This is a genomic window from Pseudomonas sp. Bc-h (genome assembly GCF_002080045.1).
In the GTDB taxonomy this organism is placed as follows: Bacteria; Pseudomonadota; Gammaproteobacteria; order Pseudomonadales; family Pseudomonadaceae; genus Aquipseudomonas.
Map to the genome: position 1 here is coordinate 1 of NZ_MUIN01000016.1, position 56,464 is coordinate 56,464.

55 protein-coding genes, 3 tRNA genes and 1 riboswitch (1 of these 59 cut by a window edge) are annotated in these 56,464 nt (G+C 60.0%); of the genes, 38 read left to right on the top strand and 20 right to left on the bottom strand.

Features of this window, described 5'->3' with window-relative positions:
• Positions 1–251 precede the first annotated feature (251 nt).
• Together BWR59_RS28825 and BWR59_RS28830 are read right to left on the bottom strand one after the other, a co-directional pair.
• On the bottom strand, positions 252–662 hold the full coding sequence (locus BWR59_RS28825) for a YbaN family protein (RefSeq protein WP_081569106.1): 411 nt from the start codon (positions 660–662) through the stop codon (positions 252–254).
• Positions 663–672: 10 nt separating this feature from the next.
• Positions 673–1,260: a YecA family protein gene (locus BWR59_RS28830; protein WP_074757362.1), complete on the bottom strand. Its 588-nt coding sequence runs from the start codon at positions 1,258–1,260 to the stop codon at positions 673–675.
• Positions 1,261–1,470: 210 nt separating this feature from the next.
• Here BWR59_RS28830 and recQ point away from each other — a divergent pair, with 210 nt between their 5' ends.
• The 5 genes from recQ (at position 1,471) to BWR59_RS28855 (ending at position 7,990) form a co-directional block, all read left to right on the top strand.
• The gene (gene recQ / locus BWR59_RS28835) at positions 1,471–3,597 is read left to right on the top strand and encodes a DNA helicase RecQ (RefSeq protein WP_081569107.1); all 2,127 of its coding nucleotides are present in this window, start codon (positions 1,471–1,473) and stop codon (positions 3,595–3,597) included.
• A gap of 153 nt (positions 3,598–3,750) precedes the next feature.
• Entirely contained in the window at positions 3,751–4,185 is a 435-nt protein-coding gene (locus BWR59_RS28840) for a MarR family transcriptional regulator (protein ID WP_081569108.1), read from the top strand.
• Positions 4,186–4,322: 137 nt separating this feature from the next.
• A complete protein-coding gene (locus tag BWR59_RS28845; protein ID WP_081569109.1) occupies positions 4,323–6,584 on the top strand; it encodes a FimV/HubP family polar landmark protein in 2,262 nt (753 codons plus the stop codon).
• A gap of 2 nt (positions 6,585–6,586) precedes the next feature.
• Entirely contained in the window at positions 6,587–6,895 is a 309-nt protein-coding gene (locus tag BWR59_RS28850) for a SelT/SelW/SelH family protein (protein WP_081569110.1), read from the top strand.
• A 279-nt stretch (positions 6,896–7,174) separates the two neighbouring features.
• Positions 7,175–7,990 (top strand): UDP-2,3-diacylglucosamine diphosphatase, encoded by an 816-nt coding sequence (locus BWR59_RS28855; protein ID WP_081569111.1) that lies wholly within the window; start codon positions 7,175–7,177, stop codon positions 7,988–7,990.
• Between the two features lie 107 nt (positions 7,991–8,097).
• Here the strand turns inward: BWR59_RS28855 and BWR59_RS28860 are convergent, their stop codons facing one another.
• Positions 8,098–8,697, bottom strand: a complete 600-nt coding sequence (locus BWR59_RS28860; protein ID WP_081569112.1) for an HD domain-containing protein — start codon at positions 8,695–8,697, stop codon at positions 8,098–8,100.
• 136 nt (positions 8,698–8,833) lie between these two features.
• Positions 8,834–9,145 (bottom strand): DUF962 domain-containing protein, encoded by a 312-nt coding sequence (locus BWR59_RS28865; protein WP_081569113.1) that lies wholly within the window; start codon positions 9,143–9,145, stop codon positions 8,834–8,836.
• Positions 9,146–9,280: 135 nt separating this feature from the next.
• Between BWR59_RS28865 and BWR59_RS28870 the strand changes: the two genes are divergently transcribed.
• Positions 9,281–10,288: an AraC family transcriptional regulator gene (locus BWR59_RS28870; protein ID WP_081569114.1), complete on the top strand. Its 1,008-nt coding sequence runs from the start codon at positions 9,281–9,283 to the stop codon at positions 10,286–10,288.
• A 115-nt stretch (positions 10,289–10,403) separates the two neighbouring features.
• Here BWR59_RS28870 and BWR59_RS28875 read toward each other — a convergent pair whose 3' ends face one another.
• Positions 10,404–11,858 (bottom strand): TrkH family potassium uptake protein, encoded by a 1,455-nt coding sequence (locus BWR59_RS28875; RefSeq protein WP_081569192.1) that lies wholly within the window; start codon positions 11,856–11,858, stop codon positions 10,404–10,406.
• A 174-nt stretch (positions 11,859–12,032) separates the two neighbouring features.
• Between BWR59_RS28875 and BWR59_RS28880 the strand changes: the two genes are divergently transcribed.
• On the top strand, positions 12,033–12,593 hold the full coding sequence (locus tag BWR59_RS28880) for a nitroreductase family protein (protein ID WP_081569115.1): 561 nt from the start codon (positions 12,033–12,035) through the stop codon (positions 12,591–12,593).
• 150 nt (positions 12,594–12,743) lie between these two features.
• Here BWR59_RS28880 and BWR59_RS28885 read toward each other — a convergent pair whose 3' ends face one another.
• From BWR59_RS28885 to BWR59_RS28910, 6 genes are all read right to left on the bottom strand, one after another.
• A complete protein-coding gene (locus tag BWR59_RS28885; RefSeq protein ID WP_081569116.1) occupies positions 12,744–14,087 on the bottom strand; it encodes a HAMP domain-containing sensor histidine kinase in 1,344 nt (447 codons plus the stop codon).
• A gap of 94 nt (positions 14,088–14,181) precedes the next feature.
• A complete protein-coding gene (locus BWR59_RS28890; protein ID WP_081569117.1) occupies positions 14,182–14,625 on the bottom strand; it encodes a Spy/CpxP family protein refolding chaperone in 444 nt (147 codons plus the stop codon).
• A 221-nt stretch (positions 14,626–14,846) separates the two neighbouring features.
• Positions 14,847–15,524: a response regulator transcription factor gene (locus BWR59_RS28895; protein ID WP_081569118.1), complete on the bottom strand. Its 678-nt coding sequence runs from the start codon at positions 15,522–15,524 to the stop codon at positions 14,847–14,849.
• Positions 15,525–15,531: 7 nt separating this feature from the next.
• Positions 15,532–15,951: a translation initiation factor 2 gene (locus BWR59_RS28900; protein ID WP_081569119.1), complete on the bottom strand. Its 420-nt coding sequence runs from the start codon at positions 15,949–15,951 to the stop codon at positions 15,532–15,534.
• 155 nt (positions 15,952–16,106) lie between these two features.
• Positions 16,107–16,406 (bottom strand): YciI family protein, encoded by a 300-nt coding sequence (locus tag BWR59_RS28905; protein WP_081569120.1) that lies wholly within the window; start codon positions 16,404–16,406, stop codon positions 16,107–16,109.
• Position 16,407: 1 nt separating this feature from the next.
• Positions 16,408–17,016 carry a septation protein A gene (locus tag BWR59_RS28910; RefSeq protein ID WP_081569121.1) on the bottom strand — a complete coding sequence of 203 codons (609 nt, stop codon included), beginning with the start codon at positions 17,014–17,016 and terminating at the stop codon, positions 16,408–16,410.
• Between the two features lie 65 nt (positions 17,017–17,081).
• Here BWR59_RS28910 and BWR59_RS28915 point away from each other — a divergent pair, with 65 nt between their 5' ends.
• From BWR59_RS28915 to arfB, 8 genes are all read left to right on the top strand, one after another.
• Positions 17,082–17,942 (top strand): PHP domain-containing protein, encoded by an 861-nt coding sequence (locus tag BWR59_RS28915; RefSeq protein WP_081569122.1) that lies wholly within the window; start codon positions 17,082–17,084, stop codon positions 17,940–17,942.
• 13 nt (positions 17,943–17,955) lie between these two features.
• Positions 17,956–18,588: an L-threonylcarbamoyladenylate synthase gene (locus tag BWR59_RS28920; RefSeq protein ID WP_120127094.1), complete on the top strand. Its 633-nt coding sequence runs from the start codon at positions 17,956–17,958 to the stop codon at positions 18,586–18,588.
• A gap of 116 nt (positions 18,589–18,704) precedes the next feature.
• Positions 18,705–19,403, top strand: a complete 699-nt coding sequence (locus BWR59_RS28925) for a ScpA family protein (RefSeq protein WP_178111255.1) — start codon at positions 18,705–18,707, stop codon at positions 19,401–19,403.
• Between the two features lie 17 nt (positions 19,404–19,420).
• Positions 19,421–20,212: an SMC-Scp complex subunit ScpB gene (gene scpB / locus BWR59_RS28930; protein ID WP_081569125.1), complete on the top strand. Its 792-nt coding sequence runs from the start codon at positions 19,421–19,423 to the stop codon at positions 20,210–20,212.
• Between the two features lie 41 nt (positions 20,213–20,253).
• Positions 20,254–20,442, top strand: coding sequence for a DUF1289 domain-containing protein (locus BWR59_RS28935; RefSeq protein ID WP_081569126.1), 189 nt, complete (start codon positions 20,254–20,256; stop codon positions 20,440–20,442).
• Positions 20,443–20,650: 208 nt separating this feature from the next.
• The gene (rluB, locus tag BWR59_RS28940; protein ID WP_081569127.1) at positions 20,651–21,880 is read left to right on the top strand and encodes a 23S rRNA pseudouridine(2605) synthase RluB; all 1,230 of its coding nucleotides are present in this window, start codon (positions 20,651–20,653) and stop codon (positions 21,878–21,880) included.
• 221 nt (positions 21,881–22,101) lie between these two features.
• Positions 22,102–23,526 (top strand): amino acid permease, encoded by a 1,425-nt coding sequence (locus BWR59_RS28945; RefSeq protein ID WP_081569128.1) that lies wholly within the window; start codon positions 22,102–22,104, stop codon positions 23,524–23,526.
• Positions 23,527–23,537: 11 nt separating this feature from the next.
• A complete protein-coding gene (arfB, locus tag BWR59_RS28950; protein ID WP_081569129.1) occupies positions 23,538–23,951 on the top strand; it encodes an alternative ribosome rescue aminoacyl-tRNA hydrolase ArfB in 414 nt (137 codons plus the stop codon).
• 97 nt (positions 23,952–24,048) lie between these two features.
• On the opposite strand, the gene BWR59_RS28955 is transcribed toward arfB, so the two are convergent.
• From BWR59_RS28955 to phhA, 6 genes are all read right to left on the bottom strand, one after another.
• The gene (locus BWR59_RS28955) at positions 24,049–25,263 is read right to left on the bottom strand and encodes an MFS transporter (protein WP_081569193.1); all 1,215 of its coding nucleotides are present in this window, start codon (positions 25,261–25,263) and stop codon (positions 24,049–24,051) included.
• A 195-nt stretch (positions 25,264–25,458) separates the two neighbouring features.
• Entirely contained in the window at positions 25,459–25,638 is a 180-nt protein-coding gene (locus BWR59_RS28960; RefSeq protein WP_081569130.1) for a hypothetical protein, read from the bottom strand.
• Between the two features lie 76 nt (positions 25,639–25,714).
• A complete protein-coding gene (locus BWR59_RS32515) occupies positions 25,715–25,852 on the bottom strand; it encodes a hypothetical protein (RefSeq protein ID WP_165869832.1) in 138 nt (45 codons plus the stop codon).
• 266 nt (positions 25,853–26,118) lie between these two features.
• Positions 26,119–27,315 carry an amino acid aminotransferase gene (locus BWR59_RS28965; protein ID WP_081569131.1) on the bottom strand — a complete coding sequence of 399 codons (1,197 nt, stop codon included), beginning with the start codon at positions 27,313–27,315 and terminating at the stop codon, positions 26,119–26,121.
• Complete coding sequence (locus tag BWR59_RS28970; protein ID WP_081569132.1) at positions 27,316–27,672, bottom strand: 4a-hydroxytetrahydrobiopterin dehydratase; 357 nt, start codon at positions 27,670–27,672, stop codon at positions 27,316–27,318.
• 29 nt (positions 27,673–27,701) lie between these two features.
• Positions 27,702–28,490, bottom strand: coding sequence for a phenylalanine 4-monooxygenase (gene phhA / locus BWR59_RS28975; protein ID WP_081569133.1), 789 nt, complete (start codon positions 28,488–28,490; stop codon positions 27,702–27,704).
• A gap of 281 nt (positions 28,491–28,771) precedes the next feature.
• Between phhA and BWR59_RS28980 the strand changes: the two genes are divergently transcribed.
• A complete protein-coding gene (locus BWR59_RS28980) occupies positions 28,772–30,325 on the top strand; it encodes a sigma-54-dependent transcriptional regulator (protein WP_081569134.1) in 1,554 nt (517 codons plus the stop codon).
• Positions 30,326–30,416: 91 nt separating this feature from the next.
• Here the strand turns inward: BWR59_RS28980 and BWR59_RS28985 are convergent, their stop codons facing one another.
• Positions 30,417–30,683 carry a DUF2790 domain-containing protein gene (locus tag BWR59_RS28985; RefSeq protein WP_074757305.1) on the bottom strand — a complete coding sequence of 89 codons (267 nt, stop codon included), beginning with the start codon at positions 30,681–30,683 and terminating at the stop codon, positions 30,417–30,419.
• A 451-nt stretch (positions 30,684–31,134) separates the two neighbouring features.
• Here BWR59_RS28985 and acs point away from each other — a divergent pair, with 451 nt between their 5' ends.
• The 14 genes from acs to astE all read left to right on the top strand — a co-directional run bounded on the left by acs (position 31,135) and on the right by astE (position 47,254).
• Entirely contained in the window at positions 31,135–33,090 is a 1,956-nt protein-coding gene (acs, locus tag BWR59_RS28990; RefSeq protein WP_081569135.1) for an acetate--CoA ligase, read from the top strand.
• Between the two features lie 593 nt (positions 33,091–33,683).
• On the top strand, positions 33,684–34,460 hold the full coding sequence (locus BWR59_RS28995) for an ABC transporter substrate-binding protein (RefSeq protein ID WP_081569136.1): 777 nt from the start codon (positions 33,684–33,686) through the stop codon (positions 34,458–34,460).
• Between the two features lie 89 nt (positions 34,461–34,549).
• Complete coding sequence (locus tag BWR59_RS29000) at positions 34,550–35,239, top strand: ABC transporter permease (protein ID WP_081569137.1); 690 nt, start codon at positions 34,550–34,552, stop codon at positions 35,237–35,239.
• Entirely contained in the window at positions 35,236–35,934 is a 699-nt protein-coding gene (locus BWR59_RS29005; protein ID WP_081569138.1) for an ABC transporter permease, read from the top strand. Before BWR59_RS29000 ends, BWR59_RS29005 begins: the two co-directional genes overlap by 4 nt.
• A 1-nt stretch (position 35,935) precedes the next feature.
• The gene (locus BWR59_RS29010) at positions 35,936–37,048 is read left to right on the top strand and encodes a succinylglutamate desuccinylase/aspartoacylase family protein (protein WP_081569139.1); all 1,113 of its coding nucleotides are present in this window, start codon (positions 35,936–35,938) and stop codon (positions 37,046–37,048) included.
• Positions 37,049–37,069: 21 nt separating this feature from the next.
• The gene (locus BWR59_RS29015) at positions 37,070–37,834 is read left to right on the top strand and encodes an ATP-binding cassette domain-containing protein (RefSeq protein WP_081569194.1); all 765 of its coding nucleotides are present in this window, start codon (positions 37,070–37,072) and stop codon (positions 37,832–37,834) included.
• 147 nt (positions 37,835–37,981) lie between these two features.
• A complete protein-coding gene (argR, locus tag BWR59_RS29020) occupies positions 37,982–38,965 on the top strand; it encodes a transcriptional regulator ArgR (RefSeq protein ID WP_081569140.1) in 984 nt (327 codons plus the stop codon).
• Between the two features lie 341 nt (positions 38,966–39,306).
• Positions 39,307–40,527, top strand: coding sequence for an aspartate aminotransferase family protein (locus BWR59_RS29025; RefSeq protein WP_081569141.1), 1,221 nt, complete (start codon positions 39,307–39,309; stop codon positions 40,525–40,527).
• 203 nt (positions 40,528–40,730) lie between these two features.
• The gene (gene aruF / locus BWR59_RS29030; protein WP_081569142.1) at positions 40,731–41,762 is read left to right on the top strand and encodes an arginine/ornithine succinyltransferase subunit alpha; all 1,032 of its coding nucleotides are present in this window, start codon (positions 40,731–40,733) and stop codon (positions 41,760–41,762) included.
• Positions 41,763–41,867: 105 nt separating this feature from the next.
• Positions 41,868–42,893 carry an arginine N-succinyltransferase gene (gene astA / locus BWR59_RS29035; RefSeq protein WP_081569143.1) on the top strand — a complete coding sequence of 342 codons (1,026 nt, stop codon included), beginning with the start codon at positions 41,868–41,870 and terminating at the stop codon, positions 42,891–42,893.
• Positions 42,890–44,359 (top strand): succinylglutamate-semialdehyde dehydrogenase, encoded by a 1,470-nt coding sequence (astD, locus tag BWR59_RS29040; RefSeq protein ID WP_168184546.1) that lies wholly within the window; start codon positions 42,890–42,892, stop codon positions 44,357–44,359. Before astA ends, astD begins: the two co-directional genes overlap by 4 nt.
• Positions 44,360–44,505: 146 nt before the next feature.
• Complete coding sequence (astB, locus tag BWR59_RS29045; RefSeq protein WP_081569145.1) at positions 44,506–45,852, top strand: N-succinylarginine dihydrolase; 1,347 nt, start codon at positions 44,506–44,508, stop codon at positions 45,850–45,852.
• 82 nt (positions 45,853–45,934) lie between these two features.
• Complete coding sequence (locus BWR59_RS29050) at positions 45,935–46,231, top strand: topoisomerase II (RefSeq protein WP_081569146.1); 297 nt, start codon at positions 45,935–45,937, stop codon at positions 46,229–46,231.
• 15 nt (positions 46,232–46,246) lie between these two features.
• Positions 46,247–47,254: a succinylglutamate desuccinylase gene (gene astE, locus BWR59_RS29055; RefSeq protein WP_081569147.1), complete on the top strand. Its 1,008-nt coding sequence runs from the start codon at positions 46,247–46,249 to the stop codon at positions 47,252–47,254.
• Between the two features lie 168 nt (positions 47,255–47,422).
• Here astE and BWR59_RS29060 read toward each other — a convergent pair whose 3' ends face one another.
• Positions 47,423–47,917, bottom strand: a complete 495-nt coding sequence (locus BWR59_RS29060) for a 6,7-dimethyl-8-ribityllumazine synthase (protein ID WP_081569148.1) — start codon at positions 47,915–47,917, stop codon at positions 47,423–47,425.
• Positions 47,918–48,042: 125 nt separating this feature from the next.
• Positions 48,043–48,188: riboswitch (FMN riboswitch) on the bottom strand.
• A 184-nt stretch (positions 48,189–48,372) separates the two neighbouring features.
• Here BWR59_RS29060 and ltaE point away from each other — a divergent pair.
• From ltaE to BWR59_RS29095, 7 genes are all read left to right on the top strand, one after another.
• The gene (ltaE, locus tag BWR59_RS29065; RefSeq protein ID WP_081569149.1) at positions 48,373–49,377 is read left to right on the top strand and encodes a low-specificity L-threonine aldolase; all 1,005 of its coding nucleotides are present in this window, start codon (positions 48,373–48,375) and stop codon (positions 49,375–49,377) included.
• A 143-nt stretch (positions 49,378–49,520) separates the two neighbouring features.
• Positions 49,521–52,139 (top strand): alanine--tRNA ligase, encoded by a 2,619-nt coding sequence (alaS, locus tag BWR59_RS29070; RefSeq protein ID WP_081569150.1) that lies wholly within the window; start codon positions 49,521–49,523, stop codon positions 52,137–52,139.
• Between the two features lie 103 nt (positions 52,140–52,242).
• Entirely contained in the window at positions 52,243–53,475 is a 1,233-nt protein-coding gene (locus BWR59_RS29075) for an aspartate kinase (protein WP_081569151.1), read from the top strand.
• Between the two features lie 181 nt (positions 53,476–53,656).
• A complete protein-coding gene (csrA, locus tag BWR59_RS29080) occupies positions 53,657–53,845 on the top strand; it encodes a carbon storage regulator CsrA (protein WP_020290522.1) in 189 nt (62 codons plus the stop codon).
• A 62-nt stretch (positions 53,846–53,907) separates the two neighbouring features.
• Positions 53,908–53,998, top strand: a tRNA-Ser gene (locus tag BWR59_RS29085).
• A 108-nt stretch (positions 53,999–54,106) separates the two neighbouring features.
• Positions 54,107–54,183 (top strand) — tRNA-Arg (locus BWR59_RS29090).
• 135 nt (positions 54,184–54,318) lie between these two features.
• Positions 54,319–54,395, top strand: a tRNA-Arg gene (locus BWR59_RS29095).
• Positions 54,396–54,437: 42 nt separating this feature from the next.
• Here BWR59_RS29095 and BWR59_RS29100 read toward each other — a convergent pair.
• On the bottom strand, positions 54,438–54,935 hold the full coding sequence (locus BWR59_RS29100; protein WP_081569152.1) for a DUF4124 domain-containing protein: 498 nt from the start codon (positions 54,933–54,935) through the stop codon (positions 54,438–54,440).
• A gap of 321 nt (positions 54,936–55,256) precedes the next feature.
• Here BWR59_RS29100 and mgtE point away from each other — a divergent pair, with 321 nt between their 5' ends.
• Positions 55,257–56,464, top strand: the 5' portion of a protein-coding gene (gene mgtE / locus BWR59_RS29105) for a magnesium transporter (RefSeq protein WP_081569153.1). The gene runs 235 nt beyond the window's last position; 1,208 of the gene's 1,443 nt are visible here — the first part of the coding sequence; its start codon is at positions 55,257–55,259; its stop codon lies off the right edge, out of view.

Consider the following 56,464-nt stretch of genomic DNA (forward strand, 5'->3'; position numbering starts at 1 on the left):
CGAGAGCCGCCCCCCGCCATGGATGGCGGATGGCGGCGGGCCCACGGAGCGTCGCCGGAGTGAGGGAACGGCGACGAAGGAGCCGCCAAACCAGGAGCAAGGACCCTTGGTTACTTGGGGTTATCAAGTAACTCGCCGGAGGCGAAACAGSTCTGGCGTTAGCCAGAACCGAAAATCAGCGCCACCAAAAATAACGGATAAGCCCCCAAAACTCAGCGCCGCCCCAAAAAGCGCAAGCGCATAACATTCAGTCACCGCCGCAACGTCTTCTGCCGCAAAATATAAACCGTCACCAACACCGCACTCACCACCATCAACCCCCGCGCCCAGATCATCGGCACCAGCGAGCAGGAAAACCCGATGCTGATCCACATCAGTCCAATCGCGTAAACCTTGCCCTTCAGCGGAATGCCTTCGCCATCCAGATAGCCACGGATCCACGGACCGAGCCGAGGATGATCGACCAGCCAGTGATAAAAGCGGGGGGAACTGCGAGCGAAACAGGCGGCGGCCAGCAACAGGAAGGGCGTGGTCGGCAGCACCGGTAGAAAGATCCCGATGACACCCAACACCACGCTCAGCCAGCCAACCCCTTGCAGCAGATAGCGCACGAACCGGTTGCGGCTGGTGCGCGATGACTCGTCTGAATTGCCATGCGCCATAGGCGCAGACTCAGTGGTGACGGGGTTTGAGGATTGCCGGTTTTTCATCCGGAGCATGCAACAGCAGATACAGCGCGGTCAGCGCCTCGGGGATCTGCACGATCATGTCGTCCATCAGATTGGCGTCGGCCGCGATGTCCGCGAACTCAGGCTGCTCATCGAACAGACCCGAACCGACCATGATCGGCAGCAGCATTTCGCTGACTTCTTCTTCATCGTTTTCAAACCAGGCCGATTCGCGCAGGAACACGCCTTCCATGAAGCCGATGCACCAGCCACGCAATTCGGAGTCGTCCGGGTCATCGCCCAGATCCAGATCGCACGGCAGTTCGAATTCTTCATCCGAGGCCAGCTGACGGGCGATGTGCGCCTTAAGCAGGATCAGCGTGGATTCGATCTCTTCGTGCTGCGCCTGGTCGGCATAGTGCGGGGGCTCGGCGAACAACGCGTCGATCCATTCGCGATCAGGCACGGTTTCGGCACAGATCGACAGCGCGGTCAGGTAGCCATGGGCGGCTACATAGTCCAGCGCTTCGTCATGCAGCTCATCGGCATCGAGGAAGGCTTGCAGGCGGTGTAATTGCTCAGCGAAGGACATGAAGGACTACCTTGGAAATAAACGATGCTGAATTCTAGGCTCTGAGCGCCATAGATGCCAGCGACGAGGCCCTTGGAGTCAGGATTGCGCTAAATTTCGACCGTTGGTGTAAGCGCTGTCCTATCCCCCGGAGTGGTCCGGTATACTGCCGCGCTTTGCGATTTGCACAGCGATTGTTCACCCGCTGTAGTGGCACCATCCGGGGTATCTATGCTCGACCAGGCTCAACGCGTACTTAAAGACATCTTCGGCTACGACAGTTTTCGTGGCTTTCAGGGTGCCATTATCGAACGCGTGGCCAATGGTGGTGATGCTCTGGTGCTGATGCCCACCGGGGGCGGCAAGTCCCTGTGTTTTCAGGTGCCTGGCCTGTTGCGCGACGGTTTGGCAGTAGTGGTATCGCCGCTGATTGCCTTGATGGACGATCAGGTCGCGACCCTCGAAGAACTCGGTGTTTCGGCGGCGGCGCTCAACTCCACGCTCAGCGCCGAACAGCAGCGCGATCTCGCCAACCGCATTCGTCTGGGCGAAGTGAAGATGCTGTATCTGGCGCCCGAACGCCTGGTTCAGCCGCGCATGCTGGCTTTTCTGCAAAATCTGAACATCGCTCTGTTCGCCATTGACGAAGCCCACTGCGTTTCACAGTGGGGGCATGATTTCCGCCCGGAATACCTGCAACTGGGCCAATTGGCCGAGCTGTTTCCGGATGTGCCGCGCATTGCTCTGACCGCCACGGCCGACAAGCGTACCCGGGAAGAAATCGTCACCCGTCTGCATCTGCAGAACGCCGAGCGTTTCCTGTCGAGCTTCGACCGGCCCAACATCTTTTATCGCATCGTGCCCAAGGAGCAGCCGCGCAAACAGTTGCTGGCGTTCCTTTCCGAGCGACGCAGCGATGCCGGTATCGTCTATTGCCTGTCGCGCAAGAAAGTCGAAGAAACCGCCGCGTTCCTGAGCGACAACGGCTATCCCGCGCTGCCGTATCACGCCGGCCTGCCTATCGAGACCCGTTCGGAGAACCAGCGTCGCTTCCTCAATGAGGAAGGCCTGATCATGGTCGCCACCATCGCCTTCGGCATGGGCATCGACAAACCCAACGTGCGTTTCGTCGCGCACATGGATCTGCCCAAGTCGCTGGAAGCCTATTATCAGGAAACCGGTCGGGCAGGGCGCGACGGTCTGCCGGCGGACGCCTGGATGGCCTACGGTCTGCAAGACGTTGTGATGCTCAAACAGATGTTGCAGAACTCCGAGGGCGACGAGCGCCACAAACGCGTGGAGCAGCACAAGCTCGATGCCATGTTGTCGCTGTGCGAAGAAACCCGCTGCCGTCGTCAGGCGCTGCTGGCCTATTTCGACGAAAACATGCCCAACCCCTGCGGCCACTGCGACAACTGCGTCGACGGCGTGCAGACCTGGGACGCGACCGAGCCCGCGCGTCAGGCGCTGTCGGCGATCTATCGCACCGGTCAGCGTTACGGCGTCGGCCATCTGGTGGACGTGTTGCTGGGCAAGGAGAACGACAAGGTCCAGAGCTTCGGGCATCAGAAACTGGCGGTGTTTGGCGTTGGCAAGAGCCGCAGCGAAGGCGAATGGCGTTCGTTGTTCCGGCAATTGGTGGCCCGTGGCCTGGCTGATATCGATCTTGAAGGCTACGGCGGCCTTCGCCTGAGCGACACTTGCCGGCCCCTGCTGCGTGGCGAAGTGACCCTGCAATTGCGGCGCGACCTCAAACCCCAGACCACGGCGAAAGCCTCGGGCAGCCCGGCGAGCCAGTTGGTGCGCGGCGAAGAGCGCGAACAGTGGGAAGCCCTGCGTGCTTTGCGGCGCAAGCTGGCCGAAGAACACGGCGTGCCGCCTTACGTCATCTTCCCCGACTCGACCCTGCTGGAGATGCTGCGCAGCCAGCCGGGCACCATGGCCGAAATGGGCCGGGTCAGCGGCGTCGGTGCACGCAAGCTGGAGCGCTACGGCGAGGCCTTCCTCGAGGTACTCGGCGGGGCAGCGCCGGCGCCGCGGGTCGTTACCGATCTGCGCCACGAACTGATCAGTCTGGCCCGCGCAGGCATGACCCCGATGCAAATCGCCAGTCAATTGCAGTGCTCGGAAAAGAACGTCTACACCATGCTTGCAGAGGCCATCGGCAAACAGCAGTTGTCCCTGGAGCAGGCGCTGGACCTGCCGGAAGATTTGCTGACCGAGATCCAGGACGCATTCCTCGACGGAGAAGGGGAACTGCCACCGGTAGCCGCCATCGCCGAGATGTTCACCGGCCGCGTTCCGGAAGGCGTGCTGTATTGTGTCCGCGCGGCGCTGCAGTCCGAGTTCGAGGTCTGACCAGGCAACACCTCTTTTACCACGCCAAACCCGCCGCACTCCGGACTGGCTGCTGCTCTGCGACGAAACACCACGCCTGGCTACTTGCCTCGTCCCAAGCTCCATGGTTAGCTGCCTATTAATTAGGAATCGTCTTTAACCATTGAGTTACCTATGCCGTTAACTGAAGAACACCGCTTTGGCATGCAACTGGCCAACCTGTCCCGGGGCTGGCGTGCCGAGCTTGACCGCCGTCTGGCCGATCTTGGGTTGTCCCAGGCCCGTTGGCTGGTCCTGCTGCATCTGGCGCGTTTCAAGGAAGCGCCGACCCAGCGTGAATTGGCGCAGAGCGTCGGTGTGGAAGGCCCGACCCTGGCCCGCCTGCTCGACAGCCTGGAGAATCAGGGGCTAGTCCGTCGTCAGGCCGTGATCGAAGACCGGCGGGCGAAAAAAATCGTCCTGTCCGACACCGCTCGGCCGCTGATCGAAAAGATCGAGACCATCGCCACGGCCCTGCGCCATGAGTTGTTCGTCGGGATCGATGAAGAAGATCTGCGCGTCTGCATGCGGGTGCACTCGACTATTCTGGGCAATCTGGAAAAATCTTGAGGTCATGGCCCTGAGCCAGCCACAAATACGTTGAACCTGTCGAAACATCCTGTTCTATTTGCACCCATACTGGTTTTGCTTGGGCACCATGTCCATCCAACGGAATTTGCAGGGAAGCCTGCCTCATAAGGGTTCGCATGCTGAAGAGTTTTCAGGCCGGTAGTCGGCGCGGGAGTCACGCACCATTTCGCGTTCAGTCGGGTCTTCGTACAGGGTTGCTGGCAGTGGCGATCGCCTGCGCCTCGATGCTGCACAGCTCCATGGCGGCCGCCCTGGGGCTGGGTGACATTACTCTGCATTCGGCCATGGGCCAGCCGCTCAATGCCGATATCGAGCTGATCGAAGCCGCCGGCTTGACCTCTGACGAAGTGGTGGTCGCGCTTGCGCCTGCCGATGCGTTCGTCAAAGCAGGCGTTGAACGGGTGTTCTTCCTCAACGACCTGCGTTTCACCCCGGTTATTCGCGGCAACCGTTCGGTGGTGCACGTCGAGTCACGCAAACCGGTCACTGAGCCCTATCTGGATTTCGTCGTGCGTCTGGTCCGTCCAAGTGGCGATCAGCTGCGCGAGTACACGGTGCTGCTCGATCCGCCGAATTCACCGGCCGGGCTGGCCGCGACGCGCAGCCGTACTCAATCGCCGGCGGCAGCTGCCAGGGACGATGGCTCGCGATTGCCCGTGGCGCCGCCCAAAGCGGTGCAGGGCAAGCATTACACGGTGGTGTCCGGCGACACTCTGGCGGGTATCGCCCGCCGCGTGCAGGCCCCGGGCAGCAAGGCCTCCACTGCCGAGATGATCACCGGGATTCAGGCGCTCAACCCGCAGGCATTTCCCAATGGCGAGCGCAGCCAGCTGAAAGTCGGCCAGAGCCTGTTGCTACCGGACAGCGCGCTTGAGCCCAAGGCCGCAGCACCCGTGCCGACATCTGCTCCTGGCGCCCAGGCATCTGCACCAGCCTCTGCGCCAGCGCCTGTGCCGAATGCCGCCGAGCAATTGACTGCCACGGCCATGGAAAACCAGCAACTGGCCAAAACCGTCGAGGACTTGAAAGGCCAGATTCAACAGGTGTCCGAAGACGAGGCGGCCAAGAACAAACAGATCATCGAGTTGCAGACGCAACTGGCGGAAATGAAGGCGTTGGCCGCAAGACCCGCACCTGCGCCCGCCACGCCAGTGACATCGCCGGTACAGGCCCCGGCCCCGGTGGTCACTGCCCCGGCTCCAGCGCCGGTTCCGCTCGTGGAAGACGAGGAGCTGCCGTGGACGACGATCATGGCGGCGCTGTTGGTGCTGGCCCTTTTGCTGGCGCTGGCCTGGTCGGTACGGCGCAACCGGATCAAAAACCTGCTAGCGCTGCAACCTGAGCCGGTCGAGCCGATCATCAAGCCCGCGCAACCTGCCGTCACACCGGTATTCGAAGTGCCTGCCGTGACACCACGTCCGGTGGCCGCCGCAAGCGCTGCAGTCTCCGCGCCGACGGGCCAACGCATGGCCGGTGCTGCCACGGACGCGCTGGACGGTGCGAGCATCTACATCGCCTACGGGCGTTTCGCCGAGGCGCTGGCGATCCTGCGCGAGGCGCTCGACAAGCAACCACAGCGTACTGATGTGCGCATCCGCGTGCTCGAGCTGCTGGGCGAGCAGGGCGACATCGCTGGTTTCGATGCCGAAGAGAAAGTGCTGCTCGACCAAGGCGTTGAATCGCAGAAGCTGGAAGACATTCGCAGCCGCTATCCGAAACTCAAAATCGAGCCTGAGCCCGCGCCGGCTGCCGCGCCATCTTCAGCTGCCCCGGCAATTGCAGCAGGTGCAGCGACTGTTGCAGCCGCCGCGGTTGCAAGCAGCGACACCGCCGCTCAGTTGGATGAGAACGCCGCCGCATCGCTGAACCCGGAACCGGCCGACGACTTCCAGCTCAACCTGGACGATCTGTCCATGGATGCCGACTGGGATCTGGTCGACCCTTTCGAAACCACACCGGCCCCGCGCAAAACCGCGCCTGAGGCCGAGCCGACGCTGGATCCGGCGTTTGCATCGAACCTCACCGAGTTGCCGGAAGTGTTCGAAATGCCTGAGGAACAGTTCCTCAGCGACTTTGCCGAAGACGAGGCAGCACCGGAAATGGAGGTGCAGTTCGAGCCTGAGTCAGTCCCGGAGTCCATTGCCCAGAGCAACAGCGATCTGATGGACGATGCTTTCCTCGACAGCTTCATGACCGACGACACCGAGTTCGATCTGATGGATCTGGACGAGGCGCCATTGAGCAAGATCAACGAGGCACAGGTGTTGATCGACGAGGGTAATATCGACGAGGCGCGTCGCTTATTGCAGGAAGTCATCGACGAATCCGATGACGGCCCGCAGCAAACCGCGCGGGATCTATTGGCAGGGTTGGGTTGAACATGACGGCCAAGGCTGAAATCACCATCACGTACTGCACGCAATGCCAGTGGCTGTTGCGTGCTGCCTGGCTCGCGCAGGAACTGCTCAGTACCTTCGGTGATGATCTGGGCAAGGTCTCACTGGTCCCGGGAACGGGCGGCGTGTTCCGCATCACCTGTGACGACGTGCAGATCTGGGAGCGCAAAGCCGATGGTGGTTTTCCCGAAGCCAAAGTGCTGAAGCAGCGCGTGCGCGATCGGATCGACCCTGATCGAGACCTGGGGCACAACGATCGTGGCTCCGCGCCCCCGCCAGAACTCGACAGCTGATCGAAACCTTCGATGAGGGGGTTGCTAACAGTGATTGGACGCTGCTGGCACGACCGACCTATGCTCAGGCGGCCATATCCGATGAAATGCTTTGAATGTACCGCGCCTCTTCGCGAGCAAGCTCCCTCCCACGGTGATATAGGGTCTGTCAGCCACCCCCGGGCTGTTGGCTGCCCCGTTGTGTTGCTTCGTTTTTCATGTCATCAAACCTAAACACACTCGTCATGTTCACTTCACTGACCCGGTCCACCCTTGTGGAAACCAAAGTGGAGGTCATCCATGAGCATTGCCGAGAACGTGAAACCCAGCCGTAAGCAACGCGTCCGGACCTTGTGGATCTCCGATGTACATCTGGGAACCCGGGATTGCCAGGCGGAACATCTGTCGGGTTTTCTCAAGCAGTATCATGCCGACAGGGTTTATCTGGTCGGCGATATCATTGACGGCTGGAAACTGCGCGGCGGCATGTACTGGCCTCAGGCGCACACCAACGTCATTCGCCGCTTGCTGACCATGAGCAAGCGCGGCACCGAAGTCATCTACGTCACCGGCAACCACGACGAATTCCTGCGTCGCTATTCAAAACTGATATTGGGCAATATCCAGCTGGTGGACGAGGCCGAGCACGTCACCGCCGATGGCCGACGTCTGCTGGTGATCCACGGCGATCAGTTCGATGTCATCACACGTTATCACCGCTGGCTGGCCTTTCTCGGCGACTCGGCCTACGAATTCACCCTGACCCTCAATCGCTGGCTGAATCATTGGCGCGCCAGATACGGTTACGGCTACTGGTCGCTGTCGGCGTACCTGAAGCACAAGGTCAAGACCGCAGTGAACTTCATCAGTGACTTCGAAGAAGCCATCGCCCATGAGTGTGTGAAGCGCGGGCTGGACGGGGTGGTGTGCGGGCACATTCACCACGCCGAGATTCGTCAGGTCGGCGGCGTCGAATACCTCAACTGCGGCGACTGGGTCGAATCCTGTACCGCGCTGATCGAGCACTGGGACGGCACCATCGAGCTGTTCCGTCTCGCGGATGCTCATGTGAAGGCCAAGAGCATGGAGACCGAAGTGGTCGCCGAAACAGTTTGAGGATGTTCAAGCTGGTGTTGCACCTGCGGTCTCTGTAGCCGTCCGGACGGACTAAAGAGCGCCACCGCCGGCAATCGAAGGGTATTGATGGCACCAGCTCACCCAGCTCACACCGCCGCCGGATTCTTCTCCATCGCCGCTTTGTAGATCGAATTCCTGGGCTGGGCGAATACTCGTTCAAGCATCGGCTCGAAGAAGCTCAGGGGCAGGGTTTCATAGTCCGGATCAAACGCCGCCGCGTCATATTTCGCGCAAAACTCGATTGTCTCGCGGTACTGCGGGTGGTCGGCAAACTCCTCGCGCAGATGCCGATCCATCCCCAGATGATGAAAGAAGTAGTACCCCTGAAAGATCCCGTGCTTCTCCACCATCCACAGGTTTTCAGCACTGACAAAAGGCTTGAGGATCGCTGCCGCGATATCGGGATGGTTGTAACTGGCGAGAGTGTCGCCGATGTCGTGGAGCAGGGCGCAGACCACGTATTCCTCGTCGCGGCCGTCGCGATGGGCACGGGTCGCGGTTTGCAGCGAGTGGGTCAGGCGATCCACGGGAAAGCCGCCGAAATCCCCATCCAGCAAGCGCAGATGCGTGAGAATCCGGCTGGGCAACTGACGGGCGTAAGCGCTGAAATCCTTGGCGATGATCGCCCAGTCTTCCTGCGTGCCGTCCTTCATGTGGGTGAAGCGGGCTTGGTCGAAATGGCTCATCGGCGGCTTTCGCTCTTTTTGTAGTAGACCCAACGAGTTTAGGCACGACCGATAACAGTGTGATGACTCAGCGAGACGGCTTGATGGCCCGGCGCGCCTTGTCGGACGCGTTATAAGCCTTGGTGATAGCGGGCCATTAAAAAGGAACCTTGCCCGTCAACATGTCGCGATACATCACGAAATCGCCCAGCAGACTGTAGAACGGATGCTTGAACGTCGCCGGACGGTTCTTCTCGAAAAAGAAATGCCCTACCCACGCGAAGGTATAACCCGCCAGCGGCAGAACCCACAGCAGCAGCCAGTTGGCGCTGAACAGAGCGGTCGCCAGTATCAGGATTACCAGACTGGTGCCGATAAAGTGGAGACGGCGGCACGTACTGTCTCGATGCTCCTGTAGGTAATACGGATAAAAGTCGGCGAACCGGTCGAAGTTTTTTACGTTATCCACAGCGAAATTCCCGGATGCGTGTCATGTAAACAGTTTAGTCGAGCCCCTCCGGCAATCAGTGACAATGGGTGCCAACGTAGTATCCTTCGGCTGTCAGTCGCAGGGGGCGACCGGTTCTTACAAGAAGACGTAAACATGGAAAAAACGACTTCTTCAAGTTGGGCGATGGGGATCGTCAAGTCCCTGGAAATGGATGGTCTGGATTGCCGGGCGTTGTTCAAGGAACTGGGGTTGGTCTATGCCGACCTGGAAAATCCCGACGCCCGCTTTCCGCAGGATTCCATGACCCGACTCTGGCAGCGCGCAGTCGAGCTGTCCGGCAATCCGGCGATAGGGCTGAACATGGCCAGGGTCGTACGCCCTGCGTCCTTCAGCGTTGCCGGTTATGCCTTGATGTCCAGCCGTACCCTCAAAGAGGGCTTTGAGCGCCTGGTGCGTTATCAGCGAATCATCGCTGACAGTGCTGACCTGAGCTTCCGTCTGCTCCCTGAAGGCTACGCGCTGATTCTCACGGTGCATGGCGATCTGTTACCTCCCACCCGACAAAGCGCGGAGGCCTCCTTGGCATTTGCGTTGGCGTTCTGCGGCTGGCTTACCGGGCGTCCGCTGCATCCGCGTCAGGTACTGATTCAGGGCGATCAACCGAAGAACGTCGAACCCTACAAGAAGTTCTTCCATGCGCCGCTGACCTTCAATGCGCCCTATGACGCGTTAGTGTTCGAGCGCGCAGACATGGAAGCGCCGTTGCCCACCGCCGACGAAGCGATGGCCAAGCTGCATGACCGTTTCGCCGGGGAATTCCTCGCGCGTTTCGCCAGCAACCGTGTGACCCATCAAGCCCGCCAGGTGCTCTGTCGTTTGTTACCCCAGGGCGAGCCCAAGCGTGAGGCCGTGGCGCAGAGTCTGCATCTGTCGCAAAGGACCTTGCAGCGACGATTGCAGGAGGAGGGCACCAGCTTTCAGACCCTGCTGGACGACACCCGGCGTGAACTCGCCGAGCAATACCTCGCGCAGCCACAGATGACCTTGCTGGAAATTGCCTATCTATTGGGGTTTGCCGACCCGAGTAACTTCTTCCGGGCGTTTCGCCGATGGTTCGACGAAACGCCCGGGGAGTATCGAGTGCGCAAGGCGATTGAATAACTGCCGATGCCCCATGGAGCCTATCCGCTCTGTAGCAGGCCGGCGTGCCGGTTTTGACATTTCAAGGTCGCTACCGCCGTCGAGCTTGACTGCTACAGGAAGCTGTGATGGCTGATCAATGCCGCCAGAACGCCGGAATACACAGCACCAGCACGGTGATGATTTCCAGTCGGCCCAGAAGCATCCCCACCGACAGAATCCACTTGGCGGCATCCGGCAGGGTCGAGAAGTTGCCCGCCGGGCCAATGGTCTCACCCAGCCCGGGCCCTACGCCCGACACCGTACTGGCCGCCCCCGTCAGCGCCGTCATCCAGTCCAGCCCCAGCAGTGACAGCAGCAGGGCGATCAGGCAGATGGTGATGGTGAAGAAGAACGAGAACGTCAGGATCGAGCGCACGATGTCGTCGTCCAGCCGGTGGCCGTTGTACTTCTGCTTGATCACCGCGCGAGGGTGAATCAGCTGATTGAGGTTGGCCTTGAGCAGGATGTAGGCCACCTGAAACCGGAATACCTTCACGCCGCCTGCGGTCGAGCCGGAGCAGCCGCCGATGAATCCCAGATAGAAAAAGAACATCAGCGCAAAGTTGCCCCACAGGCTGTAGTCGCCCAGCGCGAAACCGGTGGTGGTGACAACCGAGGTGACGTTCAAGGCGACGTGTCGCAGGGCGTCGTACCACGGCAGATCGGTGGTGGCCCAATACCAAATGGTCATCACCAGCCAGGTCGCCAGCAACAGGCCGATGAAGCCCTGAACCTGTTCGTCCTTGATCAGCGCCTTGCGATGCCCGCGCAAGGTCGCGACATAGAGGGTGAAGGGCAGGCTGCCGAGGATCATCACCACGATCGCCACCCAGTGCACGGCCGGTTGCGACCATTTGGCCAGTGACTGGTCGGACGTGGAAAACCCGCCCGTTGAAATCGCCGACATCGCATGGTTGATCGCGTCGAACAGGCTCATCCCGGCCCACCAGAAGGCCAGGCTGCCGAGCACCGTGATGCCCACGTAAACCAGAACGATGGATTTGGCGACCATGTGCGAGCGCGGCATGACCTTTTCCGATCGGTCCGAGGACTCGGTCTGGAACAGGCGCATGCCACCGATGCGCAGCAGCGGGAGAATAGCGACCGCCATACCGATGAAGCCGATGCCGCCCAGCCAGTGCAGCAGCGAACGCCAGATCAGAATCCCCGGCGACATCTTGTCCAGACCGCTCAGCACCGTCGAACCGGTGGCTGTGATCCCGGACATGCTCTCGAAAAAGGAGTCGGTGTAACTGATGTGCTGGGTCAGCAAAAAGGGCAGGGCGGCGAAGATGCACACCACGACCCAACTGCTGACGGTCAGCAGGTACATGTCTCGTGGCCGCAGATGAACGTGTTCCCGACGTCCCTGACCGACCAGAGCAAGCCCTGCAACGAAGGTGATCAGGCTCGACCACAGGAACGACGGCATGTCGCCGGTGCGATCAAAGATCAGCAGCGTCGCCATGGGCACGACCATGGCGATGGCCAGGGTGATGAGGAAGATGCCGATAATGAAGCCGATGATGCGGAGTGTCGGCAACGCCATGCAGTCGCTCTGATCAGGTAGTGGAAAGGCGCACATTCTACTCGTGGGTGATACCAAGTAAACCGAGGGCGTTTCCGAGTGTCTTGTAAGTAATTGCTGCTGTCATTCGTTATTGAAGTTCAAGAAGGCGTTTGCAGCACTACAATGCCTCATCATTTTTCAGGAGACGAAGTAATGGAAGCGCTCGATTTACTGCTCAACCGCGTGTCCGTCCCTCGGCTGATCGAGCCGGCTCCGGACGCCGCGCAGCGGGAAATTCTGTTCGGCGCCGCCCTGCGTGCGCCCGATCACGGCGGTCTGCGGCCATACCGTTTCCTGACCGTGGAAGGCGAGGCGCGCAATCGTATGGGCAGTCTGCTGGCCGAGGCGCTGGTGGAGAACGGCGGCGGTGCTGACGAGAAGGCACTGGAGAAAGCCCGTTCAGGTCCGCTGCGCGCGCCACTGGTAGTCGTGGTTATTGCCAAACCGCAGGACCACTACAAGGTGCCGAAGGCAGAGCAGGTCATCACCGCAGGCTGTGCGGCTCACGGTGTGTTGCTGGCGGCATACGCACTGGGTGTTGGCGCGATATGGCGTACGGGCGAACTGGCCTATTCAGCCCATGTGGCCAGAGGCCTGGGCTTGGCAGCTGGTGAAGAGGTCGTAGCCTTCCTTTACCTCGGAACCCCGCTCAACCCGGCGCGTGAGGCACCGAAGCCGGACGTCGTAGACTTCGTCAGTGAATGGCAGGGCTGATCCGGTCCAAGTGACGTTGCGCGGCTTGTGGGAGGGAGCTTGCTTGCGAAAGCGGTGTGTCATTCAAGATTTCTGTGGCTGATATGACCCATTCGCGAGCAAGCTCCCTCCCACAGGGCCTGTGTTTCTTCAGTGAGTACGATGTGACTTTTAAACCGTAGGGGAGAAGTTTGTATCCCGCGGCACCACGATGCTGGCGATGAACCCGCCCTGTGGATGATTCTCCAGCATCAGACTCCCCCCATGTTTTTCCGCCGCGCGCTTGGCAATGGCCAGACCCAGGCCGTAGCCCGGCGCGGTCTGGTTGGGCGCGCGGTAGAACGGCTCGCCCAGTTGGGCCAGATGTTCCGCGCTCACACCAGGGCCATGGTCGCGTACGCTGATGAACAGCGTATCGTCCTCGTTGCGCGCGCTCAGTTCGATGGATTGGCCCGGCGGATTGAAGCGCACGGCATTGCGTAGCAGGTTATCCAGCGCCCGCTCCAGCACATTCGGCCAACCCTGTAATTGAACGCCTGACTGGACGTCGACATTGATCGCCTGCTCGGTGCTGCTCATCTCGGTTTCGGCCTTGAGGTGATGCAGCAACCCCGGCAGATCCACCGGCGTGGCATCACCCATGTCAGCGTCGAGCCGCGCCAGCGCCAGAATTTCGCTGATCAGTTCCTCAAGCCGGTCGCATTCGCGGGTCAGCCGTGGCCAGAGTTTGTCTCGTTCGGCAGGTTCTGCTCGTTCGGCCAGTGCCAAGGCTATCCGCAATCGCGCCAAGGGCGAGCGCAGTTCATGAGATACGTCGCGCAGCAACTGACGCTGGCTGCCGATCAGGCTCTGCAGGCGTGCGCCCATGCGGTTGAAATCGTTGGCCAGTACGCCGAATTCGTCGCGCCGGTTCGCCAGCTGCGCCAGGCTGTTCTGTTGATACGTGGTCTGCCCCAGATCGTGCACGGCGCCGCGCAATCGGCTCAACGGGCGGGTAATCGACAGCGTGACCAAAAGACTGAACAACGTGAGAACAACGAGTGCTATGCCGAGCGCGCTGAGCGGCCATAGCAGGCTTTCGCGGTGCCAGGCGTCCAGTTCCGGGTGCGGTATGCGATAGATCAGCAGGTAGGTTTCGCCGGTTTTCGGGCTGGTGTATTCGGTGGTCAGGCGCCGCCATGGCAGAGGGCGCTCGTCATCTTTTTGCTGGCGCGCTTCGAACGCCGCTGCGCGAGGCGGGAAGGTGCCGGGAATCACTGCTTCGCCGCTGTCGTTCAACACCTGGACGTCAATGTGGTACTTGCGCTTGAGGTCTTGCAGATACTCCTGAGAAGGGCCTTCGCCTTGCTCATCGTAAAGCTGCGTCCACTTCTCCGGCAGTTTATGCAGGCCGGGGTGGCGACTGAGGATCCAGGCATCCTGATTGAGCATGTGCCCCAGCAGAATCGACAGACCTGCCACCAATGCGATAGCGAGCCAGAAACTCGCCAGGATTCGCCAGAACAATGAACGCACGTGAATCCCTCGATCAAGCCCCTGAACTGTAAAAGCCCGACACGCCGGGGAAAGCGTGTCGGGTTGGAGAGTGTACTGCCGCGCCAGCAGCGTGTTACTGGGTTTTCTGCGCCTTTTGCGCTTTCCAGGCTTCGAACTCGGCACGGTCTGCGCGACGTTGGGCCTGATCCTTCTGGATCTGATCAAAAGTCTTTTGCTGATCCGGGGTCAGCATGGCGCGGATGTCGGCCTGGGTTTTCGCGTGCTTGGCTGCCAGTTCATCCTGCATGGCCTTTTGATCGGCTGGCGACAGCTTGGCCAGGTACTTCTGAGTGATTTCGGAGCGGCTGTGCCATTGATCGCCCATCAGTTTGCCGACTTGCTGGCGTTGTTCCGGGGTCAGGTTCAGTTTGTCGAACGGGCCTTTGCGGTGATGCATGCCTGGGCCGTCGAAGCCTGGGCCGCCTGGGCCAGCCATGTGGCCGCCTTCTGGAGGCATTGCCATTGCAACGGTAGGCAGAGCAGCAGCGAACATCAAAGCCATCAGAGTCTTGCGCATGGTGTATCTCCTTGTCTCGAATCCGGCTCTGTGCCGGTTGTGGCCAGTTTAGGGAGATCAAGGTCAAGCGAGGTCAGGCGTGCGTAAAGCTTGGGTAAAGAGGGTTTGTGATCGAACTGACACAGGAAATGACCGGGATGTAGCAGTGCGGCTTGCCAGCGGGGCGTCATCAAAAATCGCAACCGCCGGCAAGCTGGACCGCTACGGGAGCCAGTCGCAGCTTACACCGCGTAGTAATACCCACGGCTGCGCAACGCCACGATCCGTGGCCGGCCATCGGCATGGGGCCCGATCTTCTTGCGCAGGTTGCTGACGTGCATGTCCAGGCTGCGGTCGTAGAGAGTGAGTTTGCGGCCCAGCGCCAGTTGCGCCAGTTCCTGTTTCTCCAGCGGCTCACCGGGCTGCCCGAGCAGGGCTTCGAGCAGGCGTGCTTCGGAGACGGTCAGGGTGAAATCCTGATCGTCGATGGTTACCACACCGCGCGCTGGGCTGAACGTCAGGTCGCCCAGTTCGATCTGGCTGGAAACCGCCGCAGGATGGCTGCGGCGCAGCACGGCACGCAAACGTGCGGTCAGTTCGCGGGGATCGCAGGGCTTGGCCAGATAATCGTCGGCCCCCAGCTCCAGCCCCAGAATACGGTCCAGCGGCTCGCCGCGCGCCGAGAGCATCAGCACGGGAAGGTCGGGGTGATCGGTGCGTAATTGCTTGAGCAGCTCCAGACCGCTGCCGTCAGGCAGCATCACGTCCAGCACCACAGCCGCGGGAGCGGATTCGGCGAGCGCCTTGCGGGCGCTCTGGCCATCGTGGCAAGCCTGCACCTGAAAGCCTTCCTGGCTCAACCAACTGCTCAGGAGCTCACACAGCTCCTGGTCATCATCAATAAGTAACAGCTCGCTCATGACTCACTCAATTTAGCCATTGCCGACGCCGTCTACGCCAGCCGCTGGCAAAGATACCGCACAGCAGGGCCACCATTGCAACGGCGCCCCCTGTGACGAACCATTGTTGTTGCTCGGTCAGCACGCGCGCAGGCATGACCGACTGTGCTTCTTTGAGCTGCAGTTTAAGCCTTTGGTTCTCCTGACGCAGGCGTTGGAGCTGAATAGTTTCGCGTTCAGTGTCGGCATTCTGCAGTTGCCGGGTCAATTCCTCGCGTTGTTTCTCGCTGTCGGCCAGGCGCTGGCGAAGCTCGCTCAACTGGCTGGCGGCATTGGGCAACGGCAAGGCGTGACTGACGCTGTCGCTCGTTTCGTCTGCCTGGACATCGAAACTGATCGCCGAAACGGCCAGCGCGGCCGCCAGCAGACACCACGGACGTGGACGCATCTGATACTCCTGACTTTTCTTGCGGCACCAGACCCGCGCACCGGCTTTATTGGGCATTTGGCAAGATATCGGCAGCAGGATGCGAATAATGAGCAGTCAGGAGGCGAATACGAAACCGGCCTCATGAAGAGGCCGGATCGCGAACAGGCAGGACGTTACGGCAGGACTTGCTTGAACGGCTTGACCACGACGTGATCGTAGACACCGGCCTTGATATACGGGTCGGCGTCGGCCCAGGCCTGTGCCGCGCTCAGGGATTCGAACTCGGCAACGATCAGGCTGCCAGTGAAACCGGCGGCGCCCGGGTCATTGCTGTCCACTGCAGGGTTCGGGCCGGCGAGAATGATGCGACCTTCGGCCTTCAGTGCGGTCAGGCGCTCCAGATGCGCAGGACGCGCTTCCAGGCGTTTTTCCAGCGAGTTGGCGACATCCGTTGCTACGATGGCGTAGAGCATTTCAGTCCTCTGTCTTTTTTGTTGAAGGCTGGGTCGATGCGTCGGCATCGTGAATGTGACGGGCCAGGAAGATGCCTTGGCCAATCAGGAAAATCAGGGTCATGCCCAGGCTTCCGAAGACTTTGAAGTCGACCCAGAAGTCCTGGTAGGTGAACGCGACGTAGAGGTTGGCCGCGCCGCAGAACAGGAAGAACACGATCCAGGCGATGTTCAGCCTGACCCATATCGGCTGTGGCAGTGTCAGGGCGTGGCCCATGATGCGCTGGATCAGCAGACGGTCGCCGATGAAGTGGCTGCCGGCGAAGATCAGGGCGAACACCCAGTTGACCACCGGGGCTTTCCATTTGAGGAAGGTTTCGCTGTGAAACGCCAGGGTCAGGCTACCGAAGACCAGGCAGGCAACCAGCGTCAGCCACTGGCTTTTTTCCAGCTTGCCCTGACGAACGTAGAGGATGCCGTAGACCACGATGGAACTGGCGATCAACATCGCGGTGGCGCTGAAAATCCCGCCTACCATGAAGCTGTGGCCGAGGATATCGACGGCTTGAGGACTGATTTTGTAGACGATGAAAAACAGGATGAGCGGGATGAAGTCGATGAATTGTTTCACAGTAAGAGCCAGAAGCTGGATGTGACGGCATAATAACAAACATCAATGACTGCGAAAGCGCCCCTATGAATGTCGATCTGCACTGCCACAGTACCGCTTCCGATGGGGGGCTTGCGCCCGCGGCACTCGTCGCCCGTGCCCATGAGAACGGCGTCCGCGTGCTGGCGCTGACCGACCACGACACCATCGAAGGCCTTGAAGAAGCCCGTGCGGCGGCGCTTGCGCTGGACATGCAGCTGATCAACGGCATCGAGCTGTCCTGCACCTGGGGCGGTGCCACCATCCATATTCTGGGTTATGGCTTTGATGTCGATGCCCGGCCTTTGCTCGATGCCATTGAGCAATTGCACACCGGCCGCTGGTTGCGCGCCGAAGAAATCAGTCGCAAATTGGCGATGAAAGGTATGCCCGGCGCGCTGGAAGGTGCCCGTGCGGTGCAACAGGCACTGGGTGACAGCGGCAATGCCCCTGCCAGACCACACTTCGCCGACTTTCTGGTCAATGAAGGTTTCGTGAAGGATCGCGCCGAAGCGTTTCGCAAATGGCTCGGTGCAGGCAAGCTTGGCGACGTCAAGCAACACTGGCCAACGCTGGAAGACACCGTTGCCACCTTGCGTGCCGCCGGCGCCTGGGTGAGCCTTGCCCATCCCTGGCATTACGATTTCACTCGCAGCAAACGTCGCAAACTGGTGGCCGATTTCATTCAGGCCGGCGGTCATGCGATGGAAGTGGTCAATGGCCTGCAGCCCGCCGATCAAGTCGGCAGCCTGGCCATCCTGGCCCGTGAATTTGGTCTGCTGGTCAGCGCCGGCAGCGATTTCCATGCGCCCGGCGCCTGGTCCGAGATTGGTGTCTATCGCCCATTGCCTGAGGATCTGCCGCCACTTTGGGGTCGATTCAAACATGACCAGCCTACTGCCGTCTGAACAGGAAGATACCGTGAGTCAATTTTTCCAGGTCCACCCGGAGAACCCTCAGTCGCGCTTGATCAAGCAGGCTGTTGAGATCATCAGGGCGGGCGGTCTGGTGGTTTACCCGACCGATTCATCCTATGCGTTGGGTTGTCGAATGGAAGACAAGACAGCGGTGGACCGTATTCGCCGGCTGCGTCAGCTCGACGACAAGCACAATTTCACGCTGATGTGCTGCGACCTTTCGCAACTGGGAACCTTCGCCAAGGTAGACACCGCTGCTTTCCGGCTGCTTAAAGCCCATACGCCGGGGCCATACACGTTCATTCTGGGCGCCACCCGCGACGTACCGCGGCTGGTGTTGCATCCCAAACGTCGCACCATCGGGTTGCGCGTGCCGGAACACCCGATCGCTCAGGCGTTGCTGCGCGAGCTCGGCGAGCCGCTGATGAGCGTCAGCCTGATCATGCCGGGAGAAACCCTGCCGATGAGCGATCCTCACGAGATGCGTGAAGTGCTCGAACATCAGGTCGACCTGATCATCGATGGCGGCGAAGGCGGCATTTCCGCTTCCACCGTCATCAATTTGTCCGAAGGCGATCCGCAAGTGGTGCGTGTCGGTTGTGGCGATCCGACGCCATTTGGGGTCGAAGTCGAGTGACCGACGCTGAAACACTGGACCCCCAGGCAGATGCCCAGCAGGAGCTGCCGTTTGCCATGGTCTACGGTCAGGCCGTCACGCAGATGCCGGTCGACCTCTATATCCCGCCCGACGCGCTGGAAGTCTTCCTCGAAGCCTTCGAAGGCCCGCTGGACCTGCTGCTTTATCTGATCCGCAAACAGAACATCAACATCCTCGACATCCCGGTGGCGGAAATCACTCGCCAGTACATGGGCTACGTCGAGCTGATGAAAACCGTGCGTCTGGAACTGGCGGCCGAGTATCTGGTGATGGCGGCCATGCTGGCCGAGATCAAGTCGCGCATGCTGCTGCCTCGCTCGCAAGCCATTGAAGAGGAAGAAGACGACCCGCGCGCCGAGCTGATTCGTCGGCTTCAAGAGTACGAGCGCTTCAAGGCTGCCGCCGAAGGCATCGATATGCTGAGCCGGGTTGGCCGGGATGTCGTGGTGCCTAAGCTCGATGCCCCCGAAGCCCGGGCGCGCAAGCTGCTGCCCGATGTCTCACTCGAAGAATTGCTGGTGTCCATGGCCGAAGTACTGCGCCGTGGCGACATGTTCGAAAGCCATCAGGTCAGTCGTGAAGCGCTGTCGACCCGCGAACGCATGAGCGATGTGCTGGAGCGCCTCAAGGGCGCCGGTTTTGTGCCGTTCGCCGAGCTGTTCACTGCTGAAGAGGGGCGACTGGGTGTGGTGGTGACCTTCATGGCGGTGCTGGAGTTGGTCAAGGAGCAACTGGTCGAGCTGGTGCAGAACGAACCTTTCGCTGTCATTCATGTGCGCGCGCGAGCCGAATAAAGAGCAAGAGCTGATCGATGAACCTGAACGAACCCCGCGAACTCGCGTCCTTGCTCGAAGCATTCCTGTTGGCCTCCGGCAAGCCGCAATCCCTGGAGCGGTTGTACGAACTGTTCGAGGAGGGCGAGCGTCCGGAGCCCGCCGTGTTCAAGAAGGCCCTGACCGTGCTCGGCAAGTCCTGCGACAACCGCGCTTTCGAGTTGAAGGAAGTGGCGTCGGGATATCGCCTGCAGATTCGCGAAAAATTCGCGCCGTGGGTCGGCCGGTTATGGGAAGAGCGCCCGCAACGTTACTCCCGCGCTTTGCTCGAAACCATGGCCTTGATCGCCTACCGGCAGCCCATCACCCGAGGGGAAATCGAAGATGTGCGGGGTGTGGCGGTCAACAGCAATATCGTCAAAACCCTGCTGGAGCGCGAGTGGATCAGGATCGTCGGTTATCGCGATGTGCCGGGCAAACCGGCGATGTTCGCCACTACCAAGGCGTTCCTCGATCATTTCAACCTGAAGAACCTCGATGATCTGCCGCCGCTTGCCGACCTGCGCGAGATGGAGGCAGAACCCATGCTCGAGTTCGACGATGCGCCGGTGCCTGCGCACTTGCAGGCGTTGGCCGACGCAAGTATCGAACAGGGCCCGGACGCCGAGCCCGAAGCGCCGCGCGACGAAACCAGTTTCCGCAGCCTGCTGACCGAACTCGACACCATGGAGCAGGGGCTCAAGACCGACTTCGACGATTTATTGCTCGATGAGGCCGATAAAGAGTCTGAATTGGAAGACGAGCCTGCGGATGACGAAGATCCGCGGTAGCAATCAAGTCGACCTGACAGGCTTCCTTCCTGGATGAATTCATGAGCACCAAAGACCCCTGCATCAGCATCTGCAAGTTCGACGACGACATCTGCATCGGCTGCGGCCGCAGCAAGCGGGAGATCAAGTCATGGAAGAAGATGGACAAGGACGAGAAACGCTCGGTGCTGGCCGAGTCGGCCATGCGGCTGATCAAGCTCAAGGCAGCCGGTCGGCGGAAAAAGAAATGAGTGCGGCGTTGTCGCTCGGGTTTTCGTCTAGTCTCTGATGCGCAACGCGTTCCATGAGCGTATGATTCGCGACCTTTTGGCGATCCACACTCGCCGCAGGTTTCAGTTTTCAGCCCTTCTGGTCTAGAGAGTCACTCTTGCCGGGGACAGGGCAACAGGCCGTGCCCACTCGCGCACGGCCTGATTCGACACACCGGGAGGTGCCCAGATGAGTGAACAGGACAAGCAGGACAAAGAGATCGGCCCAGCAGGCGAAAAACTGCAAAAGGTGCTGGCGCGCATTGGCGTCGGCTCGCGCCGTGACGTCGAGGCCTGGATCGGCGAAGGCCGGATCAAGGTCAACGGCGTTCAGGCAAGCCTGGGTCAGCGCGTCGATCTGCACGACGCCATCACCGTCGACGGCCGCGTCATCCGCCGCGAAGAAGCGGCCGAGACGGTCCGTCGCGTCATCATGTACAACAAGCCAGACGGTGAAATCTGCACCCGTGACGACCCTGAAGGCCGTCCGACCGTGTTTGATCGCCTGCCGCGTCCGAAAGAAGGCCGCTGGATCAACATTGGTCGTCTGGACATCAACACCACCGGTCTGCTGATGTTCACCACCGACGGTGAGCTGGCCAACCGCCTGATGCACCCTTCGTTTGAAATGGACCGAGAATACGCTGTCCGCGTACGTGGCGAAGTCGATGACGACATGCTGCTGCGTCTGAAGAACGGCGTGATCCTCGAAGACGGTCCAGCGCGTTTCACCGATATCCAGCAAGCGCCGGGCGGTGAAGGCTTCAACCACTGGTATCACTGTGTGGTGATGGAAGGTCGCAACCGCGAAGTTCGTCGTCTGTGGGAATCTCAGGGGCTGGTGGTCAGCCGTCTGAAGCGCGTGCGTTTCGGTCCGGTGTTCCTCAACTCCGACCTGCCGATGGGTCGCTGGCGCGAAATGAGTCAGCAGGAAGTCGACATCCTCAGCGCCGAAGTCGGTCTGACGCCAGTCGCCATGCCACAGATGAACGCCAAGACCAAGGACAAGCTGGAGCGTCTGCAGCGCCAGTCTTCCCGCCCACTGGGCAAAGGCGAGCGCGTGCGTCAGTTGCGCCCTGCCAAGGATGCCGCTCCTGCCGAGCGTGCCCCGCGCGAACCGCGCATGGCCGATGGCGAGCGTCCAGCACGCAAGCCGGCTGAAGGTGGTCGTCCGGCCCGTACTCCGCGTCCAGCGGCTGGCGGTCGTGGCGACAACCGTGGTGAAAACCGTGGCGACAGCAGCCGTGGCACCCCAGTGGCCGAACGCCCGAGCGACATGAACAAGCGTCCGGCCAAGCCGAAGCCTTCGCGTCCTGGCATCAAGCTGGTCGACGACGGCAAGAGCCCGTCGGGCAAGCGTCGCGGCGCCCCAGCGGGCTCCGGTCAGCGCCCAGGCTTCGGTCGTCGCAAGCCTGAGTGATCAAACGCTGAAACGAAAAACGCCAGTCGAGAGACTGGCGTTTTTTTCGCCTGTGAAGGCGAGTGTCGTCTGGCGGTGTACAATGCGCCGCGTTTTTTCTGTGAATCTTTGGCGTCTGGACGCCAACCCATTCGGGGTTACCCACTCCGTTTCACTCCGCCGCGTCATGAGCGCGTCGGGTTCGATTCCGTCACAGACAAGAACAACAAGGTGACTATCCAATGAGTGAACACATGTCCCATTCGGGCGACTTGAAGCGTGGTCTTAAAAATCGTCATATCCAGCTGATCGCCCTCGGCGGCGCCATCGGCACGGGATTGTTCCTTGGATCGGCGGGCGTTCTCAAATCGGCGGGTCCGTCGATGATCCTCGGCTACGCCCTGTGTGGCTTCATCGCCTTCATGATCATGCGCCAGCTCGGCGAGATGATCGTCGAGGAACCGGTCGCCGGGTCCTTCAGCCATTTCGCGCACAAGTACTGGGGCGGTTTCGCGGGCTTTCTGTCCGGCTGGAACTGCTGGGTGCTGTACATCCTGGTAGGCATGTCCGAGCTGACCGCAGTCGGCAAATACGTGCAGTACTGGTGGCCGGAAATTCCGGCCTGGGCGTCGGCGGCAGTGTTTTTCGTGATGATCAACGTCATCAACCTGGCCAACGTCAAAGTCTTCGGCGAGGCCGAATTCTGGTTCGCGATCATCAAGGTCGTGGCGATTCTGGGCATGATCGCGCTGGGCAGTTACATGCTGGTCAGCGGCAGCGGCGGTCCTCAAGCTTCGGTGAGCAACCTGTGGAGCCACGGCGGGTTCTTCCCCAACGGCGTAAGCGGCCTGGTCATGGCGCTGGCGTTCATCATGTTCTCCTTCGGCGGCCTGGAAATGCTCGGTTTTACCGCCGCTGAAGCCGATCAGCCGAGAACCATCATCCCGAAAGCCATCAATCAGGTGATCTACCGCATCCTGATTTTCTACATCGGCTCGCTGGTGGTGCTGCTTTCGCTGACCCCGTGGGACGCGTTGCTGGTCGATCTGAATGCGTCGGGTGATGCCTACAGCGGCAGCCCGTTCGTGCATGTGTTCTCGATGCTGGGCAGCAACACGGCGGCACACATTCTCAACTTCGTGGTGCTGACTGCCGCCTTGTCGGTGTACAACAGCGGCACCTACTGCAACGCGCGGATGCTGTTCGGCATGGCCGAGCAAGGCGATGCGCCGCAATCTCTGGCGCGGGTCGATAGCCGTGGGGTGCCGGTGCGGGCGATTCTGGTGTCGGCGGCGGTGACGCTGATTGCCGTGCTGCTCAACTACCTGATCCCGCAGAATGCGCTCGAGCTGTTGATGTCACTGGTGGTCGCGACCCTGGTGATCAACTGGGCGATGATCAGCTACTCGCACCTCAAATTCCGTCAGCACATGGCGCGTAAGGACCAGCAGCCGTTGTTCAAGGCGCTTTGGTACCCTTACGGCAACTACCTGTGCCTGGCGTTCGTGGTGCTGATCCTGGGCATCATGCTGATGATCCCGGGTATTCAGGTGTCGGTGTATGCGATTCCGGTATGGCTGGTGGTCATGTGGGTGTTCTACGTGATCAAGAACAAGCGTCATGCCGACGGCGAGTCGATGGCGCAACGCACTTCGATCATCAAGTAACGCGGCGGCCCATGCTGATCATCTCCAACAACGTGCACCTGCCTGACAACGAGGTCGAACTGACCGCCATTCGCGCGCAAGGCGCTGGCGGTCAGAACGTCAACAAGGTGTCGAGCGCGGTACACCTGCGTTTCGATATCAATGCGTCGTCACTGCCGCCGTTCTACAAGGAACGGTTGCTGGCGTTGCGTGACAGTCGGATCACCAGCGATGGCGTGATCATCATCAAGGCCCAGCAATACCGGACTCAGGAACAGAACCGTGCCGACGCGCTGGAGCGGCTGAGCGAGTTGATCGTCAGTGCCGCGAAGGTAGAGAAGAAGCGTCGGCCGACCAAGCCGACGCTGGGTTCCAAGACCCGCAGGCTGGAATCCAAATCCAAGCGCGGGTCGATCAAGGCGGGGCGGGGCAAGATCGATTTCTGAGGGCTGGCAACACCTTCTGTAGCGGTTCGGCTTGCCGGCGGCGATTCCGATGACGCCACCGCCGGCAAGCCGGACTGCTACACAGGATTGAACATGACTACAGATCGGTGACCTTGTTGCGCATCACCTTCGCCTGTTTGTACAGGTAAACGCTCAACCCCAATCCAGCCAGCGATGCCAGTGCCGCGAAGAGGAAGATCGACGCGAACCCGAAGCCTGCTGCCACGGCGCCGGCCACCGGCCCGGTGATCCCCAGCGACAGGTCGATGAACAGCGAATAAGCCCCCACGGCCGCGCCACGACTGGACGCCGGCACCAGATTCACCGCCTCCACGCCCAATGCCGGGAACACCAGCGAGAAGCCGAAACCGGTCAGCGCAGCACCCGCCAGCGCCAGGTTCGGGCTGGGCGCCAGCCACAACAGCAGCAGCCCCAATGCCTCAACCGACAGGCAGACAATCGCCACCCGAAAGCCACCGATGCGGTTGATCATGTTGCCGAACAGCAGCCGTGCGCCAATGAAGCAGGCGCCGAACAGGCTCAGGCACAGCACCGCATTCGGCCAGGTGTGGCTCGCGTAGTACAGGGTGATGAAAGTAGCGATGGTGCCGAAGCCGATGGAGCCCAGCGCGAGTCCCGTGCCGTGGGGCAGAACACGACCCAGCACATGTAGAAACGGCATGCGCTCGCCGTGCACGATGGGCGCGGGTGTCTTCTTCCACGCCAGTGAAATGCCCAGTGCGGCCAGCAGGATGATGCTGACGCCCATGCTCCACAAGCCCATCGCGTTCACCAGCAACACCCCCAGCGGCGCACCGATGGCCAGTGCGCCGTAACTGGCGATGCCATTCCAGGAAATCACCTTGGCGGTGTTCGCAGCCCCGACGCGACCGATGCCCCAGCCGATGGAACCCGAGCCGACCAGACTCTCGGCGCTGCCCAGCACCAGGCGACCGATGAGCAGGCTGATCAGGCTCGCCATCGGCCAGGCATCGAGCCATCCGGCCAGCAGCATGAACACGCCGCTCAAACCGCAGCCGAACAAGCCAATGATCACGGCCTTCTTGGGGCCGCGGTTATCGATGATGCGCCCGGCATACGGACGGCTGAGTAACGTCGCCAGATACTGCACGCTGATCACCAGACCGGCAGCGACTGCGCCGAAACCGAGGTCGGTGTGGACGTAGCCGGGTAGTACGGCCAGCGGAATACCGATGTTCAGGTAACCGATGAAGGTGAACAGAACAATGGAAACGACCTGAAGCGTGATAGCGACAGGACGGGGTGTAGCGGCGCTCGAAGCGTCTGGCATGGGCATCAATCCACGATTACGGCTGGGGAGGTGCAGCGGGGGCAGAAACTGAATGAAGCGTAGACGCTCGAAAGCCAAGCGGTGCCACATCATAACGAGGCTGGCTGTCGTATGGCAGCTGAAGGCTCTTCATGGCAGCAGAAGGTTGAATCGATTTTGAACCGAACGCGGATTTGCCGGTGAAGGCTGTTGTGATTATTCGGCGGCGGGTGCCACGAGCTGCGTCGTGACCAAAGCGGCAAGGGCGTTTTCCTGAGTCCCGAAGCGGGCCAGCAATGCCTGCTGTTTTTCCGGGCTCAAGCGTGCCCAGATTTCTATCATTTTCTCGGCAGTGCCGATCAAGGCCTGCGCCTGTGTTTCAGTGAAATCAGTCATGGATTCTTCTCGGAGCAATCAGCCCTTATGGAAGTACGCCTCAAAGACGCTCTTGCATAGGGGCTGAAATTAGCCTTCAGCGTTGGCCTTGGGCTTTCTTGCTGTCACCACTCTTCGCACCGGCTTTCATCTCGATCGGCTGACCGAGTTCCTGACGGGCTGCTGCGCTTTGCTGGGTTTGGCTTGGGAAGGGGAAGTTTGGGATTTCATGCATCGTCTGTCGCTCCTCACAAGTTTTTTTAACTGCTGATTTTTACAGCGCGTCCAAAAAACGCAAAGGGAGGATACAGCACAACAAATGACAAACAGATTTTTAATGATGGCCGTTGGTCATGTAGTGGCGATGCGAAGCTACAACCAAAATCAAAACAGCCTGCGTCATGTGGACGCAGATCCTGTAGCAGTCCTGCCGGGCGGCGTTCCGTTTGCCGGCGGAGACGTTTTTGAGATCGCCACCACCGGCAAGCCGTGCACAAGGCGTCAGTCCTTGCACACCGCCGCAAATGCCGCTGCCAGTGCATCCAGCCGCGTGGCATCAATGCCCGCCACGTTCGCACGACCCGCAGCGACCATGTACACGCTGTGCTCCTTGCGCAGGCGGGCGACCTGGTCGTCGCTCATGCCGGTGTAGGAAAACATGCCGCGTTGCACGCCGATGTGGGCGAAGCGTTCGCCCAGGCCCAGCGGGGTCAGCGCTTCAACCAGGCCCAGACGGAGCTGCGCGATGCGGCTGCGCATCTCTTCAACTTCGTCAGCCCACAGCGCCTTGAGCTCCGGGTCACCGAGGATTTCAGCCACCACGGCCGCGCCGTGATCTGGCGGGTTGGACCACAGATTGCGAGCGGTGGCCGAGAGCTGGCTACGCACGTCCATCAGTTTTTCGGTGCTGTCGGCACACACCAGCAGGGCGCCGGTGCGTTCGCGGTACAGGCCGAAGTTTTTCGAGCAAGAGCTTGTGATCAGCAGTTCTGGCAGTTCGGCGGCGAACAGGCGAACGGCCCATGCGTCTTCCTGTAGACCATCACCGAAGCCTTGATAAGCGAAGTCGATCAGGGGCAGCAGGTTGCGGCGTTTGACGATCTTCAGCACTTCGCGCCAGTCATCGTGGCCCAGATCGAAACCGGTCGGGTTGTGGCAGCAGGCGTGCAGCAGCACGACGTCGCCTTCCGGCACTGTGTTCAGGACTTCCAGCATGGCCGCAACGTTGAGCTTGTTGTCGCTGCCTACGTAGGGGTAGTGATTGACCTTGAGGCCCGCAGCGGCATAGATGGTTTCATGGATCGGCCAGGTCGGGTCGCTGAGCCAGATGCCCTTGCCTGGCAAGCAGTTGGCAATGAAGTCGGCGGACAGGCGCAACGCACCCGTGCCGCCTGGAGTCTGAGTGGCGCCTACGCGTTTATTCTTGATCAGTGGCGAGTTTTCGCCCATGACCAGTTCACAGATCAGCGTGCCGAAACGCGGTTCGCCGTGGCCACCGATGTAGGTCTTGGTCGGTTGTGAATCCACCAGACGCTGTTCTGCCAGCTTGACCGCGCGCGGGATGGTGGTCAGGCCTTGCGCGTCCTTGTACACGCCCACGCCCAGGTCGAACTTGTTCGGATTCGGGTCACTGGCATAGGCCTGGATCAAGCCCAGAATCGGATCGTCCGGTACGCGCTGAATCTGTGAAAAATGCATTTACTTACGGCCCTCGGCGCCTTTGGCCACCTCGTCGGTGCGGGCGGCCATGATGAAGTCGTTGCGGTGCAGCCCCTTGATCGAGTGGCTCCACCAGGTCACGGTCACTTTGCCCCATTCGGTCAGAAGACCCGGGTGATGACCTTCGGCTTCGGCAATTTCGCCGACCGCGTTGGTAAACGCCAGTGCAAATTTGAAATTCTTGAAGAGATAGACCTTTTCCAATTGCATCACGCCATCGCGGACTTCGATATTCCAGTCAGGAATCTGTCTGAGCAGCTCGGGCAATTCGGCTTCGCTGACTTGAGGCGCGTCGGCGCGGCAGGCTTCGCAGTGGGCTTGGTTTAAAGAGGTCATAAGAAGTTTCCTTGTTCGGTATGAAGCGTTCAGGCAGCTTTTGTTTTGGGGGGAAAGCGTGGTGCATGCAGGCCCAGCTGTGTGGCGATCTGGACCATGCCTATGATGTCTTCGTGGGCGAGGTCGAACAGGCGCTTGAGGTCCGGCAGCACAAAATACAGCGGCTGCAGAATGTCGATGCGATACGGCGTGCGCATGGCTTCCACGGGATCGAACGCCTGATGCTCAGGCGTTTGCGACAGGCTGTAAACGGTTTCCTTCGGCGAGGACAGGATGCCTCCGCCGTAGATCTTGCGCCCCTGGGCGGTTTCCACCAGCCCGAACTCGATGGTCATCCAGTAAAGGCGGGCAAGATACACGCGCTGCTCTTTGCTGGCTGCCAGACCAAGCTTGCCGTAGGTGTGGGTAAATTCCGCGAACCAGGGATTGGTCAGCAGGGGGCAGTGTCCGAAGACTTCATGAAAGATGTCGGGTTCTTGCAGATAGTCCAGTTCTTCCTCGGTGCGAATAAACGTGGCCACGGGAAATCGCTTGCTGGCCAGCAATTCGAAGAAGGTCTGAAAGGGGATCAGCGCCGGAACTCGGGCGACCTGCCAACCGGTGGTGTTGCTCAGCACGCGATTGACTTCGCCTAGCTGTGGAATGCGGTCATGAGGCAGATTCAACTGCTCTATGCCGTCGAGGTATTCCTGGCACGCGCGGCCTTCAATCACTTTCAGCTGGCGGGTGATCAGGGTATTCCACACGCCATGCTCGGCGTCGGGGTAATCGATGAATCCGCTGGCGTCCGGCTCACGGGCGACATACTGCGTGCTCATGCTGCTCTCCTGTATGGCTTGTTGTTATCTGGAGCGATGCGTTGCAGGTTCAAGGTCTGCATGTCGCTATAGATAACGTTTTCCGTGCCGTTTGCAGCATGACTCTGGCGGGCTTGCAGCGCGAAACGCCGGTCGAGGCGTAAAGAAATCCTGACAGCTGTCTGTCATAGGGATGGATATGCCCTGGTTCAAGGCGCATTCCGACTTGCTCTGTCACGTATTCTTGACGGTAAACTTCGCTTCACTACAAAAAAGTTGCTGTTCACAAGAGTCGACTCCCCATGCGCATCAAAGTGCACTGCCAGAACCGCGTCGGTATCCTGCGCGACATCCTCGAATTGCTGGTGTCCTACGGCGTCAATGTCTCCGGCGGCGAGGTAGGCGGAGAGCATGGCGACGCGATCTACTTGCGCTGTCCCAACCTGATCAACCTGCAATTTCAGGCACTGGTTCCGAAATTCGAAGCCATCCCCGGTGTATTCGGCGTGAAGCGCGTGGGATTGATGCCCAGCGAGCGTCGGCACATGGAGCTGAACGCGTTGCTTGGCGCCCTTGAGTTCCCGGTGTTGTCCATCGACATGAGCGGTTCGATCGTCGCGGCGAACCGCGCGGCGGCGCAGTTGCTGGGCGTGCGCGTCGATGAGGTGCCGGGAATTGCGTTGTCGCGCTACGCCGAGGACTTTGACCTGCCGCAACTGGTGCGCGCCAACCGTTCGCGCATCAATGGCCTGCGGGTGAAAGTGAAGGGCGACATCTTCCTCGCCGACATCGCGCCACTGCAATCTGAGCATGAGGACAGCGAGGCCATGGCCGGTGCAGTGCTGACACTGCATCGCGCCGATCGCGTAGGTGAGCACATCTACAACGTGCGCAAGCAAGAGTTGCGCGGCTTCGACAGCATTTTCCAAAGTTCGAAAGTCATGGCCGCGGTGGTGCGGGAGGCCCGGCGCATGGCGCCTCTGGACGCGCCTCTGTTGATAGAGGGCGAAACCGGCACTGGCAAGGAGTTGTTGGCGCGGGCTTGTCATCTTGCGAGCCCGCGCGGGCAGTCGCCGATGATGGCGCTCAATTGTGCGGGCTTGTCAGAGTCCATGGCCGAGACCGAACTGTTCGGCTACGGCCCCGGTGCGTTCGAAGGCGCGCGGGCCGAAGGCAAGCTCGGGCTTCTGGAGCTGACGGCAGGCGGTACGCTGTTTCTCGATGGCGTTGCGGAAATGAGCGCGCGATTGCAGGCGAAACTGCTGCGTTATTTGCAGGAAGGCCGCTTTCGCCGTGTAGGCAGTGACGAGGAGGTGTACCTGGATGTGCGGGTGATCTGCGCGACTCAGGTCGACCTGTCCGAGCTGTGCGCCCGGGGCGAGTTCCGTCAGGACCTTTATCACCGGCTCAACGTGCTGTCGTTGCACATCCCGCCTTTGCGCGAGTGCCTCGACGGGTTGGAACCGCTGGTGCAGCACTTTCTCGACCAGGCCAGCCGCCAGATTGGCTGCTCGCTGCCGCGAATCGCCCCGGCGGCAATGGACCGCCTGAGCCAATACCACTGGCCCGGCAACGTTCGGCAGCTTGAGAACGTGTTATTTCAAGCAGTGTCATTGTGCGAAGGCGGGGTGATCAAGGCCGAGCATATTCGATTGCCGGACTATGGCGCGCCACAGCCGCTGGGTGATTTTTCATTGGAAGGCGATCTGCAGGATATCGTCGGGCGTTTCGAAAAAGCCGTACTTGAACAATTGTATGCGGCCAATCCGAGCAGTCGATTATTGGGGAGGCGACTGGGCGTATCGCATACGACAATTGCCAACAAGTTGAAGCACTATGGCGTGGGCCAGAGTTAAACAAGAGCCACTGATGTAACGGTACTTATAAAACAATTACGCCCCGACGAATAACTTCGCCAAGGCGTCGAATGATATGAAGCAATGTGGATCAACCGTTGCTGCACCCGTTGCCCATGACCTGGTATTCCAGTACATGGCGCTTGCCCTGAGAGTCTTCGTAGGTCATGTGCTGTGGCACGACGCTGCAGACGTTGGGCACTTCGTCCACGGAGATGACTTTGGCAATGTCCAGATGAGTCGAGTAGGTGTACTGCTCGACAGGTTGTGCTTGGCTGGAAATTTCACTCGGTCCGTCCTGCGCCATTGCCGCGGCGCTGAAACCACAAAGAGCCATTACAACCAGTGCAGCTTTCATTACATGTTTCCTCTTGGTTGCTTCATCAACGCTGCCAAACAGGAATTCCATTCGGCAGGGTTTGCAGAACCCTTGTGGGGCTCTGAGTGAAGCCAGTTATTTACGTGGTTAGTTGTTTGATTGACACGCCGGAGTGGGGGGCTGTTAGTGGTCAATCATTTGCCGTGTTGGCGGAACGAATTCTATGCCGCTGTCACGGATTCATATAGAAACCATTTTGATAAAGACTGTTGAGCGATCCGGTAACAATCGCTGAAAGCGGATCGCGATCGGCGACAGCTTCTCGTTCTTTGGTCGTAGTTAGAACATGAAGATTTGCCGCAAACGGGGCACTTGAGCGGCTTTCGGCGTTATGCTCAGGTCCGGTAAGACCATCGTCGAATGGCTTTCGCGGCCATCGGCGGATACAACAGGTCCATACAAAAACAACATTTCCACCGAGGTAAGAAAGATGAGTGCGGCTTCCCTGTACCCCGTTCGCCCTGAAGTGGCAGCAAACACGCTGACTGACGAGGCGACCTACAAGGCCATGTACCAGCAGTCGGTGGTCAACCCCGATGGCTTCTGGCGTGAGCAGGCCAAGCGCCTGGATTGGATCAAGCCTTTCACCACCGTCAAACAGACCTCCTTCGACGATCACCGCGTCGACATCAAATGGTTCGCCGATGGCACCCTGAACGTTTCCTACAACTGCCTGGACCGTCATCTGGCGGAACGTGGCGACCAGGTCGCAATCATCTGGGAGGGCGACGACCCTTCCGAAAGCCGCAATATCACCTACCGCGAACTGCATGAAGAAGTCTGCAAGTTCGCCAACGCCCTGCGCGGCCAGGATGTACACCGTGGTGACGTGGTCACCATCTATATGCCGATGATCCCTGAGGCCGTGGTCGCGATGCTGGCCTGCGCCCGTATCGGTGCGATCCACTCGGTGGTGTTCGGTGGCTTCTCTCCTGAAGCACTGGCCGGTCGCATCATCGACTGCGAATCGAAGGTCGTGATCACTGCTGACGAAGGTCTGCGTGGCGGCAAGAGAACCCCGCTCAAGGCCAACGTCGACCGCGCCCTGACCAACCCTGAAACCAGCAGTGTGCAGAAGGTCATCGTGTGCAAGCGCACCGGTGGTGATATCGAGTGGAACCGTCACCGCGACATCTGGTACCACACCTTGCTGGAAGTGGCATCGAGCACTTGCGCGCCGAAAGAAATGGGCGCCGAAGAGTCGCTGTTCATCCTTTACACCTCGGGCTCCACTGGTAAGCCGAAGGGCGTTCTGCACACGACTGCGGGCTACCTGCTCTATGCCGCGCTGACCCACGAACGCGTGTTCGACTACAAGCCGGACGAAGTTTACTGGTGCACCGCCGACGTGGGCTGGGTCACGGGCCACAGCTACATCGTCTACGGCCCGCTGGCCAACGGCGCGACTACGTTGCTGTTCGAGGGCATTCCAAACTACCCGGACATCACCCGCATGTCGAAAATTATCGACAAGCACAAGGTCAACATCCTCTACACCGCACCGACCGCCATTCGCGCCATGATGGCCGAGGGCACCAAGGCTGTTGAAGGTGCTGACGGTTCGAGCCTGCGCCTGTTGGGTTCGGTGGGCGAGCCGATCAACCCGGAAGCCTGGAACTGGTACTACAACACCGTCGGCAAGCAGAACTGCCCGATCGTCGATACCTGGTGGCAGACCGAAACCGGCGGCATTCTGATCAGCCCGCTGCCGGGCGCTACCGCACTCAAGCCGGGTTCGGCGACGCGTCCGTTCTTCGGCGTGATTCCGGCGCTGGTGGATAACCTCGGCAACCTGATCGAAGGCGCGGCCGAGGGCAATCTGGTGATCCTGGACTCCTGGCCAGGTCAGTCACGCAGCCTGTATGGCGATCACGACCGGTTCGTCGATACCTACTTCAAGACTTTCCGTGGCATGTACTTCACCGGTGACGGCGCACGTCGCGACGAAGACGGCTACTACTGGATCACCGGTCGTGTGGACGACGTGCTCAACGTTTCCGGCCACCGCATGGGTACCGCCGAAATCGAGAGCGCGATGGTCGCCCACCCGAAAGTCGCCGAGGCCGCAGTGGTCGGTGTGCCGCACGATCTGAAAGGGCAGGGCATCTATGTCTACGTCACCCTGAATGGCGGTGAAGTGCCGGACGAAGCTCTGCGTATCGAACTGCGCAACTGGGTACGCAAGGAAATTGGCCCGATTGCCTCACCTGACGTGATTCAGTGGGCGCCGGGCCTGCCGAAGACCCGCTCCGGCAAGATCATGCGTCGCATCCTGCGCAAGATCGCCACCGGCGAGTACGACGCGCTGGGTGATATCTCCACGCTGGCTGATCCGGGTGTCGTTGCGCATCTGGTCGAGACCCACAAGACCATGAACGTCGCCTGACGCTTACGGTTCAAGGCGCCCCGTCCGGTGAAAGTCGGCGGGGCGTTTTTGTTTTTAAACCTTCCGTATTCTCCTGTAGTAGTTCGGCCGGCCGGCGTCAGCGGTCTTACGTGACCGACCACCGGCCAGCCGTGCTGCTGCAGGGTGGGAAGCAGGAACGGAGATATATCGATTTGTTACCGCCAGCTTCAAGCGGTAACCCAGGCGCACCCATGTGGGGCTTTTCATCCCGAAATGAGTGCAATTCATCGCCTCAAATACACGCGCTTCGACGCTGGACTTGCCGGATTAGAAGGCTTTGCCAATAATGGGCGCGTTATTTGCTTCGTTGATAGGTTTGCAATTATCGGCCCCGCCACAAACTTTCGGGGCTGTCAATCAGGGTGATCGTCTTTCTCGGTGCTTCTGTAACTAGTTGTCGCATTGAAGAAATATCGACTTACGACCTGCCGCTAAAATGCCGATCACTCGCCGAAGGCTTGTCGAGCCCTGAACCTCGACGGCACCTCGCGTCGCAATTTCAGTTATTCCTTCTGCACATTGAGCGTTTCGCTCACTGCCATTTGTCGCGTTATACCGATGGAGTTCCAAGAATGAAAAAGCTCATGCTGCTGGGTGCGCTGGCGCTGTCCGTATTGGTACAGCCGGCGTTCGCCGATGAAAAACCCCTGAAGATCGGCATCGAAGCGGCGTACCCTCCATTCGCCTCCAAAGCCCCTGACGGCAGCATCGTCGGCTTCGACTACGACATCGGAAACGCCCTGTGCGAAGAGATGAAAGTCAAGTGCGTCTGGGTCGAGCAAGAGTTCGACGGCCTGATTCCAGCGCTGAAAGTGCGCAAGATCGACGCCATCCTGTCCTCGATGTCCATCACCGAAGACCGCAAGAAGTCCGTCGACTTCACCAACAAGTACTACAACACCCCGGCCCGTCTGGTCATGAAGCAAGGCACTGTCGTCAGCGACAGCATGACCGAACTCAAGGGCAAGAACATCGGCGTGCAGCGTGGCTCTATCCACGAGCGTTTCGCCAAGGAAGTCCTGGCTCCGCTGGGCGCTGAAATCAAGCCATACAGCTCGCAGAACGAGATCTACCTGGACATCGGCGCCGGTCGCCTGGACGGCACCGTGGCTGACGCGACCTTGCTGCAGGACGGCTTTCTGAACACCGATTCGGGCAAGGGCTACGCTTTTGTCGGTCCGGCCTTCACCGACGTCAATTACTTCGGCGACGGCGTAGGCATCGCGGTTCGCAAAGGCGACAAGGCTGATCTGGACAAGATCAACGCTGCCATCGCTGCCATCCGCGCGAACGGCAAGTACAAGGCCATTCAGGACAAATACTTCAACTTCGACATCTACGGTCAGTAATTCGGTTTGAAGTCGCCAATGGCGCAATCAGCGGGTTTCCGTTCCCCGATTGCGCCATTTTTCTATCCCGCGCTCGAGGGCCAAACAACATGTTGAAAGGCTACGGAGCCGTCATCCTCGACGGTGCATGGCTGACCCTGCAGCTCGCCCTGTGCTCCATGGCGCTGGCAATCGTGCTCGGTCTGATCGGCGTGTCGCTGCGTCTGTCGCCAGTGCGCTGGCTGGCCTGGCTGGGCGATCTGTACTCCACCGTCATTCGTGGCATTCCTGACCTTGTGCTGATCCTGCTGATTTTCTACGGCGGTCAGGACTTGCTCAACCGCGTCGCACCTCTCCTGGGCTACGACGACTACATCGATCTGAACCCGCTGATGGCCGGTATCGGCACGCTGGGTTTCATCTTCGGTGCCTATCTTTCAGAAACTTTTCGTGGCGCCTTCATGGCCATTCCCAAAGGCCAGGCGGAAGCCGGCATGGCCTATGGCATGAGCAGCTCGCGGGTATTCTTCCGGATTCTCGTACCGCAGATGATCCGTCTGGCGATCCCGGGATTCACCAACAACTGGCTGGTACTGACCAAGGCCACCGCACTGATTTCCGTGGTCGGTCTGCAAGACATGATGTTCAAGGCCAAGCAGGCGGCTGACGCCACTCGCGAACCCTTCACTTTCTTCCTCGCAGTCGCGGCGATGTACCTGGTCATTACCAGTGTCTCGCTGCTGGTACTGCGCTATATCGAGAAACGCTACTCGGCCGGCGTAAGGGTGGCAGACCTATGATCTTCGATTACAACGTCGTCTGGGAAAACCTGCCGCTGTACTTCGGCGGCCTGTTGATCACCCTCAAACTGCTCGCGCTTTCGCTGTTTTTTGGCTTGTTGGCGGCGTTGCCGCTGGGCCTGATGCGCGTCTCGAAAGTCGCCTGGGTCAATCTGCTGGCCTGGAGCTACACCTACGTAATTCGCGGCACGCCGATGCTGGTGCAACTGTTCCTGATCTACTACGGTCTGGCGCAGTTCGAGGCCGTGCGTGAGAGCTTCCTCTGGCCATGGCTGTCCAGCGCGACGTTTTGTGCCTGCCTGGCATTCGCGATCAACACCAGCGCTTACACCGCAGAAATCATCGCCGGCAGCCTGAAATCCACGCCGCCGGGCGAGATCGAAGCGGCCCGGGCCATGGGCATGTCGAAGGCCAAAATGTACCGTCGCATTCTGCTGCCGTCGGCCCTGCGCCGGGCGCTGCCGCAGTACAGCAACGAAGTGATCATGATGCTGCAGACCACCAGTCTGGCGTCCATCGTGACCCTGATCGACATTACTGGCGCGGCCCGTACCGTCAACGCGCAGTTCTATCTGCCGTTCGAGGCGTACATCACCGCTGGCGTGTTCTACCTGTGCCTGACTTTCATTCTGGTGAAACTGTTCAAGCTGGCCGAGCGCCGCTGGCTCAGTTACCTCGCCCCGAGGAAGCACTGATATGCAACGCATCGATCACAGCCTGCCCTGGAGCACCCTGGGCACCGAGCGCACGCTGAGCGTTTTCCGTTTCGGCCAGGGCGGGCGCAAAGCCTACATTCAGGCCAGCCTGCACGCTGACGAATTGCCCGGCATGCGCACCGCCTGGGAGTTGAAAAAGCGTCTGGCGCAGTTGGAAGAGCAGGGCCTGCTCAATGGCGTGATCGAGTTGGTGCCGGTGGCCAATCCGATCGGTCTGGGGCAGTTGCTGCAAGGCAATCATCAAGGCCGTTTCGAGTACGGCAGCGGCAAGAATTTCAATCGCGATTTCACTGAGCTGAGCGAGCCGGTGGCCGGGTTGCTCGCGGGCAAGTTGGGCGATGATCCCCATGCCAACGTCAAGCTGATCCGTCAGGCCATGGCCGATGTGCTCGATCAACTGCCGCCCGCAGGCAGCGAATTGGCCGGTATGCAGCGCGTGTTGCTCAGCCATGCGTGTGACGCCGATATCGTGCTGGATCTGCACTGCGACACCGATGCCGCTCTGCACATGTACGCCTTGCCGCAGCACTGGCCCCAATGGCGCTCGCTGTCGGCGTATCTGGGTGTGAGTGTGGGGCTGCTGGCGGAAGACTCCGGCGGCAGCTCGTTCGATGAAGCCTGTTCGCTGCCGTGGTTGCGACTGGCCAAGCAGTTTCCGGATGCGCAGATTCCGCTGGCGTGCATGTCCACCACCCTCGAACTCGGCGGGCAGTCGAACACCGGCAAGGGTGAAGCTGAGGCATACGCCGAAGGCATTCTGGCGTTCCTAGCCGAGCATGGCCTGATCGGTGGTGAATGGCCGCAGCCGGTCAACGAGCCTTGCGAAGGCATGCCGTTCGAAGGCACCGAAATGATCTATGCGCCACACGCGGGCGTGCTGACGTTTCTGCGTCCGGCGGGGGCCTGGGTCGAGCCTGGTGAGCCGCTCTTCGAGGTCATCGATCCGCTGAACGATCGGGCGACCACGGTCTGCGCCGGTACGGCGGGTGTGCTGTTCGCCATCGAAAAACTGCGTTACGCCCAGCCGGGCTACTGGATGGCCAAAGTGGCGGGTCGTACCCCGTTGCGCACCGGCCGCCTGCTCAGTGACTGATTACTTGTGAGAACCGACATCATGAACAAACTGGAAGTCCAGGACCTGCACAAGTGCTATGGCAGTCACGAAGTGCTCAAAGGCGTTTCGCTGACCGCCAAGGCCGGCGATGTGATCAGCATCATCGGCTCCAGCGGCTCGGGCAAAAGTACCTTTCTGCGCTGCATCAACCTGCTGGAACAGCCCAAGTCCGGCCGTATTCTGCTCAACAACGAAGAGCTGAAACTGGTGGCCAACAAGGACGGTGGTCTCAAGGCTGCGGATCCTAAACAGCTGCAGCGCATGCGCTCGCGTCTGTCGATGGTGTTCCAGCATTTCAACCTGTGGTCCCACATGACGGCGCTGGAAAACATCATCGAGGCGCCGATCCATGTCTTGGGCGTGCCGAAAAAAGAAGCGCTGGAGAAGGCCGAGCACTACCTGAACAAAGTCGGCGTCGCTCATCGCAAGGACGCTTTCCCAGGCCACATGTCCGGTGGCGAGCAGCAGCGCGTGGCAATTGCCCGGGCGCTGGCGATGGAACCTGAAGTGATGCTGTTCGACGAGCCGACTTCGGCGCTGGACCCGGAGCTGGTCGGCGACGTATTGAAGGTCATGCAGGCGCTGGCTCAGGAAGGCCGGACCATGGTGGTCGTGACCCACGAAATGGGCTTTGCCCGTGAAGTGTCGAACCAGTTGATCTTCCTGCACAAGGGGCTGGTCGAAGAGAGCGGCGACCCGCGCGAAGTACTGGTCAATCCGAAGTCGGAACGTCTGCAGCAGTTCCTGTCCGGCAGCTTGAAGTAAAGATTGGCGCCGTCTCGAACGGTGCGTTTTGTGCCAGAACAGTTCATGCTGCGCGTCACCCAGACCGCCGCAATGAACTGAGCGCAAGAGATTTACCGCATGTTTACCGTGCGGCCCATAACAGCGACACGTTTCGGATTGCACGCCATGACTGCCCATCGAATCGGATTTCTTATCTGGCCCAGCACCAAAGCCTTGACCCTGGCGCTGGCGGAGGAAGCCCTGCGTGTTGCTCAGCGCGTACATCCCGACGTGGTTTACGAGTTGTCGTTTCTGCAGGCCGAACCTGCAGCCGATGGCGCCGGTTGGCAGTTGCCGGGCGAGCCGTGGAACGGGCGTCTCGAAGGCTTTCAGAAGGTTTTTCTGCTGGCCGATGAACCGCCCGCGCCGATGTCGTCGGCACTGGGCGGCGCGCTCAAGCAGCTGGTTCGCGCAGGTTGTGTGATCGGCGGCCTGTCGGCGGGGGTATACCCGTTGGCGCAGTTGGGCTTGCTCGACGGCTACCGCGCTGCCGTGCACTGGCGTTGGCAGGACGATTTCGCTGAGCGCTTCCCCAAGGTCATCGCCACCAGTCACCTGTTCGATTGGGATCGTGATCGTCTGACTGCCTGCGGTGGCATGTCGGTGCTGGATCTGCTGCTGGCAGTGCTCGCACGGGATCATGGTGCGGAGCTGGCAGGTGCGGTGTCGGAGGAGCTGGTGGTCGAGCGCATTCGTGAGGGTGGCGAGCGTCAGCGCATTCCGCTGCAGAACCGCCTGGGCTCAAGCCATCCGAAGCTGACTCAGGCCGTGCTGTTGATGGAGGCCAATATCGAAGAGCCGCTGACCACCGATGAAATCGCCCAGCATGTGTGCGTCTCGCGACGACAACTGGAGCGGATCTTCAAGCAATACCTCAATCGCGTCCCGAGTCAGTACTACCTCGAGCTGCGCCTGAACAAGGCTCGGCAGATGCTGATGCAGACCAGCAAATCGATCATTCAGATCGGCCTCTCCTGCGGCTTCTCATCCGGGCCGCACTTCTCCAGCGCCTACCGCAACTTCTTCGGCGCTACCCCCCGTGAAGACCGCAACCAGCGCCGCAGCAGCAGCCCGTTCGAACTGTCGTCGGTGCCCGCCGAGCGCGGTTGATACTCAGGACAGATTCGGGCTTCTATTCCGGGTAACGTCTGCAGCAGTTCGGCTTGCCGGCGGTAGCGATATCAAGTGCGCCACCGCCGGCAAGCCGGGCTGCTACAGCTGACGGCATGCCTTCCCTGAAATCAAATCGACGGGACGCTGCTACTCCTCGCTGCCAACGTTTAAACTGCGCCTTTCCGATGTTATTTGTCGCATTGCCGAAAGCCGCGGGAAAAGCCGGTTTGGCGCTGTAAGAAGTTGTCGCTTGGCGGCAAGGCCGGACCGAAATCAGTCCTTACAATCCTTCCATCGCTCGCCAGTCCCAGGCAGGCGTTCCTCTTCAGGAGACTCCGATGTCCGTTGAGCAAGTTCCGGTGCAACGTGCCGATTTTGACCAGGTGATGGTCCCCAACTACGCCCCCGCAGCGTTCATTCCCGTACGCGGCCAGGGTTCCCGCGTCTGGGATCAGTCGGGTCGTGAACTGGTCGATTTCTCCGGCGGCATCGCGGTCAATGTGCTGGGCCACGCGCATCCTGCGCTGGTCAGCGCTCTGACCGAACAAGCCAACAAGCTGTGGCACGTCTCCAACGTGTTCACCAACGAGCCTGCGCTGCGTCTGGCCAAAAAACTGGTCGACGCCACGTTTGCCGAGCGCGTGTTCTTCTGTAACTCCGGCGCCGAAGCCAACGAGGCCGCTTTCAAGCTGGCCCGTCGCGTAGCCCATGATCTGTACGGTACCGAGAAGTACGAAATCGTCGCTGCGCTGAACAGCTTCCATGGTCGTACCCTGTTCACGGTGAGTGTCGGCGGTCAGCCGAAGTATTCCGACGGTTTCGGTCCGAAAATCACCGGTATCACCCACGTCCCTTACAACGATCTCGACGCTTTGAAAGCAGCCGTCAGCGACAAGACCTGCGCTGTGGTTCTGGAGCCGATCCAAGGCGAGGGCGGCGTGCTGCCTGCTGAGCTTGCATACCTGCAAGGCGCACGCAAACTGTGCGACGAACACAACGCCCTGTTGGTGTTCGACGAAGTGCAGAGCGGCATGGGTCGCAGCGGTCATCTCTTTGCCTACATGCACTACGGTGTGACCCCGGACATCCTTTCCAGCGCCAAGAGCATCGGCGGCGGTTTCCCGATGGCGGCCATGCTGACCACCGAAAAACTGGCCAAGCATCTGGCGGTCGGCGTTCACGGCACCACTTACGGCGGCAACCCGCTGGCGTGCGCAGTGGGCGAAGCAGTCATCGACGTGGTCAATACCCCGCAAGTGCTGGCGGGTGTCAACGCCAAGCACGATCTGTTCAAGGCGCGTCTTGAGAAGATCGGCCAACAATACGGCGTGTTCAGCGAAGTGCGTGGCATGGGGCTGTTGATCGGTTGTGTGCTGACCGACGCCTGGAAGGGCAAGGCCAAGGAGTTCTTCAACGCCGCCGAACACGAAGGCGTGATGATTCTGCAGGCAGGTCCCGATGTGGTGCGTTTCGCGCCGAGTCTGGTGGTCGAGGATGCAGATATCACCGAAGGCCTGGATCGCTTCGAACGAGCGGTTGCCAAGCTGACCAAGGCTTGATTCTGTCGAGCGACTCATATCCGGTGGGAGGGAGCTTGCTCGCGAATGGTGTTTACAGGCGACACGTGTCTGTGATCTGGAAACCGTTCGCGAGCAAGCACCCTCCCACGGGACGGATGCATGGCATGCGGCACTGAGCCTGTTTCCTTATTTTTATCCCCTGTGCCGGGCAACCGGCCGTGTATTTCTCAAGGAGTGGCACCATGCTGGTGATGCGCCCCGCGCAAATGGCTGATCTGAGCGAGGTTCAACGACTCGCCGCAGACAGCCCGATTGGTGTCACGTCCCTGCCGGATGACGCTGGACGTCTGAGTGATAAGATTGCCGCTTCCGAAGCGTCGTTCGCCGCCGAGGTCAGTTTCAACGGCGAGGAGACCTATTTCTTTGTGCTCGAAGACACCGACTCCGGGCGTCTGGTGGGTTGTTCCGGGATTGTCGCCTCGGCGGGTTACTCCGAGCCGTTCTACAGTTTTCGCAACGAAACCTTCGTTCACGCCTCCCGCGAACTGAAGATCCACAACAAGATTCACGTGCTCTCGCAGTGCCACGACCTGACTGGCAACAGCCTGCTGACCAGTTTTTACGTCCTGCCTGAACTGGTCGGGACGCTGTGGTCGGAGCTCAACTCCCGCGCGCGCCTGCTGTTCGTCGCTGCGCATCCCGAACGTTTCGCCGATTCGGTGGTGACTGAAATCGTCGGTTACAGCGATGAGAATGGCGACTCACCGTTCTGGGATGCCATCGGCCGCAACTTCTTCGACCTCAATTACGCAGAAGCCGAACGTCTGTGCGGCCTGAAAAGCCGAACGTTCCTGGCCGAACTGATGCCGCATTACCCGATCTACGTGCCGCTGTTGCCGGACGAAGCCCAGGAAGCCATGGGCCAGGTCCATCCGCGGGCGCAGATTACCTTCGACATCCTGATGCGCGAAGGCTTCGAGACCGATCACTACATCGACATCTTCGACGGCGGCCCGACGCTGCACGCCCGGGTTTCCGGCATTCGCTCGATTGCCCAGAGCCGCGTGGTACCGGTCAAGGTCGACCCGGTCAGCAGCGGCGATGCGATCAAGGGCGGGCGTCCGTATCTGGTCGCCAACAGCCAGCTGCAGGATTACCGCGCGGTGATGCTGGAGCTGGACTGGGTGCCAGGCAAGCCGGTTACCTTGAGTCTGGCAGCAGCCGAGGCATTGGGTGTCGGTGAAGGCGCCAGTGTGCGCATCGTCGCGGTTTGACAGTTGAGTCTTCGGTGATCAGGGCCTGAATCACAGGCCCGCACCGTATCGCGGGTTAGAGTTCGCCGGTTTCTTTAAAAGGAGGAGCCGGGTTGAGGAGAAAGCATGATCGTTCGTCCCGTACGCAGCAGTGACCTACCGGCGCTGATCGATTTGGCGCGTAGTACAGGCGCAGGCCTGACCACGCTGCCAGCCAATGAAGAGCGTCTGGCGCACCGTGTTGGCTGGGCGGAAAAAACCTTCCGTGGCGAAGCCGAGCGGGGCGACACCGATTACCTGTTCGTGCTGGAAGACGACGATGGCCGCGTGGTGGGCATTTCCGCCATCGCTGGCGCGGTCGGCCTGCGCGAGCCTTGGTACAACTACCGGGTAGGCCTGACGGTCAGCGCCTCTCAAGAACTGAACATCTACCGCGAGATCCCGACGCTGTTTCTGGCCAACGACCTGACCGGCAACTCCGAACTGTGTTCGCTGTTCCTGCACGCCGATTATCGCAACGGCCTCAACGGTCGGCTGCTGTCCAAGGCGCGGATGCTGTTCATCGCCGAATTCCCTGAGCTGTTCGGCGCCAAGATCATCGCCGAAATGCGCGGCATGTCCGACGAGCAAGGCCATTCACCGTTCTGGGAAAGCCTGGGCCGTCACTTCTTCAAGATGGAATTCAGCCAGGCGGATTATCTGACCGGCGTGGGCAACCGTGCCTTCATCGCTGAACTGATGCCGAAATTCCCGTTGTACAGCTGCTTCCTTTCCGAAGCTGCTCGCAATGTCATCGGTCGCGTCCACACCAGCACCGAACCGGCGCTGACCATGCTCAAGGGCGAGGGCTTCAGCTATCAGGGCTATGTCGACATCTTCGACGCAGGCCCGGCCATCGAGTGCGAAACCACCAAAATCCGCGCCGTGCGTGACAGCCAGGCCCTGGTACTGGCGGTCGGTACACCCGGCGACGACGCCACTCCATTTCTTATCCACAACCGCAAACGTGAAGATTGCCGCGTGACCGCCGCCCCAGCACGTTTCGCCGCTGGCACACTGGTGGTCGATCCGAAAACCGCCAAGCGCCTGCGTCTGAATGCTGGCGATCAAGTGCGTGCGGTGCCTCTGTCTCCGGCTCGGGAGGGCATTTGATGACTACCTTGTATATCGCTGGCGCCTGGCAGGCCGGGCAGGGTGAAGCGTTCGAGTCGCTGAATCCGGTCACGCAACAGGTCATCTGGTCTGGACAAGGCGCGACTGCCGGGCAGGTCGATGCCGCCGTGATGGCCGCGCGTCAGGCGTTTCCAGCCTGGGCGACGCTGACTCTGGACGAGCGCATTGGCGTGCTGGAGACCTTCGCCGTCACGCTGAAAAACCGTGCCGACGAAATCGCCCGCTGCATCGGAGAGGAAACCGGCAAGCCACTGTGGGAATCGGCTACAGAAGTCACCAGCATGGCCAACAAGGTGGCGATTTCCGTTCAGAGCTATCGCGAGCGTACCGGCGAGAAGAGCGGCCCGCTGGGCGACGCCACCGCTGTGTTGCGTCACAAACCCCATGGCGTCGTGGCGGTGTTCGGCCCATACAACTTCCCGGGACACTTGCCCAACGGGCACATCGTTCCCGCGCTGTTGGCAGGCAACACGGTGGTGTTCAAGCCGAGCGAACTGACGCCGAAGGTCGCCGAGCTGACCGTGCAATGCTGGATCGAAGCCGGTCTGCCGGCCGGGGTATTGAACCTTGTGCAAGGTGCGCGGGAAACCGGTATCGCGCTGGCGGCGAACACGGGTATCGACGGCCTGTTCTTCACCGGATCCAGCCGCACGGGCAATTCGCTGCATCAGCAGTTCGCCGGTCGTCCGGACAAGATTCTCGCGCTGGAAATGGGCGGCAATAACCCGCTCGTCGTCGATCAGGTGGCTGATGTCGATGCAGCGGTTTATACCGTGATCCAGTCGGCGTTCATTTCCGCTGGTCAACGCTGCACTTGTGCCCGCCGCTTGCTGGTGCCCCATGGGACTTGGGGCGATGCGTTCATGGCGCGACTGGTTGAGGTCTCGGCGACCATTCAGGTGGGCGCGTTCGATCAGCAGCCTTCGCCGTTCATGGGTTCGGTGATTTCGCTTCATGCCGCTCAGGCGTTGCTCGATGCACAGGAGCAGTTGCTGGCCAACGGCGCTGTGGCGCTGCTGGAAATGACCCAGCCCCAGGCGCAGGCAGCGTTGCTGACGCCCGGGATTCTCGATGTCAGTGACGTGAGTGATCGTCCGGATGAAGAGCTGTTCGGCCCGCTGTTGCAGGTGATTCGCTACACGGATTTCGACGCGGCGATCGATGAGGCCAACGCCACGCAATACGGGCTCGCGGCGGGTTTGCTGTCGGATTCCCAAGAGCGTTATCAGCAGTTCTGGCTGCAAAGTCGTGCCGGGATCGTCAACTGGAACAAACAGCTGACCGGCGCCGCGAGTACCGCGCCGTTCGGTGGGGTAGGGGCTTCGGGCAACCATCGCGCCAGCGCCTATTACGCGGCGGATTACTGCGCGTATCCGGTAGCGTCGCTGGAATCCGGGACCTTGGCGCTGCCTGCTAGCCTGACGCCGGGTATAACTCTCGGTTGAGGGCATTGATCCCCTTAGCAATCCGGCTTGTCGGCGGTCGCGTCAGGTCAGTCGCCGCATCGGGTGCAGATAGACCGCAACCGCCGGCAATCAGGCCAGTACATGAACATTGATGTTTATAAAAACAGATCCACGGAGCCTCACCGATGAAATCCTGTGAAGTCAACTTTGACGGTCTAGTGGGGCCGACCCATAACTACGGCGGGCTGTCCTACGGCAACGTCGCGTCCCAGAGCAACTGCCAGCAGTCGTCCAATCCGCGCGAGGCGGCATTGCAGGGCCTGGCGAAAATGAAAGCGCTGATGGACATGGGTTTCACCCAAGGCGTGCTGGCGCCACAGGAACGCCCTGATGTCGCTGGCCTGCGCAAACTGGGTTTCAGCGGCACCGACGCGCAGGTCATCGAGCGCGCGGCCAAGGAATCGATGCCGCTGCTGGTCGCCAGTTGCTCGGCCTCCAGCATGTGGGTCGCCAACGCAGCAACGGTCAGCCCGAGTGCCGACACTGCCGACGGTCGCGTGCATTTCACTGCCGCCAACCTCAACTGCAAATACCACCGCAGCATCGAACACCCGACCACCAGCCGCGTGCTGAGCGCGATGTTCGCCGACCAGCAGCATTTCGCCCATCACGCTGCCTTGCCTGCCGTCGCCCAGTTCGGCGATGAGGGCGCGGCCAACCATACGCGCTTCAGCCGCAGTTACGGCGAGGCAGGCGTCGAATTCTTCGTGTTCGGCCGTGCCGCGTTCGACACGCGCTTCCCAGCTCCGCAAAAGTACCCGGCTCGTCAGACGCTGGAGGCTTCTCAAGCCGTCGCCCGTCTGCACGGTCTGAGCGAGGAAGGCGTGGTCTTCGCGCAACAGAATCCGGCAGTGATCGACCAGGGCGTGTTTCACAACGACGTGATCGCAGTCGGTAACGGCGAAGTGCTGTTCTATCACGAGGACGCGTTCCTCAATACCGAACACATGCTCAGCGAACTGCACGACAAGCTCGGCCGTCGTGGCGGCCGCCTCCAGGCCATTTGTGTGCCCCGCACCGAAGTGGGTGTGGAAGATGCCGTGCGTTCCTACCTGTTCAACAGTCAGTTGCTGTCGCGCCCTGACGGCTCGATGCTGCTGATCGTCCCCGAAGAGTGCCGCGGCAACGAGCGCGTCTGGAATTACCTGCAGCGCCTGATCGCCGATGAAAGCCCGATTCGCGAGGTCAAGGTGTTCGACCTCAAGCAAAGCATGCAGAACGGCGGCGGCCCGGCGTGTCTGCGTCTGCGCGTGGCCCTGAATGAAACGGAACTGGCAGCGGTCAATCCAGGCGTTATCATGACCGCGCCGTTATACGAGACGCTGACGCAGTGGGTGGACAAGCATTATCGCGACCGCATGGCGGAAAGCGATCTCGCCGATCCACAGCTTCTCACCGAATGCCGTACGGCACTGGATGAACTGACCCAGCACCTGAAGCTGGGCGCGGTCTATCCTTTCCAAATCAATTGATGCACCCAAAAACATCGCCGCCTGAAGTCATTCGGCGTCGGGCAGCCGATGTTTTTGCTTTTATATAGAGAGAGAATTTGCCATGACCGACGCCCTGCGTTTGATCCTTGAAGACACCGACGGCACTCAGCTGGAAACCTCCTGCACCCGTTTTGCCGTTATCTGGCAGGGCAAAGAGGTGTGGATTCAGCAAGACGGCCGCGGTCAGCTGCTGATCGGCGTTGACGTCGAAGAAGACGACGCCGAATACGCCAACCTGTTGCTGCGCCCGCTGGCAACCAACCTGGTGAGCCTGCAGCTGGAAATGGAGCCGGCTGACATGAGCGGCGATGACGAAGATGGCGATGGCCATGTGCATGGCCCCGACTGCAACCACTAAGCAGGAACTCGTCCTATGCTCGCCCTCGGCAAACTGCTTGAACTGACCCTGGCGGGTCGTGAACCCGCAGAAAAGACTCAACTGACCGTCGAAGGCGTGCGGATGCGCTGGCTGGCCGAGGGGGCGCTGGAAGTCCGGCCTCCCGAGGCGCGGGACAATGGCACTGACCTGCTGTTGTCCGCGGGCATTCATGGCAACGAAACAGCGCCGATCGAGCTTCTCGACGAGCTGATTCACGCCATCGCCCGAGGCGAACTCAAGCCTCGCGCGCGTATTCTTTTCCTGTTCGGCAACCCTGAAGCGATGCGTCGCGGCGAGCGCTATGTCGAACAGGATGTAAACCGGCTGTTCAACGGCCGTCACGAGCAAAGCTCGGGTAGCGAAGCGTTGCGGGCCTGCGAACTCGAACGTCTGGCGGCCAGTTTCTTCAGCCTGCCTGATCGCTACCGCCTGCACTATGACCTGCATACGGCGATTCGTGGCTCGAAGATCGAGCAGTTCGCGCTGTATCCATGGAAGGAAGGGCGTCAGCATTCGCGCCGCGAGCTGGTGCGCTTGCACAAGGCCGGGATGGAGGCGGTGCTGTTGCAGAACAAGTCTTCCATCGTGTTCAGTGCCTACACCTACGACAAGCTCGACGCCGAGGCCTTCACGCTGGAGCTGGGCAAGGCGCGGCCCTTCGGCCAGAACCAGCAGGTCAATCTGGCCCCTCTGAAGGCGACCCTCAAGCAATTGATCCAAGGCAAAGAGGCGCTGGTGGGGGACCAGATCGACGGCCTCAAGCTGTTCAGCGTGGCGCGTGAAATCATCAAGCACAGCGACGCATTTCGCCTGAACCTGCCCGCTGATATCGAGAACTTCACCAAACTGGAGAAGGGCTTCGTACTGGCAGAGGACCTGGCCGACTCACGCTGGGTGGTGGAGGAGGAGGGGGCGCGCATCATCTTCCCGAACCCGAAGGTCAAGAATGGTTTGCGGGCGGGGATTCTGATCGTTCCGACGACGGATGAGCAGTTGGGCTAAAACAGCCGGGTATTACGTCTTGCTCAGTTGCCTGTGGGAGGCAGCTTGTTCGCGATAGCAGAGTATCCGCCGATGCGTCCATTGCAGACAAACCGGCATCGCGAGCAAGCTCCCTCCCACCAGGAAATCATGGCGTCCTGAGAGTAGAGCCAGAACGCCGCGTTTCTATCAACCAGCAGCCTTCTGCAACTCACCCGCCCGACGCACTGCACGCAGTTTCGCCAGCGTATCGGCGCAGGTCTTCGCCGCTTCCTGACCTTTGTGTACGAAATGCTCGAAGAAGAACTTCTGGTGCTCTTCACCGGCGTGGAAGTGGTGCGGGGTCAGGACCACCGAGAACACCGGCACTTCTGTTTCCAGCTGGACCTGCATCAGCGCGCTGATCACCGATTGCGCGACGAACTCGTGGCGATAGATCCCGCCATCTACCACAAGGCCTGCAGCCACGACGCCGCCGTAACGGCCGGTCTTGGCCAGCAACTTCGCGTGCAGGGGGATTTCAAAGGCGCCGCCCACTTCGAAGAAATCGATGTCGGTCTCGGCATAACCATGGTTGGCCATTTCGGCAACAAAGCCCTTGCGCGCCTGATCGACGATATCTTTGTGCCAGCAAGCTTGAATGAAAGCGATGCGTTCGTGAGCGTGAATTGCGGTGGGTTGCATCTGTTCTGACTCCTGTTTAATTAAAAAACAGGGCGTTTGGATCGAATGGGATACCAGGGTACGGTCGACAGTCAGCCGGGCGGCAAGCGCGCGTGTTGATGCTCGAGACGATCCTGTGGTGCCAATCCCGTTCTCTCTTCATCCGGACTATGACCGTCGGCCCTGGAATCACACCAGGTCTGCTGACCTCGCCTGAGCGAGCGCTCGCGGGCTAGACGCATTGCGCGCCATTACCGCCGGTGGGGAATCGCACCCCGCCCTGAGAACGTTGCCGACGGCATATTTCGTCGGCGTGCAGTTTGTAACACAGATTTTCAGAATGTGCATGGAGCCTTTTGGATGGTTTTCATCAGCTTTTCTTATAAGCGCTGCTTGGAATTACTGAGCCATGCCTTGATTATCGTGGGTCCAGGCCTCAGAACTGAGACCAGAACCATTTTTCAGGGAGCTTCATCGTGACGGTTATCGATCTGCGCAGCGACACAGTGACCCAACCCACCGCTGGCATGCGCGAGGCGATGGCCTCTGCGCCGCTTGGGGACGACGTATATGGCGAAGACCCGACGGTCAATCGTCTGGAGTCGTGGCTGGCGGAGCGTCTTGGGTTTGCCGCTGCGTTGTTCGTGCCGACCGGCACCATGAGCAACCTGCTGGGCCTGATGGCGCATTGTGAGCGCGGCGACGAATACATCGTTGGTCAGCAGGCCCACACCTACAAATACGAGGGTGGCGGTGCCGCAGTGCTGGGGTCTATTCAGCCGCAGCCGCTGGAGAACCAGGCCGATGGCTCTCTGGATCTGGATCAGGTGGCTGCTGCGGTCAAGGCTGACGATTTCCACTTTGCCCGCACGCGACTGCTGGCGCTGGAAAACACCATGCAGGGCAAGGTGCTCTCTCTGGAATACCTCGCCGCTGCCCGTACCCTGACCCGTGAAAAAGGTCTGGGCCTGCATCTGGACGGCGCTCGTCTGTATAACGCGGCAGTGAAGCTTGGCGTCGATGCGCGTGAAATCACTCAGCATTTCGACTCTGTCTCGGTCTGCCTGTCCAAAGGGCTGGGCGCGCCGATAGGCTCGGTGCTGTGTGGCTCGAGCGAACTGATTGCCAAAGCGCGGCGTCTGCGCAAGATGGTCGGTGGCGGCATGCGTCAGGCAGGCATGCTGGCGGCCGCGGGATTGTATGCGCTGGAGCATCAGGTCGAGCGTCTGGCCGAGGATCACGCCAACGCTGCATTCCTCGCCAAAGGCTTGAGTGAACTGGGCTTTGACGTCGAGCCGGTGCAGACCAACATGGTCTACGTGCAGATCGGCGAGCGCGCCGAGCAGCTCAAGGCATTCTGCGCCGAGCGAGGGATTGTCCTGAGCGCGGCGCCCCGTTTGCGTATGGTCACGCACCTTGATGTGTCGGCCGCGCAACTGGAGCAGGTGGTCGCGGCATTCGCCGAATTCGGCGGCCGATAATCGACCGATAATCCAATTGGCTGCTTCTATCGTACAAAGTCACTGTACCGTGGGAGCAACGCCTATATAATGCGGCCCTTTGCCGTCGCTACGTCGATGACGTTATGCACTTGCCTCTGGCCGCAGTTCCCGTGGAAGAACCTATGAAAAGCGCAGAAATCCGTGAAGCCTTCCTTCGCTTCTTCGAAGAGCAAGGCCACACCCGTGTAGCCTCCAGCTCCTTGATTCCGGGCAATGACCCGACCCTGCTGTTCACCAACGCAGGCATGAACCAGTTCAAGGACTGCTTCCTGGGCCAGGAAAAACGAGCCTATACCCGTGCCGTCAGCAGCCAGAAGTGCGTCCGTGCCGGTGGCAAGCACAACGACCTGGAAAACGTCGGCTATACCGCCCGTCACCACACCTTCTTCGAAATGTTGGGTAACTTCAGCTTCGGCGACTACTTCAAGCGCGATGCGATCACCTTCGCCTGGACTTTCCTGACTGGCGTGCTGAAGCTGCCCAAGGACAAGCTCTGGGTGACCGTGTACGCAACCGACGACGAAGCCTACGACATCTGGACCAAGGAAGTCGGCGTGCCGGCCGAGCGCATGGTTCGCATCGGCGACAACAAAGGCGCGCCTTACGCGTCCGACAACTTCTGGACCATGGGCGATACCGGCCCGTGTGGTCCTTGCACCGAGATCTTCTACGATCACGGCGCCGACATCTGGGGTGGCCCACCGGGGTCGCCAGAGGAAGACGGCGACCGTTACATCGAGATCTGGAACAACGTTTTCATGCAGTTCAACCGCACCGCCGATGGCGTGCTGCACCCGCTGCCTGCGCCGTCGGTCGACACGGGCATGGGTCTTGAGCGGATCAGCGCCGTGCTGCAGCACGTGCACTCGAACTATGAAATCGATCTGTTCCAAAGCCTGCTGGTCGCTGCGGCCAAGGCCATCGGTTGCAGCAACGACAACCAGCCTTCGCTGAAAGTGGTTGCCGACCACATCCGTTCCTGCGGTTTCCTGATTGCCGACGGCGTGCTGCCATCCAATGAGGGCCGTGGCTATGTGCTGCGTCGCATCATTCGTCGTGCCTGCCGTCACGGCAACAAGCTGGGCGCCAAAGGCAGCTTCTTCTACCAGATCGTCGCCGCTCTGGTTGCCGAGATGGGCGAAGCCTTCCCGGAACTGAAATCCCAGCAAGCTCATATCGAGCGCGTGCTGAAAGCCGAAGAAGAGCAGTTCGCCAAGACCCTGGAACAGGGCCTGAAAATCCTCGAGCAGGATCTGGCCGAGCTCAAAGGCACCGTCGTGCCGGGCGATGTGGTGTTCAAGCTGTACGACACCTACGGTTTCCCGATGGACCTGACCGGCGACATCGCCCGCGAACGTAATCTGACCCTCGATGAGGCGGGTTTCGAGCGCGAGATGGACGCCCAGCGTGAGCGCGCCCGTTCCGCCAGCTCGTTCGGCATGGACTACAACAGCCTGGTCAAGGTTGATGTGGCCACCGAGTTCACCGGTTACAGCGCTACTGCCGGCGAAGCCAAAGTGGTGGCTCTGTATAAAGAGGGCGTGGCAGTCGAGCAATTGAGCGAAGGCGAAGATGGCGTGGTCATCCTTGACCGCACGCCGTTCTACGCTGAATCCGGTGGCCAGATCGGCGACAGCGGCTATCTCACCGCTGGCGATGTCCGTTTTGACGTAAGCGACACCACCAAGACCGGCGGTGCTTTCCTGCATCACGGCATTCAAGTGTCGGGCAGTCTGAAAGTCGGCGCGACCGTGAGCACTCAAGTCGCTGCCGAAGTGCGCCAGGCCACTTCGCTGAACCATTCGGCCACTCACTTGCTCCACGCGGCACTGCGTCAGGTGCTGGGTGATCACGTTCAGCAGAAAGGCTCTCTGGTCGACAGTCAGCGTCTGCGCTTTGACTTCAGCCACTTCGAGGCGATCAAGCCAGAGCAGATCAAGGCGCTGGAAGACATCGTCAACGCCGAAGTACGCAAGAACACTGCGGTGGAAACCGAAGAAACCGACATCGAAACCGCCAAGAAGAAGGGCGCCATGGCGCTGTTCGGCGAGAAGTACGGCGACAGCGTTCGCGTATTGAGCATGGGTGGCGATTTCTCGGTCGAGCTGTGTGGGGGTATTCACGCCAACCGTACCGGCGACATCGCGCTGTTCAAGATCATCAGCGAAGGCGGCGTGGCTGCCGGCGTGCGTCGTATCGAAGCAGTGACTGGCGCAGTAGCGCTGGCCTACCTGAACGGCGCCGAAGAACAATTGAAGGAAGCCGCGAACCTGGTCAAGGGCAATCGCGACAACCTGCTGGACAAGCTGAGCGCTGTCCTGGAACGCAATCGTCTGTTGGAAAAACAGCTGGAGCAACTGCAAGCCAAGGCGGCCAGCGCTGCGGGCGACGATTTGTCGGCTTCGGCAGTGGACGTCAAGGGCGCCAAGGTCCTCGCTGCCCGTCTCGACGGTCAGGATGGCAAGGCGCTGCTGGCTCTGGTGGATCAGTTGAAGAACAAACTCGGCCGCGCAGTGATCCTGCTCGGCGGTGTGCACGAAGACAAGGTCGTCTTGGTGGCAGGCGTCACCAAAGACCTGACTGGCCAACTCAAAGCCGGTGATTTGATGAAGCAAGCGGCCGCTGCCGTGGGTGGTAAAGGTGGTGGTCGTCCTGACATGGCGCAAGGTGGTGGCGTTGACGCCGCTGGCCTGGACGCAGCGCTTGCGCTGGCGGTTCCATTCGCCGAACAGGGAATGTAAGGGAAGCTGAGTCGACCCACCGGGGCCTGCTATCCGGCAGGCTTCGGCGTTTTGCGGTTTGAATGTTTAACGGGGGCCCTTCATGGGCTGAGGCGGCTTTGAGATGGCTTTAATCGTACAGAAATTTGGCGGCACCTCCGTGGGCTCGGTAGAGCGCATCGAGCAGGTAGCCGACAAAGTCAAAAAATTCCGCGAGGCGGGTGATGATCTGGTGGTGGTTCTGTCCGCCATGAGCGGCGAAACCAATCGCCTGATCGACCTGGCCAGGCAGATCACCGATCAACCGGTTCCTCGCGAACTGGACGTGATCGTCTCCACCGGCGAGCAGGTCACCATTGCCTTGCTGGCCATGGCGTTGATGAAACGCGGTGTGCCAGCGGTATCCTATACCGGCAATCAGGTTCGCATCCTGACCGACAGCGCGCACAACAAGGCGCGTATTCTGCAGATCGACGATCAGAAAATCCGCGCTGACCTGAAAGAAGGTCGTGTGGTCGTGGTCGCGGGTTTCCAGGGTGTCGACGAAAACGGCAATATCACGACCCTGGGTCGTGGCGGTTCCGATACCACCGGTGTGGCGCTGGCAGCGGCCTTGAAAGCTGACGAATGCCAGATCTACACCGACGTCGACGGCGTCTACACCACCGACCCGCGCGTTGTGCCTCAGGCGCAGCGTCTGGAGAAGATCACCTTCGAAGAGATGCTGGAAATGGCCAGCCTCGGTTCCAAGGTGCTGCAGATCCGTTCGGTCGAGTTCGCCGGCAAGTACAACGTCCCGCTGCGCGTACTGCACAGCTTCAAGGAGGGTCCAGGCACCCTCATTACTATCGATGAAGAGGAATCCATGGAACAGCCGATCATTTCTGGCATCGCCTTCAACCGCGACGAAGCCAAACTGACGATCCGTGGCGTGCCAGACATCCCGGGCGTTGCGTTCAAGATTCTGGGCCCTATCAGCGGCGCGAACATCGAAGTCGACATGATCGTGCAGAATGTTGCGCACGATAACACCACCGACTTTACGTTCACCGTGCATCGCAACGAGTACGAGCAGGCGCTGAGCGTGCTGCAGAATACCGCCAAGGAGCTTGGTGCCCGCGAAGTGATCGGCGACACCAAGATCGCCAAGGTCTCCATCGTCGGCGTGGGCATGCGTTCCCACGCAGGCGTTGCCAGCCGCATGTTCGAAGCGCTGGCCAAGGAAACCATCAACATCCAGATGATCTCCACTTCCGAAATCAAGGTTTCGGTCGTGATCGAAGAAAAGTATCTGGAGCTGGCTGTGCGCGCCCTGCACACGGCTTTCGAGCTCGACGCTCCCCGCCAGGGCGAGTAAGGGTTGAGCGAAGGGCGCGGTGAATACCGCGCCTTTCGTGTTTCTGATGTGCGCGAGAAAACTGTTTTTTTTCCGGCGCTAGTCAATACTCAGGCGTAGACCTGGTACCGATGCTGGATCGGGCCGATGCCTTTTGGTTGTGCAGACTGTTGTCCCTGAATGCAGTGTTGAGGAGATAGGTATGCTGATTTTGACCCGTCGGTGCGCGGAGAGCCTGATTATCGGTGACGGTGAAATCACCGTGACCGTGCTCGGCGTAAAAGGTAATCAAGTACGAATTGGGGTCAACGCACCCAAGGAAGTCGCGGTTCACCGCGAAGAGATTTACCTGCGTATCAAGAAAGAGAAGGACCAGGAACCAAGCCATTAATTTTTATTGAATTTTTGGTTTGCAAACGGGGAAAAGGGTGGTTATTATACGCCCCGTGTTGCGGAGAGCTGGCCGAGTGGCCGAAGGCGCTCCCCTGCTAAGGGAGTACACCTCAAAAGGGTGTCGGGGGTTCGAATCCCCCGTTCTCCGCCATTATTTGCGTAGTACGTTGTAATCTGGCTTTATCGGTAAGTTGTTGAATTTACTAGAAAAAAGTTCTTGACCAAAAGATTTGACGGCCTATAATGCGCGGCAACAAATGCACTCGTAGCTCAGCTGGATAGAGTACTCGGCTACGAACCGAGCGGTCACAGGTTCGAATCCTGTCGAGTGCACCATTTAAGCGTTGTTGGTAGCAATACGGACAACTGCTTTAAGAAAGAGCCTGGCTTCAACAGGTCTTCGGAAGTACCACTCACTTCCAGAAGTAAAACGCAGTGACCAGAGGTGATCTGGTTTATCAAGCGCCACATGCACTCGTAGCTCAGCTGGATAGAGTACTCGGCTACGAACCGAGCGGTCACAGGTTCGAATCCTGTCGAGTGCACCATAAAACGAAAACCCCGCATGCAAATGCGGGGTTTTTGCTTTTCTACGGTTTACGTTTCTCGCGTTTGCCTTTCACGCAGCCGTATTCATCGAACGTGACCTGTCGGCTTCGCCCTTTCTTTTCCGTGTACACGTACCTCATTTCGCCGTTACGTTCGACGATTCGGTCGGGCTTGCCCAGCAAACTCTCCACATCTCGCTTGGTCATGCCTGTCGGTGTCTGCTCATTGATAATGGCTCGGCGGCGATTTTGCGGGCTCAATACATTTCCGCATCCATCATCGCGTTGGCCGACCACCACCAATTCCCTGTTTTTCGTAACGTTCGCGGCTTCTTTCGCGGGCGTGCTGGCCGGCGCAAGCATTCCAGGTGGCGCATTATGAGCCTCCTGCAATTTCAGCTCATGCCCTGGCGGGCAGCTAAGGGTGGTGAAGGTGACGTTGCCGGTGGAGTCTTCGCAGCGGTGGACCGTGGTGCCCCATGCCAGCAGCGGAAGAAAGAGCAGGGCAGCAATAACCGATTTACGGATGTCCAAGAGCATGGCTACGTCCTCCTTGACGGGTGTCGGGGCAGACTAGCCAGATGATTTTTCGGCGGCGAGCGTGTTTTCTTCTCCGGATGTGACGTCGTAGCAATACCGACTCGGACAATGCTTAACATTGTGTTGCAAGCGATTGTTCCGAGTTGAATTTTTAACATGAAGCGCCGGCAAGCGGTGTATGATTGCGCCCGTCAGCCCCGCCGGGGCTTGTGGAATACCTCCATGGACTTACCCAGTAGCAACTCAGCATCAAGCTTTACCAATCAAGAATCGACTGATTGATCTTCCGGCGTGGTCCACTGCTGGGAGTGGAGTTCGCCTATGACCGAAATCGAAGTAAAAAAAACGCAGGAAAGCCTTCAGGATCGCCTTGCTCAAGTCGTCGATCTGCTGCAGCGTCAGCGCGTCGTCGAGGACCTGACTCATCGTCAGGAAGGTCAACACCAGGATCGTGTAGAAAACCTCGTTCACCGGCAGAATCTCGTCGAACTGCAGCGCAAGCTCGATGATCTGCACTCCGCCGATGTTGCCTATATTCTCGAAGCCCTCCCTGTTGAGGACCGTCTGACGGTCTGGCAACTGGTCAAGGCCGAGCGTGACGGCGACATCCTGCTTGAAGTATCCGACTCCGTACGTGAAACGCTGATCGCCGACATGGACGATCACGAGTTGTTGGCCGCTGCCAAGGAAATGGACGCGGACGAGCTCGCCGACCTCGCGCCCGAATTGCCACGCGACGTCGTGCACGAACTCATGGAGGCGCTGGACAGCCAGCAGCGTGAGCGCGTGCGCTCGGCTTTGTCCTATGACGAAGAGCAGGTTGGCGCGCTGATGGACTTCGAGATGGTCACCATCCGCGAAGACGTCAGCCTTGAAGTGGTATTGCGTTATCTGCGCCGCCTGAAGGAGCTACCCGGCCACACGGACAAATTGTTCGTGGTCGATTCCGACGGCGTTCTCAAAGGCGTCCTGCCGATCAAGCGTCTGTTGGTCAATGACCCGGAAAAGCAAGTGTCGGAGGTCATGGCCAGTGATCCGGTGAGTTTCCACCCGGACGGCGATGCCTATGAAGCCGCGCAGGCCTTCGAGCGTTACGACCTTATTTCCTCTCCCGTGGTCGACAAGAACGGCAAGCTGATCGGCCGTCTGACCATCGACGAAATGGTCGACCTGATCCGTGAAGAGAGTGAAACCGAAGTCCTGAACATGGCCGGTCTGCGTGAAGAGGAAGATATTTTTGCGTCGGTTTGGCGTTCATTGCGTAACCGCTGGTCATGGCTGGCCGTCAACCTGATCACTGCCTTCCTCGCTTCGCGAGTCATCGGTCTTTTCGAGGGCTCCATCGAAAAGCTTGTGGCCTTGGCAGCGTTGATGCCGATCGTGGCCGGTATCGGTGGTAACTCGGGCAACCAGACCATCACCATGATCGTTCGCGCCATGGCCCTGGATCAGGTAAGCACCGGCAACACCTCGCGCCTGATGAGAAAGGAGCTGGGCGTTGCGTTGGTCAACGGTCTGGTCTGGGGTGG

Bases quoted from the DNA above. Each gene is read 5' to 3' on its own strand.
- aruF (WP_081569142.1), top strand. From the start codon at position 40,731: ATGCTGGTGATGCGCCCCGCGCAAATGGCTGATCTGAGCGAGGTTCAA.
- BWR59_RS29100 (WP_081569152.1), bottom strand. From the start codon at position 54,935: ATGCTCTTGGACATCCGTAAATCGGTTATTGCTGCCCTGCTCTTTCTT.
- csrA (WP_020290522.1), top strand. From the start codon at position 53,657: ATGCTGATTTTGACCCGTCGGTGCGCGGAGAGCCTGATTATCGGTGAC.
- BWR59_RS28880 (WP_081569115.1), top strand. From the start codon at position 12,033: ATGGAAGCGCTCGATTTACTGCTCAACCGCGTGTCCGTCCCTCGGCTG.
- BWR59_RS29060 (WP_081569148.1), bottom strand. From the start codon at position 47,917: ATGCAACCCACCGCAATTCACGCTCACGAACGCATCGCTTTCATTCAA.
- BWR59_RS28860 (WP_081569112.1), bottom strand. From the start codon at position 8,697: ATGAGCCATTTCGACCAAGCCCGCTTCACCCACATGAAGGACGGCACG.
- scpB (WP_081569125.1), top strand. From the start codon at position 19,421: ATGAACCTGAACGAACCCCGCGAACTCGCGTCCTTGCTCGAAGCATTC.
- BWR59_RS28985 (WP_074757305.1), bottom strand. From the start codon at position 30,683: ATGAAAGCTGCACTGGTTGTAATGGCTCTTTGTGGTTTCAGCGCCGCG.
- BWR59_RS28830 (WP_074757362.1), bottom strand. From the start codon at position 1,260: ATGTCCTTCGCTGAGCAATTACACCGCCTGCAAGCCTTCCTCGATGCC.
- BWR59_RS28965 (WP_081569131.1), bottom strand. From the start codon at position 27,315: ATGCATTTTTCACAGATTCAGCGCGTACCGGACGATCCGATTCTGGGC.
- BWR59_RS29075 (WP_081569151.1), top strand. From the start codon at position 52,243: ATGGCTTTAATCGTACAGAAATTTGGCGGCACCTCCGTGGGCTCGGTA.
- BWR59_RS28875 (WP_081569192.1), bottom strand. From the start codon at position 11,858: ATGGCGTTGCCGACACTCCGCATCATCGGCTTCATTATCGGCATCTTC.
- BWR59_RS28945 (WP_081569128.1), top strand. From the start codon at position 22,102: ATGAGTGAACACATGTCCCATTCGGGCGACTTGAAGCGTGGTCTTAAA.
- BWR59_RS28915 (WP_081569122.1), top strand. From the start codon at position 17,082: ATGAATGTCGATCTGCACTGCCACAGTACCGCTTCCGATGGGGGGCTT.
- BWR59_RS28825 (WP_081569106.1), bottom strand. From the start codon at position 662: ATGGCGCATGGCAATTCAGACGAGTCATCGCGCACCAGCCGCAACCGG.
- BWR59_RS28855 (WP_081569111.1), top strand. From the start codon at position 7,175: ATGAGCATTGCCGAGAACGTGAAACCCAGCCGTAAGCAACGCGTCCGG.
- BWR59_RS28845 (WP_081569109.1), top strand. From the start codon at position 4,323: ATGCTGAAGAGTTTTCAGGCCGGTAGTCGGCGCGGGAGTCACGCACCA.
- recQ (WP_081569107.1), top strand. From the start codon at position 1,471: ATGCTCGACCAGGCTCAACGCGTACTTAAAGACATCTTCGGCTACGAC.
- argR (WP_081569140.1), top strand. From the start codon at position 37,982: ATGACTGCCCATCGAATCGGATTTCTTATCTGGCCCAGCACCAAAGCC.
- astA (WP_081569143.1), top strand. From the start codon at position 41,868: ATGATCGTTCGTCCCGTACGCAGCAGTGACCTACCGGCGCTGATCGAT.
- arfB (WP_081569129.1), top strand. From the start codon at position 23,538: ATGCTGATCATCTCCAACAACGTGCACCTGCCTGACAACGAGGTCGAA.
- phhA (WP_081569133.1), bottom strand. From the start codon at position 28,490: ATGAGCACGCAGTATGTCGCCCGTGAGCCGGACGCCAGCGGATTCATC.
- astE (WP_081569147.1), top strand. From the start codon at position 46,247: ATGCTCGCCCTCGGCAAACTGCTTGAACTGACCCTGGCGGGTCGTGAA.
- BWR59_RS28900 (WP_081569119.1), bottom strand. From the start codon at position 15,951: ATGCGTCCACGTCCGTGGTGTCTGCTGGCGGCCGCGCTGGCCGTTTCG.
- BWR59_RS28960 (WP_081569130.1), bottom strand. From the start codon at position 25,638: ATGACTGATTTCACTGAAACACAGGCGCAGGCCTTGATCGGCACTGCC.
- BWR59_RS28980 (WP_081569134.1), top strand. From the start codon at position 28,772: ATGCGCATCAAAGTGCACTGCCAGAACCGCGTCGGTATCCTGCGCGAC.
- BWR59_RS28905 (WP_081569120.1), bottom strand. From the start codon at position 16,406: ATGCTCTACGCCATCGTAGCAACGGATGTCGCCAACTCGCTGGAAAAA.
- BWR59_RS29005 (WP_081569138.1), top strand. From the start codon at position 35,236: ATGATCTTCGATTACAACGTCGTCTGGGAAAACCTGCCGCTGTACTTC.
- acs (WP_081569135.1), top strand. From the start codon at position 31,135: ATGAGTGCGGCTTCCCTGTACCCCGTTCGCCCTGAAGTGGCAGCAAAC.
- BWR59_RS28935 (WP_081569126.1), top strand. From the start codon at position 20,254: ATGAGCACCAAAGACCCCTGCATCAGCATCTGCAAGTTCGACGACGAC.
- BWR59_RS29050 (WP_081569146.1), top strand. From the start codon at position 45,935: ATGACCGACGCCCTGCGTTTGATCCTTGAAGACACCGACGGCACTCAG.
- BWR59_RS28870 (WP_081569114.1), top strand. From the start codon at position 9,281: ATGGAAAAAACGACTTCTTCAAGTTGGGCGATGGGGATCGTCAAGTCC.
- BWR59_RS29000 (WP_081569137.1), top strand. From the start codon at position 34,550: ATGTTGAAAGGCTACGGAGCCGTCATCCTCGACGGTGCATGGCTGACC.
- BWR59_RS28995 (WP_081569136.1), top strand. From the start codon at position 33,684: ATGAAAAAGCTCATGCTGCTGGGTGCGCTGGCGCTGTCCGTATTGGTA.
- BWR59_RS28970 (WP_081569132.1), bottom strand. From the start codon at position 27,672: ATGACCTCTTTAAACCAAGCCCACTGCGAAGCCTGCCGCGCCGACGCG.
- BWR59_RS29025 (WP_081569141.1), top strand. From the start codon at position 39,307: ATGTCCGTTGAGCAAGTTCCGGTGCAACGTGCCGATTTTGACCAGGTG.
- BWR59_RS28840 (WP_081569108.1), top strand. From the start codon at position 3,751: ATGCCGTTAACTGAAGAACACCGCTTTGGCATGCAACTGGCCAACCTG.
- alaS (WP_081569150.1), top strand. From the start codon at position 49,521: ATGAAAAGCGCAGAAATCCGTGAAGCCTTCCTTCGCTTCTTCGAAGAG.
- BWR59_RS28895 (WP_081569118.1), bottom strand. From the start codon at position 15,524: ATGAGCGAGCTGTTACTTATTGATGATGACCAGGAGCTGTGTGAGCTC.
- BWR59_RS29010 (WP_081569139.1), top strand. From the start codon at position 35,936: ATGCAACGCATCGATCACAGCCTGCCCTGGAGCACCCTGGGCACCGAG.
- astB (WP_081569145.1), top strand. From the start codon at position 44,506: ATGAAATCCTGTGAAGTCAACTTTGACGGTCTAGTGGGGCCGACCCAT.
- rluB (WP_081569127.1), top strand. From the start codon at position 20,651: ATGAGTGAACAGGACAAGCAGGACAAAGAGATCGGCCCAGCAGGCGAA.
- BWR59_RS28890 (WP_081569117.1), bottom strand. From the start codon at position 14,625: ATGCGCAAGACTCTGATGGCTTTGATGTTCGCTGCTGCTCTGCCTACC.
- BWR59_RS29015 (WP_081569194.1), top strand. From the start codon at position 37,070: ATGAACAAACTGGAAGTCCAGGACCTGCACAAGTGCTATGGCAGTCAC.
- BWR59_RS28955 (WP_081569193.1), bottom strand. From the start codon at position 25,263: ATGCCAGACGCTTCGAGCGCCGCTACACCCCGTCCTGTCGCTATCACG.
- BWR59_RS28850 (WP_081569110.1), top strand. From the start codon at position 6,587: ATGACGGCCAAGGCTGAAATCACCATCACGTACTGCACGCAATGCCAG.
- BWR59_RS32515 (WP_165869832.1), bottom strand. From the start codon at position 25,852: ATGCATGAAATCCCAAACTTCCCCTTCCCAAGCCAAACCCAGCAAAGC.